The organism is Clostridioides sp. ZZV14-6153 (genome assembly GCF_020657855.1).
GTDB lineage: Bacteria > Bacillota > Clostridia > Peptostreptococcales > Peptostreptococcaceae > Clostridioides.
The window spans coordinates 115,343-173,013 of the sequence record NZ_JAGWCZ010000001.1 but is presented as its reverse complement, the minus strand read 5'-3'; the positions used below and the strand labels follow the sequence as shown (position 1 = coordinate 173,013).

Sequence of the window (57,671 nt, the reverse complement as noted above, 5' to 3'; positions counted from 1 at the left end):
GTTACCAACAGCAAATCCTAAAGGTTCATCCATATCTGTCACAATTCCTATGGTATCTTTATTCATACCAACACCTATATCAACCATAGCCTTTGCCAATTCAAAAGACTCCTCTAAAGTCTTCATGAATGCTCCACTTCCAGTTTTCACATCTAATACGATTGCATCAGCTCCTGAAGCTAGCTTTTTAGACATTACACTAGATGCTATCAATGATATATTATCTACAGTTGCTGTAACATCCCTAAGAGCATATATTTTTTTATCTGCAATTGCTACCTTTGCACTTTGACCACAAACTGCTATTTTATGCTTATTTACAGAATCGATAAATTTGTTTATATCCATTTCTGTAGAAAAACCTGATATAGCTTCCAATTTATCAATAGTTCCTCCAGTATGTCCAAGACCTCTGCCAGACATTTTTGCAACAGGTGCTCCACATGAAGCAACTAAAGGTATAAGAGCTATTGTAGTCTTATCTCCGACACCACCCGTACTGTGTTTATCTACTTTTATACCCTCGATATCTGATAGCTCTATCATATCACCAGAGTGCATCATTGCTTCTGTAAGATATACAGTCTCTTGTTTATTCATCTTATTTAAATAAACAGACATTAATAGTGCAGAAGCCTGATAGTCAGGTATATCTCCTTTAGAATAGTTTTCTATAAAGTAATTTATCTCTTCTTTACTAAGTTCTAAATTATCTCTCTTTTTTTTTATAATATCATACATTCTCATACTTGAAATCTCCATTCTAATCTGTAATAATGTAAATAGATTTTTAAATTTATAAATATATTTATATATTATAATATTATAAAAAACTGTCTCTTATTAGAAATACTTTTCTATATCAAGACAGCTCATTATTAATTATTTTCAAATTGTACATTGTCTATTTTATAATAAATTTACTTAAATCCTCTATAAATTCTTAACTGTGCTCTTAACTAAGTTCAAAAATTCTGATTTAACTTTTTGAGTAGTTTGTATAACTTCTTCATGACTTAATGGTTGATTTAAAATACCAGCAGCCATATTAGTTATACAAGATATACCAATAACATCAATATTAGAATGTGCTGCTACTATAACTTCTGGAACTGTTGACATTCCAACTGCATCAGCCCCCAATATTTGAGCCATTCTTACTTCTGCTGGTGTTTCATAATTAGGTCCACTAAAGAACATATATACACCTTCTTTTACATCTATATTGTATTCTTTAGCACACTCTTTAACTATATCTACATATTTACATGAATAGGCATCTGACATATCTGGAAATCTATCTCCAAGTCTATCATCATTTTTTCCTACTAATGGATTACTCCCACTAAAATTTATATGGTCTCTTATAATCATCAAATCCCCTGGTTTAAATTGTTTATTTACGCCACCAGCAGCATTAGTTACTACAAGAATTTCGACTCCAAGAGCTTTCATAACTCTAACTGGAAAAGTAGCTTCTTTTTGAGAATAACCTTCATAATAATGAAATCTTCCCTGCATAGCAATTACTTCTTTTCCTGCAAGCTTTCCAATAACAAGTTGCCCAGCATGTCCTTCTACTGTTGAAACAGGGAAATTTGGAATTTCGCTATATTTAATTATGACAGAATCTTCTATATCATTTGCTAAATCACCAAGTCCAGAACCTAATATCAGACCAATCTTAGGTTTTATATTAATTTTAGAATTTATAAATTTACTACTTTGTTCTATCTTTTCAAACATTCCAATCCCTCCATTCATTCTATTAAGCTAATTTTTATTACTTTAATATAGTTATTTTCTATTTAATATTTAAAATAAATCTGTTTTAAAACTCACTCCATGTTTAGGCAATTTTACATCCAGTATATCTGCAACAGTTGCTCCAATATCAGCAAAAGTATCTTTTATTCCTAAATTAAATCCTTTTTTAACCTTACTACCATAAATCATTACTGGAATATATTCTCTTGTATGGTCTGTACCTTTATATGTCGGGTCATTTCCATGGTCTGCATTAATTATAAGAATATCGTCTTCTCTCATACTGCTCATTATCTCAGGAAGTCTATTATCAAACTCTTCAAGTGCTTTCTTATATCCTTCTGGGTCTCTTCTATGACCGTATTTTGAATCAAAATCAACAAGGTTTGAATATATCAAGCCTTTATTGTCTTGTTTCATATATTTTAAAGTTTCATCTACTCCATCCATATTACTTTTAGTATGAATAGCTTCTGTAATTCCTTTACCATTAAAAATATCTTCTATTTTTCCAACAGCTAAAACTTCAAGACCTGATTCTTTTATATTATCAAGTACAGTTGGTTCAAATGGGTCTAGTGAATAATCTCTTCTATTTGAAGTTCTAACAAATTCACCTGTTTTTTTACCTATAAATGGTCTAGCAATTACTCTAGCAACTGCATTATCACCCATCATTATTTCTCTAGCTATTTTACACATACTGTACAACTCTTCTAATGGAATCACTTCTTCATTAGCTGCTATTTGAAATACACTATCAGCTGAAGTATATACTATTACATCTCCAGTTTTTATTTGATGTTCTCCATATTCATCAATTATCACAGTACCTGAAGCTGGCTTATTTCCTACTACTTTTCTTCCAGTTTTTTTCTCAAACTCTTCTATAATTTCTTTTGAAAATCCATGCTCAAATGTTTTAAAGGGTTTATCAACTATTATCCCAGTCATTTCCCAGTGACCAGTAGTAGTATCTTTTCCTTGAGACATTTCCTTACATTTTCCAAAACATCCTATTGGCTCTTTTTCATCTTCAAAAAAATCTACACCATCTATATTTCCTATACCTAATTTTATCATATTAGGAATTTGTATATCTGGATATTCTTTAAATATATTTCCAAGAGTACTTACATCCTTACTGTCTCCAAAATTTTCAGCGTCAGGTAATGCTCCTATTCCAACACTATCAATTACAATCCAAATTACTCTGCTCATATAAATATGCTCCTTTTAAATTATAAAATTTGCTATACAGTCTATTTAGCTTCTACTTTTTGTAACTCTATATCAATATCATTTCTAGGATGTTTTTCTTTTATTTCTCTTCTCACGTTTTTATCTATGTGGTTTAAATATACTTGTAAACTAGACAAGTTAACATTTCCTAAGATTTTACTTACAACAGCAATGTTAGCACCTTCATTCAAAAGGTGAATCGCAAATGAATGTCTAAGCATTGTAGGATTTATGTTTTTATCTATATTAGCTAAATTAGAATATTTTTTTATAACTTTCCAAAGACCTTGTCGTGTAAACCTTTGTCCTAATGAACTTACAAATAATGACTTTTCACCTTCTACAGCTATTTTAGGTCTTGCTTCTTTTAAATATTTCTCTAAATAAAGTTTTGTAATATCACAGAGTGGTATAACTCTTTGACTTTTACAACATGAACTACAATATATATAGTCAATATCCAAGTCAACATCGTCTACATTCATATCTACTAGTTCTGATACTTTTATACCTGTACCATATAATACTTCAAAAATAGCCTTGTCCCTAATTAATTTAGGTGTTGTTAACTTAGGAAAATTTAATAATCTTTCAATTTCTTCTTCTGTAAGTATATTTATATTTTCTTTTTTTACCTTAGGTTTTTTTATATCCTTTGCAGGATTATTTGTACATACATGATTTAAAAATAAATAATCATGAAAAGATTTTATAGATGATATCATCCTTGCTATTGTAGCTATTGATACATTATCTTTTTCCAACTTTATTAAATAACTTATAATATCATTTTCTACTATATCTACTAGTTTAATGCTTTTTTGATTTATATATTCCATATATTTTTTTATATCCATAAAGTATGATGCCACTGTGTTTTCTGATAATTTTTTTTTATCTTTTATGTAATCTATATATTCCTCTATAATATCCATTATAAACTCCTTTATTTAACTAGGAACTTAATAATACCAATACTTACAGTATTTAATATTAATTGCAACCCCAATGATAGTGCTATTATAATTATAATATTTAGTATGTACCTCTTAATTAAAAACTGCATATTTCTTCTATTTTTCTTTTTAAATTCATAAACCATCTCTTTAAAATAGCTTAAACTAATTAATGTTAATATGATTGCACATGGAATAATAACCAAATTTTTAAATAATATTATTAAAATCATTTTTGCACTCTTAAGTTTTAATGCCAATATAAAACTATTTATTGTATATCCAATTGACATTCCCTTTAACACAAAAATTACTAATACTGCTGGAATTGTTACTACAAATAGGCTTAATAGAGCTATCGAGCCCATAAATATTGTATCTGACTTTAAATTTTGTAGAACTGTATCTTTTACATTTATATTCAGATTATAATACTCTACAGCAGGATTTATATTGTTTAAAATATTATCACTAGAACCTGGTAATATTTTATTTATATAGGACCCAATAACAATAGACATCATAAACAACAATCCTATAATAATTATTTGTCTATTTAATTCTCTAAAATCATTTTTTCTATATGTTTTTCTCAATTTTATTCCCCCTTGTCCTTTATAAAATAATATGCTGTAGGACAAGGGGTTATTCATTTTTATAAATATTAATTTTTAAACATATCTTTTACTAATAATAATCCAATAGAAGTTTTTGCATCCTCAACGTCATTTTTTAATACCATATTATAGGCTTCTTCAAGCTCAACTTCGTAAACATCTAAAAATTCATCTGCATCTAGATTATTTTCTCCTGGAGTAAGACCTGTTGCCAAATATACAAACATTATCTCATTAGAAAAACCTGCTGAAGTGAAAAATTTATGTATTAGTTTAATATTTTTTGCACTATATCCAGTTTCTTCTTTTAACTCCCTCTCAGCACATTCTTTGGGACTTTCATTTTTTTCTAACTTACCAGCTGGAATTTCAAAAATTGGTTTTTCTATAGGTTTTCTAAATTGCTTCACTAATACAACTTTATTATCATCTGTAATTGCAACTATTCCTACTGCACCACCAACTTCTACTAATTCCCTTTTTTGATATCCTTGTCCTGGAATTTCAACAGTATCGACCTTTAAAGTAATTACCTTACCTGTATAAACTCTATCACTACTAATAGTTTTTTCTTCTAATACCATCTTAAACCTCCATTAAGTAATATGCTGCTGTACTTGCAGCTTTGAAAAATGCCTCATCTTGCTCATAGTTTCTTCCCATACTTTTTACTTTTAGATTAAAATAGTCTAAATCCTCTTTCGTTTTATTATTATCTATATAAATTATATTATGCTTTTTATCCAAACCACTAGATTTAACTTGTTCTTTTATAAATTTTAATTTTTCATCATCATATATAGTTATTGGTATATCTATATTTACATTTACAATTTCTTCAAATACAGTCATACTATGATGTGAAATACCTTGATGTCTTTCTCGTTTGTCAGCAAAACTAATTCTTGGAATTGCTATTGCTCTTCCTCCAAGCTTTATTACAGCATCAAGAATTGGACCTTGTTCAATTCCTGTAAATCCATATTTAGTACCTGTACCAGCTATTCCTGGCCCCATACTTACAAATACTACATCGGCTTTTAATATTTCTTTTGCTGTAATCAATGCAGTGTATATATTTATACACTCATAGTCTCCCCCAAATGCATTTCCTATAGTTATTGTACTATCTATTAATTTTTTTCCTTTTAAAGTGTCTACATTTTTACTTAAATAAATTGGAAGAGATGCCCCGTCAGTCATTATATATACTAATTTCTTATTAGGGTTATTTCTTTTAAATGAAGCTGCAAATGGAGTTAACATGCTATGAAGAGTCCCTACTACTACAGGAAGGTCTTCTAACTCTGTAAAATCACCAAATTTATCATGATAAATGCTTTCTTGTTCCTCAACAGAATCTACCTTTATTTGAAGTGGTGTATATCTAAGTTTCATTATATGACCACCTTCAATTAAACTAGATTCTAAATTGTTTAAATTAGTTATTACAAAATGGTATCCACCAGTTCCTAGACTTAGCTCTACTGCTGTTGTATTTAAAACTACTTCGTCTCCTATATATACTACCCCAGATAGTTTTGGATAATTATATGCTCTTTGTATTTCTCCATTTATATTTACTCTTATATCATCCAGCGTTTCAGTTTGACTTACAATTGATTCAACAATCCCCACTCTTTTGCTTATCATAATGCTACCTTCCCAACTTATCTATAAAATTTAATAATTTATTTTTTTCTATTATTTTAGTCAATGAGTATTTTTCAGTAAATATATGCATAATAACTACAAATATTAACCATCCCAGTCTGATATTAAATGGATATCCAAAAGAAATTAAAATTCCAATAGACATTCCAAGAACATTTGAACCAGTATCTCCCATCATTGCTCTTGCCTTTAAATCATAATTAAAGTATGCAAGCACATTTGGAACTATAAGTAGTGGAAGAACTTGAATAAATCCTGTCAATGTTAAAAATACAATCACCATTATAAATAAATATGCTTTTATTGCTCTTCCTGGTCTTAAATCTAAAAGATTCATTAAATTAGTTGATAGAGCTATTATTAATGTATTTACTATTATATCTATTATGTCTTTTGATATAGACACAGAAACTATAAGTCCTACAAATCCACCAAACAACGCCTTAAAGCCTCCAGTTGTAAGACTTCCCTTGAATAAACTTTTAAAGTGACCTTTTAGACCACTTACATCTCTATTTCCAATAACATCATCTAGTATTCCTGCAAAAAACATGGATATCATGCCAAACATAAACATAAATATATATGCTAAATCTATATATTCTGTAGTAAAAAATGCAAGTATTATTCCATTAATCACAAGCATAGGTAAAAATACAATTCCCATACTTACTGGTATCATATCTTTATTGTAGTTTGGTCTAAGTATATTTCCATTTATCAATAAATTTTTAAATAGTGGTATTGCAGCATAGGTTCCAAATAATCCTGTTAATAATAAAATGGTATAAAGTATATAATCTTTCACTAAGATATTACCTCCATTCTTTCTTTTTTTGTCCTAAAACCTTTTTTATATGATAATACTGCTTACCTCTATGAACAAATCCTTTTAAATTTCTGCCAGTTTCATTATGAGTCATGTTTACTAATACTTCTTTAATTTTAAAACCATACTTTAGTATATCAATCGTCATTCCAACTTCAACACCATATCCAAAAGGTATTTCATCAAATTTTTCTAAAACTTCTCTTTTAAATATTCTTTGACCTGACAGAGTTGCATCTAGCTCAACTCCTGTCATCTCAAAAACAGAATTTTTAGCTAAACCTTTTACAAATCCCAGACCTCCTTTTTTCTTTGCAGGAGGAAACTTTGCTATAGTAACATCAGCTTCACCATTTAATATTGGTACAATTAACTTTTCAATTTCTTTAGCAGAACTGCCTAAATCTCCATCCAAAAATCCTATAATATTTGCACTTTTCATTGATACTTTAAGCCCATAGTTTAAAGCATATCCTTTACCTCTGTTTTTATCTAACTTAAAAAATTTAATCTTTTCATTCTTTAATTCAGATACAACCTTAGCAGTATTATCTGTTGAACCATCATCTACAACTACTATTTCATTTATTTCTTTAATTCCAACTATACTTTCTAATGTATAGTTTATTCTACTTTCTTCATTATAAGCTGGTATTATTATACTTATATAAGAATCCATTTTTTCTCTCCTTAAAATTATTTCTATTTAATAGATGGCAACAATGAAGTTGCAGTATCTAATCTACCAAAATTACCAACTATATTACCTTGTTGTAAAAGCATAGCTAGAGATACACTTCCTACACCTTCATCTATATTATCTATAGTTGCAACTTTATTTTTAGAATATAATTCTACATAAGAAGTTTTAACTCCTGTATTTTGAACTTCTACTAAATATTTATTTTCTGATTTTATTTTTGAAACTAAAAATTTTTCTATTTTGTCAAATTGTTTTGTCTTATCTTTTGCATCATTTCCACCAGCGATTACAACAGATTCATATTTTAGATATGTGTCACCAATAGAGTTAAATTTTATTACATCTAGTTCTTGAAGATATGTTAAAATGTCACTTGCATCTTCCTTTTTCAAAGTATCAATTATATAATTAACTGCATCATTTGTATTTTTAATTTCTGCACCTAATTTACTTGAGATTTCTTTTAATTTTTCTGGATTTGTTATATTTTCTTTTAACACTATGTTAAATGCAACACTACCATTAGACTTGTTTATTATATCTTCTATATTTTTTGTATAATCATCATTTTCATTAGCTGATATTATTCCTATACTTTTTCCACTTAATGAACCAATTAAAACCTTGTCCACATTTTTATTTATAAAATTAATTGCTTCTTCATAATCTTTATTTACCTTTGCTAAATCTACATCAAGTTTATCATTTTTTTCTTTTAAAATATTAAATTTATCATCCAAGTCATTTATTATATTTGCTTGTTGCTCACTTAATTGTTGATTATTATTTAAATTAAATCCTACTAACATGCCTATACCCAAAGCTATAAATATAGCACCAATAGTGACTATATAATATTTCATATTAATATGCATATTTATCCTCCTAAAATTTACATCTGTAATAATACTTTAAATTTCAATTGCATTAACTGTATAAATTGTTGAACTCCTGGTGACAATGATGCAACTACCAACACAGGAAATAAGGCTGTTGCTATTAATGCCCATATGTACTTTATCTTTAGCTTACTTCTATATAACAAGTTAACTCCTTTAGCATCTATAAGCTTAGAACCTATCTTTAGTCTAACTAAAAAAGTACTTGCCATTCCCTTTCTTCCTTTTTCAAGGAAATCAATCATATTTGAATGTGTACCCACTGCTACTATTAACTCTGCTTTATACTCATATGCAATAAGCATAGCTATATCTTCACTAGTTCCTGGTGCAGGAAATACAACTGCATCTAAACCTAGTTCTTGAACTCTCTTAAGGCCTGGCGCTCTACCATCTGTATAAGCATGTACTACTATTTCACTAGCTTTTTTTAAAGCTTCATCGCTTACACTATCCATGTCTCCTACAATTACATCTGGAGTATATCCAAACTCAATTAAAGCATCTGCGCCTCCATCAACACCAACTAGAACAGGTTTTACCTCTTCTATGTATGAAAGCATTGTACTTAAATCTTCTTTATAGTCCTGACCTCTTACAACTATTAATACATGCTTATTTGCATAATTAGTTTGTACTTTTGGAATTTCTACTTCACCAAGTATAAATCCTTTTTCTTTTTTAGCATAATCTATAGTATTGTCTATAAATCTATCTAATTCTACGGCTAAGTTTTCATAAGCAGCCTTTATTTGATACGAAACTTCATACTTATCTAAAACTTCACCTGCACCTAAAAATTGTCCTTCTCTATATATCTTTCCATCTATAACTTCTATAGTCTGTCCTTCTTTTAATTCTTCAAATAATTCTTCTCCAATATTATCAATTATTAAGATATTATTCTCAGTTAATATTCCTGGACCTTTATTAGGATATCTACCACTTATAGAAGGCGCCGCATTTATGACAAGTTTTATTTTGGCTTCTACCAAAGAGTTTGCAGCAACTTCATCTATGTCTATATGATTTATAACTGCTATTTCCCCACTTTCAACTCTTTTAGCAAGCTTTTTAGTTTTTCGATCTACTTTTATAGGGGCCTCGACTCTCATTTTTAAACCTCCACTATCATTATTAAAATCACATTATATTATAGCATTACTTAACAATAAAATAAATGTTTTAAGTTTGTCCTACATCTTTAATCCTTATAACACTATATTTTATGATTTTTTTATTTAACATTTTTTACAATATACTTTAAAAATTAATGTTTCAACTTGTTAAGGTATGTTTTTATATTAAAAAACAAGTCAGTATTAATCTACAATTGACAAAGGTACATACTATGGCCATAGTATAATAAAATTATATTAAACAAATAATAAAGAAAAAATAAAGTTTTTATTATATATTAAAACAGCAAAACGGTATAACCCTATTGGTTATACCGTTTTGCTGTTTGTAATGCATATTTATTGCCAATACCTTTATTAAAAGGTCTTACTTTTTCTGTCTATTTATTTAACCATACTATGTTCTAATCTTAATTTATCAGCAATCATTGCTATAAATTCTGAATTAGTTGGTTTTCCTTTAGTATTGTGTACCGTATATCCAAATAGTTGATTTATTGTGTCAACTTTTCCTCTACTCCATGCAACTTCTATAGCATGTCTTATTGCTCTCTCAACTCTACTTGGTGTTGTATTGAATTTTTTAGCTATACTTGGATATAACTCTTTTGTTACTGCACCTAAAAGTTCAACATTCTCAATGACCATTTTTATAGCTTCTCTTAGATATAAATATCCTTTTATATGAGCTGGTACTCCTATTTCATGTATTATATTCGTGATTTCTGTTTCTATGTTACCTACATTTTTAACAAAATCACTTCTTGTCATTTGAGTTTCTTGAACTGGTCTAGGCTTTGGCTCTACTTGAGTAACTCTATTAGAAACTAGTTCTCTAATTCTGTTTATAAACACAACAAAATCAAACGGCTTTACTATGTAGTAATCTGCTCCTAGATTTATTGCGCTTTGAGTTATCTTATCTTGACCTACTGCTGATAGTACTATTATTTTTGGCATTTTAGGTATATCCATAGTATTTAATTTTTCAATTACACCTAATCCATCCAGATGCGGCATTATTACGTCTAATATTAATAAATCTGGTTGTGTCTTTTTTACTAAATCTAATGCTTCAATCCCATCTTTAGCTATGCCTAATATTTCGATATCATCCTCATTAGACAAATACTCTTTTAATACCTGACAAAAATCCTTATTGTCGTCTGCTAAAACTATTTTGATTTTTTCCACTAAAAATCCCCCCATTAAAAAACATCTTCTTATTACAGAAAACTAAACTTTTTACACAAATTGCTTCCTAATTATCTACTCTAAAGCATATTCGACACTTCAAAATTATATTCCTCCTAGATAAGTGATAAAATAATAAAATTTTTTAATGCCTCACCTACAATTTTATCATTTCATCTATAAAAATACCATATCCTTTTTTCGGATTATCTCTAAAAACATGAGTTATTGCACCAATAATTTTATTATTTTGTATTATTGGAGCCCCACTCATCCCTTGTACAATCCCCCCTGTGTATTCCAATAACTTATTATCTACAACTTTTATTACCATATCTCTATAATTTCCTTTATCATATACTATACTTTCTATTTTTATATCATAGCTTGTTATATTTTTGTTTTTGTCTTCAAAAAGAATTATTGCATCCCCTATTTTTACATCTTGAGGTCTTCCAACCTCAATTAATTGTAATTCTTTATTTGCTAAATTAAATTCTTTATTTTGTTTTTCTGTAATATTACCACTTATACCTAATTCTGAGTTATTCGAAAAATTTCCCATCAGATTACCATCATTAAAATCCCCTTTTATTCTACCTACTTTTTCATTACTGGCTTTTACTATTTTTAGTTTTTCTGGTTTATATATATAGCCTTGCTTAATCTTTAATAGTTCATTAGTGTCCGAATCTTTTATAGCATGACCAATTGCTTTAAATTTTTCCATATTAGGGTCATAAAAAGTCATAGTTCCAATTCCAGATATCTTATCTCTTACCCATAATCCAAGTTTATAATTACCATTTTCTTTTTTAGTTTCTATTGTCTCTGTTTTATATTTATTTTTTCTTTCAAAAGTCACTTCTATTTTACTTTTTTTAGCTTCATTTAAAATCTTTGATACATCCTGACTATCTTTTATTTTTTTATTATCTATTTTTACTATATTGTCGCCAATCTGTATGCCTCCAATATAATCTACATCCTCTTCCTCGTATCCTAAAACCAATACACCATCTGTATTTGCTTTCACTCCAATTATATTTCCAAGTGGATATACATATTTTTTATCATGATTCTTAATTGTAAAAGTTTCTATTGGGGTCTCATTATTCGTATTACAATTTTTATTTTGAAAAATTATAACCATCATAAAAATCGATACAGCTCCTAATATTATCCAAATATTTTTGAAATTCTTATTTATTTTGTTCATATATTCATCTACTCCTATGCTGTATTATTATGTATTTATAATTCCTTTTTCGTAAAAATTTATTCATTTAAAAACCTCGTTGTATATCTTACTAAGTGCTTTTTAGCCTATAATATGGTAGTATTATATTGTAGTAAAAAGTTTGAAGGGCGGTAATATTTTGAAATTAAATGTAAGAATTGCAGACATAAATAATTGGCATTATTTAGTCAATTTGTCTGTAGATAAAAATCAATTAGATTATATAGAAAGCAATGCACTTTCTATTGCTGAGTCTAAGTTTATAACAGCTTGGATACCTGTTGGAATATATGATGACAATATACTGATAGGATTTGCTATGTACGGTCGCCTAGAAGATGACAGAGTTTGGCTTGATAGATTCATGATTGACTCAAAGTATCAAGGCAAAGGGTATGGAAAAGCATCCTTAAATTTCCTTATAAATCATCTTAAAAATGAATATAATTGTAATGAGTTATACCTTAGTATATTCGATAACAACAAAATGGCTATTGGACTTTACAAAAGCTTTGGATTTGAGTTTAATGGAGAACTTGACTATGGTGGAGAAAAGGTAATGGTATTAAAATTTAATTGATATTAACAAAAATATATACCTATCAAGGAGGTGAAGTCATTATATAAATATATTTATATAATGATAAACAAAATGACTCAAAATGTAATTTTAAAATTTGTCGAAGCAAATGATTTAGAAAATCTTGAAAATGTAAAGATTTTATTTACTGAATATTCAAATTCATTGAATATAGATTTGTGTTTCCAAGACTTTAATAATGAATTAAAAACACTTCCAGGAAAATATGAAAAACCTTCAGGTTCATTAATACTAGCATTTGTTGATGAAAATTTAGCAGGTTGTGTTGCATTAAAAAAACTTGAAGATAAAGTATGTGAATTAAAAAGGTTATATGTAAGAGATAAATTTAGAGGACTTAAAATAGGAAAAATATTATTAGAAGAAATCGTAGAAGAAGCTAAAAAGATTGGATATACATATATGAGACTAGATACTCTTCCAAGCATGAAAAGTGCTCAAGGTTTATACGAAAAAATTGGTTTTTATGATATAGACCCTTACACTTATAATCCAATTGAAGGGGCTAGATACATGGAGTTAAAATTATAAATAAAAAAATAGAGTATAAATAAAATTATATATATTTTATTTATACTCTATTTTACTGATTAAATTATTTTGAATATATTTATTTCTCTAAGTCTTCCAAACCAATACTTATATCTTCAGTTATATCTTTTATATATTCTACGCCATTATTGTATGTAAGCTTTGCTTTAATATAAATTATATCATCAATATCCTTCTTAGGAAAAGTAGCCTCATAATTTACTTGCTTTCTATCTATATTATCATCTTCACTATCATTTGATACTTTATCAGACTTCGCTTTATATACAGTATCTCCTTTACCTTCATTTACAATAATATCTACATTTTTTAACTTGATATTATTATAAACTTTATTTTTTGATTTTTCACTTTCATGATTAAGTAGATTGCTGTTTTCCAATATTTCAATAAAGTATTCCTTGTTGTCCCTTATTCCATAATTAAATACAGGTGGTTCAGGCATATAATCAGACTTAGTCAATTTTTGAACATCTGAGCTTTCAGATATTGTACCACTTGTAACTACTTTATAATCATATTCACTACCTGTAGTTATTTTTATTTCACAAATATATGATAATTCTCCATGCTTTGTCATCTCAATCTCATTCCATTTATCACTATCTGCTTTATACATAAAGAAAACTTTTCCATCCTTACCAAGTTTACTCAATTGTGTATCCACATCAATTACACATTCGTCTTTTTCTAATTTTTTAACTTTTAAATCAATGCTTTTTGTTATATAGCTTTTGGACATTTCCTCATTAATTGTATTGCTAATGTCTGACTTAGTATTCATAATTTCTCGTGATAAATAATCTAATTTATCATTAGAAGTGTTAAGATTATTTTTGATACTATTAATAGCTAATAAAATATACCCTAATACTATAATAACTATGATTATAAAAATTAAGTACATAGTATTTTTTTTATTCATTTAATATCCCCCCACTACTACCTTAATACATAATATTATACTTAAAAACTTAAAAATTTTACAGTTACAAGTTTATACAAGATTTATTTAAATTATAATTTTTATTTATTTTTGATATCCAGATTAAATATTTTAAAATACTTTCATCATAAAAAATAGATGTAAAGTATTCAGATAAAATATTCTCTACATCTATTTAAAATAAACTTTTTCACTAACATTTTTTGGCCATTTCAATAATTTCGCTTGCATGTTCTATAGTTTTTTCTGTTATATTATTACCTGCTATAAGTCTTGCAATTTCATTTTTTCTTTGAGATTGATTTAATTTCTTGACATTTGTAAATGTTCTATTATTTGAAGTATCTTTTTCTATACAATAATGAGTATCTGCATTTGCAGCAATTTGAGGTAAATGAGTTATACATATTATTTGTTTTTTCTTTGCTATATCACTCAATTTCTCACCAACAATTTGTGCAGCTATACCACTTATCCCTGTATCTATTTCATCAAACACTAAAGTATCTATATCATCTATATCAGCCAATATAGTCTTAAATGCCAACATAAATCTAGACATTTCACCACCTGATGCAACTTTATATATAGGTTTGATATCTTCCCCTAAATTGAAAGATATCATAAACTCAATATCATCTATTCCATTTAGGGTAAATGAACTTTCTTCAAAATTAACTTTGAACATTACATTTTTCATATTTAAACTTTTTAATTCATCAAGAAGTATTTCCTCTAATTGAATTGCCACTTTATTTCTTGCTTTAGTCAATTTGATGGCTTTTATTTTTAGCTCTTCTTCTATTTTTATTAATTGATTTTTTAGTTGTTCAACTCTTTCATCTCTATTTAATATCTCATCCAATCTATCTTTTGTCTTTTCATAATATTCAAATATAGCTTCTATACTATCTCCATATTTTCTTCTTAAGTTATTAATCTCATCAATTCTAAGTTCAATCTGTTCCAATTCATAAGGCTCAAAATCTATATTATCTTTGTAATTTCTTATATCACTAGATATATCTTGTAGTTCATACATTATTCTTTCTATAGTTTCACTGTATTCACTTAAAACACTGTCATATTTAGATATATCATTAAGCTCTTTAGATGCAATACCTATCAAGTCAATGACATTATACTCACCATTATGTAATTTACTATAACTTAAGTTTAAATTATTATATATCTTTTCACTATTTCTATACACATCTCTTTGCTTTAATAAATCTTCATATTCATTTTTATTTAAATTTGCAGCCTCAATTTCATTTATTTGAAATCTTAATAAATCTATTTCTCGTTGAATCTGCATATCATCCTTATTTTCTGTTAAAGAATTCAAAGCTCTTTTTACTTCACTATATTTGTAATACACTTTTCTATAATCAGCTTTAAACTTATCTAGTTCATTTTCTCCAAATAAGTCTAGAAATTTTAAGTGTGTATCCTTATTGAATAAAGCTTGATTTTGATGTTGACCATGTATATCTATAAGTGTAGATGCAATTTCCTTTAGAAAAGATACTTTAACAGTCCTTCCATTTACTCTAGCAGTACTTTTCCCATCTGAATATATCAATCTAGTTATAACCAATAAATTATCATCTTCTATACTTATATCATTTTCATCTAATACTTTTTTTAGATATACGTTATCTGAGAAAAATATAGCTTCAACAAGTCCCTTATCTGTACCTTTTCTTAGAAAAGACCTATCATATTTCTCACCTAGACAAAGCCCAAGTGCATCTATTATTATAGATTTTCCTGAACCAGTTTCACCTGTAAGTATATTTAAGTTTTTATCAATACCCAGCCTTAGTTCTTCAACTAAGGCACAATTTTTCATATATAATTCGAGGATCAAGTCTAAGCCCCCTTTTATTCTATTTCTCTAAATTATGAGAAGCCTCAACAACTTCTACTATTTTTTTGTCATACATATCACTATCAAATTCATATCCTTCATTTCCATTTTTTAAATGAATTAAATATTCTATATTTCCTTCTGGACCCTTAATTGGAGAAAAATCCAACCCTAAAATTTCAAATCCATTTTGTACTGAAAAATCAGAAATCATTTTTATAACTTCTATATGTGTAGATTTTTCTCTAACTACACCTTTCTTGCCTACCTTTTCTCTTCCTGCTTCAAATTGAGGTTTTATCAAGGCTACAATTTCTCCATTATGAATAACTAATTCTTTTGCTTTTGGAAGTACTAGTTTCAATGATATAAAAGATACATCAATTGATGCAAAATCTGCAAATTGTTTTGTATTTTCTATTGTTACATTCCTTATGTTTGTTCTTTCCATACAAACAACTCTATCATCTTGTCTCAATTTCCACGCAAGCTGACCATAACCAACATCAATGGAAAATACTTTTATAGCTCCATTTTTTAGCATACAGTCTGTAAAACCACCTGTAGATGCTCCTATATCCATACACACTTTTCCATCAATAGTTAAGTCGAAGTTTTTCATTGCTTTTTCAAGCTTTAGCCCACCCCTACTAACATATGGTATTGGATTTCCTTTTACTTCTATAGCACACTCCTCTTTTACTTCTGTACCTGCCTTATCACATCTTTGATTATCAACAAAAACTAGCCCAGCCATTATTGCTTTTTTAGCTCTTTCTCTACTCTCAAAATGTCCTTGCTCTACTAACAATAAATCTATTCTTTTCTTCATAAAATTACCTTTCTGTTAAAAGCTACTTTAATATTGACTAAAGTAGCTTAAAGTAACACACTCGATATTTATTCTAAGTGACAAATTTTAAATTTTATATTAAATTGAATCAATATTATTTATACTAACTTTCTTATTTTATCAGCAATGCACTTTGGCGATAATCCTACAAAATTATATAGTTCATCTGCATTGCCATGTTTTATAAACTCTTCTGGTATTGCTATATTAAGTATATTTACTTTATATCCATTATCTATAATAAATCTACTTATTCTACTTCCAAACCCACCAGTAATAACATTATCTTCTACTGTAACTACATTTTTATGATTCTTAAATAAAGCATGCAACAGCTCTTCATCCATTGGCTTTAAAAATCTAGCATTAACTATTGTTGGATTTATACCTTCTTCTAATAATATTTCTTTAGCTTCTAGAGCATGTTTCACCATATTTCCAATAGAAAGTATGACTGTATCTTGTCCATCATCTAATATCTCATATTTACCTAACTTAATTTCTTTGTATTCTCCTTTATTTAGATAGTAACTATTTCCTCTTGGATATCTAATTGCCAATGGAGAATCCAATTTTAATGATAAATCCATCATAAGTTCCATTTCTCTTGTATCTTTTGGAGCCATTACTACAATATTTGGAATAGAATTTAAGTAACTTAAATCAAACATACCATGATGAGTTTCACCATCATTTCCAACTAGGCCAGCTCTATCTATAAGAAAAGTAACTGGTTTTTTTGTTATACATACATCATGAATAACTTGGTCATATGCTCTTTGCAAAAATGACGAATATACAGCAAAATAAGGCTTCATACCATTTTTTGCAAGACCTGCCGCAAACCCTGTTGCATGTTGTTCAGCTATACCAACATCATAATATCTTTTCGGGTAAGCACTTTCAAATAAGTTTAATCCTGTCCCAGATGGCATTGCAGCTGTTATTGCTACTATTTCTTTGTTTTTGCTAGCCATCTCAACTAATTTTTCACCAACACTGGTTGACATAGACTTAACTTTAGAAGATGTTACGCCTGTCTTTATATCAAACTTTGATACTCCATGATATTTATCAGGTTGTTCCTCTGCAAATTTATATCCTTTTCCTTTTTTTGTAATAACATGTAAAAGTACAGGTCCTTTTTTATGTTTAGCTTTTCTAAGTGTTTCTATTAATTCTTTAGTATTATGACCATCTATAGGACCATAATATTTTATACCTAATGAATCAAAAAATGAACAATCTTGAGGAGAAAAACTATATATTAATTTATCCTTAAATCTATGTGCAGTCTTAGATAAAATTTCACCTGTCGATGTAACATTTAAAATTTTATCAACTTCATCTGTCATTTTAACAACTGTTGAATTTCTTATAATACTTGATAGATATTTAGACATTCCACCAACATTTTTATCTATGGACATCTCATTATCATTAAGAATTACTATCATATTAGTATTTATATATCCCAATTGATTTAAAGCTTCAAGCGCCATACCTCCAGTTATAGAACCATCTCCAATTACAGATATAACACTATAGTTTTCTTTTTTTATATCTCTAGCACAGGCAATACCTGTTGCCACAGAAATAGATGTACTGCTATGTCCTGTGTCGAAAATATCATGAGGACTTTCACTCTCCTTTGGAAAACCACTTAGTCCATTGAATTGTCTTAAGGATACAAAACAATCTTTTCTTCCAGTAACCATTTTGTGAACATAAGACTGATGTCCTACATCCCATACGATTTTATCTTTAGGGCTGTCAAACACTTTATGAAGTGCTAATGTTAACTCAACTACACCTAAGTTAGAAGCTAAGTGTCCTCCTGTCTTGGAAACAGATTTTACTAAAAATTTTCTTATATCCTTTGCAAGTAAATCCATTTCTTCTATGCTCATATTTTTTATATCTTTTGGAGAATCTACTTTATCTAAATATTTATACATATTATCCTCACCTTTTATTTTGTAAATTTTAAATTTACATCAATATTAAAGCTGTTACTATACCAAGTAAAGCTCCAAACCAAACCTCTAGTGGTGTGTGACCTATTAATTCTTTTAATTTCTTCTGTTCTATATGCTTTCCATGTTGAAGGTCTGCTACCATCTGATTCAATATAGTAGCTTGTTTACCAACAGCACGTCTAACACCTGCTGCATCATACATTATAATCAGTGCAAGCACAGTAATTATAGCAAAATCAGTAGAATTAAACCCTTTTTCAATACCTACCACTGTAGCTAAACTTGTAACAAAAGAACTATGAGAACTAGGCATACCTCCTGAAATGAGTATTCTTGAAAACTCAATTTTCTTTCCCTTCCCAGTAAATATCTTTATGAATTGTGCTAAGAAACAAGCAATAAGACTTATTCCCAAAGCCCCATTGTTAAAAATCTCCGAAAAAAAGTCCATTTTTCCCTCCTCGATTTTAGCTGTATATTTTAATATTCTCTATCTACTATATATTCAGCCAATCCCTTTAAAAAATCTACATTGTCAGATAATTTTTCTATACTCTTCTTTGCCTCATCTATTAAATTATGTGCAATTTCTTTAGATTTATCTAATCCTAAAAGAGATGGGTATGTTGATTTATGATTCTCTATATCACTTCCAACTTTTTTCCCTAATTTTGCTTCATCTCCTACTATATCTAGTATATCATCTACTATCTGGAATGATAATCCGATATTTTTTGCATATTTAGTTATTTCTTCCATTTGTTCTGAATTTGCTCCACCTATAGTTGCTCCTGCTCTCATACATCCAACCATCATTGCCGCAGTTTTATTCATATGTATATAATCTAATTTTTCTTTTTCAATTTGTTTATTTTCACTTTCTACATCTACTACTTGCCCGCCTATCATTCCATATATTCCAGCACCTTTAGCAATTTCATTTATAGCTTTTAGATATTTTTCTGGATTTTCTTTATTTATTGAACCTGCAAGCATAACTTCAAAAGCATAGTTCAGTAAAGCATCTCCTGCTAAAATTCCCATTGCTTCTCCATATACCTTATGATTTGTTGGTCTTCCTCTTCTTAAATCATCATTGTCAAGAGCTGGTAAGTCGTCATGTATAAGTGAGTATGTATGTATCATTTCAATTGCAATAGCAAAAGGTATAGCTTCTTCTTCATTTCCTCCAACTACCTTACAGGCTTCTAATGTAAGTATTGGTCTTAATCTCTTACCTCCAGCGCTCAAGCTGTAGTTCATAGCCTCAATAACAGTTTTTTGATAACCTTCTTCTTTTGGCATATATTCTTTAAGTACATCTTCTATAAAACTTGCTTTTTCTTTTAAATGTTGTTTAAATTCCACTTTTATTCCTCCTCTATTCTAAAATCCTCTTCTATTCCTAATTGATTAAATTTACTTATTTTTAATTTGGCATCATCCAAAAGCTTATTACAATGTTTATAAAGACTAATTCCTTCTTCATATAAGCTTAAAGATTCATCTAAGCTAGCATTTTTAGATTCTAGCTCATTTAAAATGCTCTCCAATCTTTTGTAAGCTTCTTCATAGGTTAAGTTCATATTATACCTCTTTATTTTCAATTTTATCTATTATACATTCTAAAGTTCCATCTTTTAATACTATATCTATGTTATCTTCAGTTTTCAATCTTTTTATACTATTTATTACTTTTCCGTTTTTTTGAACTATACTATAACCTCTGTCCATAGTAGCTAATGGACTTAGGTTATGAAGTAATGCTCCAACCTTTATTAATTTTTCATCTTCTAATTTTAAACTATTTTCTATTCCAAAAATTATTTTATCATATATTTTATCTAATTGTATAACTTTATCTTTTATTGTGTAAGAATCTAAATAGTTATTTATTTTATTAAACACTGATTCTAACTTGTATTGGTCTAATTCAACTTGGTTTATAAGAGACTTGTTCAGTCTGCTTTTTATATTCCCAAGTTTATATTTTATATCCTCTAATGATGGAGTTGCAATCTCAGCCGCTGCTGATGGTGTTGGAGCTCTCATGTCAGATACAAAATCACAAATAGTAAAATCAGTTTCATGCCCAACTGCTGATATTACTGGAATTTGAGAGTTAAAAACTTCTCTTGCTACCATTTCATCATTAAAAGACCAAAGTTCTTCTATTGAACCCCCGCCTCTACCAACTATAACTGTATCCACATTCTTCATATGATTAAAAAATCTAATTGCTTCACATATTTCTTCTGCTGACTTATCTCCTTGAACAGTTACTGGATAAAGCTTTATATTGACTTTTGGATATCTTCTTTTTATTACATTTATTATATCTCTTATAACAGCTCCTGTTGGAGATGTTATAACTCCAATTGAATTCGGCATTCTAGGTATAGGTATTTTGTATTTAGAATCAAACAAACCTTCCTTATTAAGTTTTTCTTTTAATTTGTTAAATTCTATGTGTAAATTCCCAATTCCCTCTATTTCAATTTCGTTAATATATAATTGATATGCACCATCTCTTTCATAGACTGATATATATCCACTAGCTACAACCTTTACTCCATTGTCTAATTTTAGATTACGATTAAAATTACTTTTAAAAATTACACAGTTTAGCTTTGAAGTTTCATCCTTTAATGATAAATAAACATTTCCACTACTATGTATTTTAAAATTAGAAATTTCTCCCTTGACTTTAAGATTAGAAAGTATTGGGTCATTTATTAAAATTCTTTTAATATATGAATTTGCTTCGCTTATATCTAAAGCTCTTAGTTTCATATTTTTTCTCCTAAAAAGTTATTCAATCCTATTATAGCACACCCAACAGCATTATCAGTTGAATATTGTGGCTCTGTAAAATGAGCTTTTATACAATTTCCCCTTAGTTTTAAACTTAATTCTTTAAGGATATACTTACTTGCAGAAACTCCACCTGCAAAAACTACTTCTTCTACATTGTAAGCTTCACACAAATATATTAAAGATTTAAACATGTTTCTAACTATTGAATCCATCACTAATTTAGATATATATTCTTTTTTATCTTTATTAATATCATCTCTATTGTCATCTATAATTTTATTCACCTGATTTTCTAATCCAGATAAATTCATATATCCATCTCTTACAGAAGTTTTTAGACCACTTTCTATTTTTAGATTACAATTTAAAGCATTTTCATCTAGATATTTTCCTGAAGGGAATTTATATCCTAACTTGACACCTATTCTGTCTATAAGTTGTCCAAAGCTAATATCTTTACTTCCTCCAATTATATTTATATTATATCCAAAATTATTGTATAACTTACTTTTACCATCTTTTTTAGTATTTATTTTAGCTATTGCATCTAAATTTATTTTATTACTTATTTTAGTTATTACATCTAAATCTTTGTCATTTGTATCATAATTATTATCATGCTTAGTTATCAAAAGTATCTCTGTTGTACCACCTGACATATGAACAGAAATAAATTTGTTATTATTTTTCAATTTACTATTTAATAAACTAGCCTCAATATGATTTTCCTGATGAGTAGTTTCATAAAATTTACATCCATGTATACTTGACAGTAACTTTCCAAAATTGTACCCAACATTAAATACAGGCATGTATGAACTTTCAACTGGTCTAGGCTTAATAGATGAACAAACTCCTTCTATGACAAATTTATCCCCAAATGATTTTATCCTATCACTAAGTAATCCTAAATTATTTACGTGTTGAAACACAGCTTCACTCTGCCTCAATCCTTTTGAATTTGCCTTTACTTCTAGCATTATTTTTTCATTAAAAATAACTTTCTTCTCTAAAGAGATAGCTGCTATAGAAGTAGTATAGCAGCTAGTATCAATTCCAATTATTATATTATTGTCCAATTTCATCAACAACACTTCCTAATATTCCATTTATAAATTTAGGTGATTTATCATCACAATATATCTTTGCAAGTTCCACAGCTTCATTTATTGATACTTTATTAGGAGTGTCTAAATAAACTATTTCACACACTGATAATCTAAGTATAGACACATCTACCTTTGGCATTCTATCTACTGTCCAATTTTTAGCATGCTTATTTATTAATTCATCTATCTTATCATGATTCTCTCTTAGTGCTTTACATACTGTATTTATATATTCTCTATCTATTATATCTTCAAGTTTAGTATCTTCTAATTTTAATTTTGCATTATTTGAGTACTTAAGTGTAAGTTCTTCATATCTATTTATAATATGTTCTGAATTATCTTTTAAGAAAGAATCTACTTTATCGTCTAAACCTTCAAATTCCTCTTTATTAATATTTATTTGGTATATAAGTTTCATTATATATTCCCTTGTTGTACTTTTTTGTGCCCTATCTTTTTTCATCAATTAAAATTCTCCTTTAAGTTTAATTATCTATATAAAATCAAATGCCAACAAAAAACCCTCTGACTTTTCAGAGGGCTAATATTAATTTTTCTTAGTTGCTTTTACTTCTTCTTTATCAACTTTATCTTTCTTAAAGCTGATTCCTTGAATGTGTATATTTACTTGAGAAACCTTCAGTCCTGTCATTGTCTCAACAGTATTTTTTACATTTTCTTGAACTTTAAAAGCTGTATCTGGTATTGACATGCCATATTTTATCATAACCATTACGTCTAAATTAACATCCTCTTCCTCTATTTGTATTTTTACTCCATTATTTTTTAACAACTTATCTGTTAATGTTGCTGTAGTTTCTATGCCCTCAACTTCTAATGCTGCTAAACCAGCTATTGTAGCTATTACATCATTAGATATTTTTACTTGTCCAAATTTATTATCTTCCATATTAAAACTTACCTCCTGATTTTAAGGAACTATTTTTATAAGTATAATAATACCAAATACAACTCTACTTTGCAAGAAAATAACCTCAGTTAATTCTGAGGTTTATAATTTACTTAGTATTATTATTTGTAAGTTTAATATTTTCATACTTTACATTAGCTTGTTCTGCAACCAAATCAAATATTTTTGCTGCATCTTTCTTATCTAACTTAGCTTCATTTACAACAACATTGACTTTGCTATCACTTATATAAACTAATGCTTCTTCATATCCTTTTGTACTCAAAAGATTTTCTATTTGAAGTTCCTTTTCTTGAGTTTTAACTATATTTAATTTCATATTAGAAGCTTCTTTTCTAGATTCCTCTGTTGTAGATGGATTATTTATCATTTCATTTAAATCCTGAACTAATTCATTTCTTTGTTTTTCTCTATTCATTTTCATATCTAAAATATAAGATGCTTTTTTCATATTCTTTTCAGATGATAATTGAGCTTTTATTTCCTTACTTGTTTCAGTTACTTTTTCCTTCACCTTACTAGCCTTACTATCAACTATATCAATGTCAGCACTCTCTTTGCTATCTTGTTTATTTGTTGCATCTGAATCTTCTTTGTTGCTACTATCACTATCATCAGTAGTATTTTTCTGTAATTGAGCTTCTTCGTATGCTTTAAATTCTTTTGATGTTTCTAGTAAAGATTTCTTGCTAAGTTGATAATTTACTGTTCCTACTATTACTAACATTGCAGTTAAAGTTATTATTACAAATCCTCTTCCCTTATAATTAAACTTCATTCATTTATCCCCCCGGTTATATGTATTTATTTAGAATATATTTCTACTTGATGACCTGCTACTTGTAATGATGTTTGAACTGCACTATAAAGTGTTTCTTTGACATTTGGATTACTAGCTCCACTTGCTACTACTATCACTCCTTTTATCTTTGGCTCTGTAGTTTTTATAACTACAGGGTCACTTGAATTTGAAGTTATCATTGTTTTATTTTCACTTGAAGTTGTAACTGTTCTTTCTCCACCTTGTGCATCTTTCTCTTCTGTTGTTTCTGTTGTTTGATTTGAATTAAAAGCAGGTTGTATTTCTTCACTTGACTCAAATGTAATCATTACATCAACATCTCCTGCTCCATCAATTTTAGATAGTATTGTTGTTAATTTTGATTCTAAATCGTCTTTTTCATGTTCCTTAGCAACTTGTTTTTCAGTCTTTTTGTCAGCATCTGTTTTTCCAACTTTTTTATCAGTTTTGCTACTTGGAAAACAAGATAATAGTACTAATGACACTACACATATTCCAGCTATAGTTATTAGTGAATATACCTTTCTCTTATCTTTGTCGTTTAAGTTTTTAAACATTCTTCCAACTCCTATTTATCAATTTGTATAGTTTCTATAGAAACATCAAGCACTTTTATTAGGTCATTTTTTAGTTTGTCTTCATTTAGATTCAGTCCATACTCTGTACCTTTTTTAAAAACTTGTTTAGAATTTTCTTTGTCATTAGAGTTTATGCTATCTTCATCTCCTTTAGTACTATTATTTTTATTTTCTTCATCACTATTGCTATTTGACATATCATTTTTTTCTTTTATTTTTATATTATTTATATTTGCACCATTAAGCTCTATATCTTCTAAATCATAACCATATTCATCAAGCTTTAGCTTAAGCACTTCTTTTAAACCATCTTCATACCCCTTAGACAAGCCAGTATTCCCAGTCTCTTCTGCTAAAGCATTTGTACTATCTACATATTCCTTATTGTAATTTCCCATAGATTTTAAAACTCTATCTTCTAAGCTCATATCTTTTGAAAAAAATCCTACCACTGGAGTTATTACAATAAATACAAATATAAAATTTAACACCAAGTTCACATATGGCTTTATCTTGGAACTAGGTAAAATCATATCAACTATATTTACTATAAATGCTCCTATTAAAATACTAACTATCCATGCCTTTATGCCCTCTAACATAGCATCCTCCTCTCTAAAACATTTAGATTAAAAGTAATTACTATTTATTAATCTATACATTATCCTTGACTTACTACACTTATCGAGGTCAAAATAGCTACAGTCACAAAGAACATTATTGTTATAGCAATTACTGATGCTAACATTATTATCATTAGATTTGCGACTTCATTTAAAAAATTTGATATTCCATCTTCTCCAACAGGCTCTACAATTATTGCTGCCAATTTATATACCACTATTACGGATAAAATTTTTATCACTGGAAGTAAACAAATCCCAATGAGTAAGATAAGTCCTATTCCACCAAATATATTTTTTATAAGTTGAGATGAAGATAGTAAAATATCCACAGAATCTGATACAAATCCACCCACAACTGGTATAAAGTTACCTATAGCAAACTTCGCAGTTTTTACACTGAATTTATCAAAACTAGTTACATATAACCCTTGTATAGATACAAGTCCTAAATATACGGTAAACATAGCCCCAATAGAAACATAATTTATTTGTTTGACAAAAGAAAAAAATCTTTTCAGCCTTATGTTTTTTGATAAATTATTTATTATTAGAATTCCAAATGCAACAGTTACTGATACAAATAAAAATTTCTTGAAAAACACATTTATAAATGTCACTCCCCCTATAAAAATAGGATTTAAAGTGGTAGATGTTATTGGAAATCCAATTAAAAGTAAAAATGTTATTAGTATTGGCATTATGACTTGCATAAGACCTACAGTATGGTCTATTGCATCATAGCAAATTTGTAGTACATCTTTAAATCCAATTAAAGTGAGCGATACCATTGTGATAAATATTATATACGTTGCTATTTGACTAACTGCACCTGATGAAAAAGAATTCTCTAAACTTTTTAAAATAGAAGACAATAAAGCTAATACTAAAATTACTGCCACTACCTTTAAACTTGCTTTAAACTCATCAAACATCAATATCTTCAGTCCATCTTTATTAAATAAATCTAAAATATTTTTTTCTCCACTAATTAAGTCTTTTACAAACGATTTTAAATTAACATCATTAATAACTATTTCTTTATTTATATAATCTTGAATTTCATTTATATCTAGCTTGTCTAACTGACCATCAATATATTTATCTATGCTACTCTTAGCTTCACCATATTCTTTATCTTCGCTACTTGGAACCTCATTAGCAAATATTATAATGGCAAAGATATTTACAAAAAAGAAAGTCAATACAAATCCCATAATCATTGGTAAAAATCTTTTTTTCATAAGCAACCATGCCTCTCTTCACTCTATAAACCTCAATACAACAAAATATCCTTTAAATAACAACTAATATATCTATAGCTATCTACTTCAACATAAATAACTATGGAATTATATTCACCACCATTTCTACAATGGATAAAAGTATAGGGAAAGACATTGACATAACTATTATTTTTCCTCCAAACTCTAGTTTTGAAGCAATGTTTCCTTCCCCACAATCTTTACAAAGTTGTATTGCAAATTCCATTAAATATGCTATTCCAATTAATTTTATTATTAAAGATATATACATAGTTGGAATATTAGCTTTATTAGCTAAATCTTGTATGCTATCTATTATAAAATTTAGCTTAAACATAACTGATAATAATATTGTTACTCCAGTTATTATTGCTATGAAATTTGCTATCTCTGGTCTATCTTTTTTTATTACTAAACAGAGTGTAGTTGAAATGATTGCAATTCCTATTAATTGCATTATTTCCAAATTACTCCCTCCTCTTTAGTAAAGTTGAAACATTGTTCTTACAGTATTAAATAAATCACTTATTTCTGTTATTACCATTCCCAACACGATTATTACACCCGCCAAAGTAGTAAGTCCTGCCCAATCTTTTCTGTCTGTTTTTTCCAATATCATATTCAATACTGATATTAGAATACCTACACCTGCAACCTTTAATATCAATGATATCTCCATAATAAACCTCCCCATATTAGATCAATATAATACATATACCTATGCCTATAAATGTTACTAATTTTTTATATAGTAACCCTTTTTTACTTATGTCTTCTTTTGTTTCATAGGTTTGTTTTTTCAGATTTTCTATAGATAAATCTATCATTCTTTGTTGGGACTCTATATCACTTTTTCCCAAGGTAAGAATTAGATTTTTTAATTCCTCAATTTCTTTACTTCCAAGATAAGTTTCTTTAACTAAAATTTCAGTATTCTCTGATATTATCTCTTCTAAAGTTTTGCTTTGTTCATTGTGAAGTTCTTCTGAGATTTGATAGAAAAAACCCCAAAAACAAAAGTCTTTATTGCATCCTATCCTTCTAAAAATTTCTTCTAATGTATAAAGCCCAAAAGATAAATCCATCCTTAATATTTCTAAAACTCTTATTAAATCATTTAGCTGTTTGTGTCTTCGTGTATAGGTTTTGTATATATGCTCACCTATCAAATAACTACTTCCTATTAAGAGTGCTATAATAATTATCTTAATTTGCAAAGTACCATCTCTTTTCTTCTAAATCATAAATTTTTTCAATTGTTCCTGCACCTTTCTTAGCAGAAAGAATTATAACTTTTTTAAACAATTCTTTGTCTAAGAGTCTGTTTAGCTCTTTTCTATTTTGTATATCGTCCATTGAATCTCCATGTACAGTAGTTATTAATCCAATACCTCCATTTAATGCTGTATATAATGCCTTTATTTCTTTCTCACTTCCAATTTCATCTGTCACGATAACATTTGGCGACATGGACCTTAAAAGCATTGTAATACCCAAATCTTTTGGGCAAGTCTCTATTATGTCAGTCCTTATTCCAACATCCATCTGTGGAATCCCTAAGTAAGCCCCTGCTATCTCGTTACGTTCATCTACTAGTGCTACCTTCAATCCTTTAAATCCATATTCCTCATTACCATTACTTAAATTTCTTACTATATCTCTAATTAAAGTTGTCTTTCCACATTGAGGTGGTGATATTATCAAAGTATTATTAATTTGATTTTTACCTTTTATGATATGACTTAAAATCTTATTTGAGCATCCTATGACTTCTCTTGATACTCTTATATTTAAAGATGATATGTGTTTTATATTTTTGACTTGTCCATCTTCTACTATTACTTTTCCAACTAACCCTACTCTATGGCCTCCTCTCAAAGTTATAAATCCTTTTTTTATATCATCCATAAATGAATGTATTGAGTATTTACATATTATTTGAAAAGTTTGCTCTATATCTTCCCTTGTCACTATATATGAATCGTGCTGATTTAAATCAAGTACCATAGTTTTTTGATTATAAAAATAATCTTTAGAGTTTGCATTTAGTATCAATGGTTTTTGTGAACGTAATCTAATTTCTTCTATGTTTAGATTATTGTTTGAGATTTTTTCTACCTTCTCTCTTATGTTTGTAGAAAGAGAGTTTATTATTTCATCTGAAAGTTTATTCATTTCTTGTCCTCCTCCTTTGTTTATATAATTCTATTTATAAAGGACAAGGAATATTACCAAAACATATATAATTTTTTTAATAATATTTATCTATAAAAAAATGAACCCTATTGTTTAGGATTCACTTAATAAGTAAATTATTATAAAAATAAAAACTAAGACCACTCTCAAGTATAGAGTCATCTTAGTTTTTTATTGTTTACATTTCTTTTATTAGCCCTTTTTTATAGGCCATTAAAAGTAATTTTAAGTCTTCTATTTCTTCTTGTATTTTTAGACCCTCATCAGTATCTCTCACCATTTTTCTCTTTGCCTTATGCTCTACTACAACAGTTGTCGATAAGATATCGCTTTCATTTGCAATAGCCTCCTCAGCAGAATTAAATGGTTCATGTGATACTAGTTGTAAAGTTCTAGAATTATATATCAAAGTGTATCCAGCTATACCAGTAGTTTTTTGATATGCTCTAGAAAAACCACCATCTATAACAAGAATTTTTCCATTAGCTTTTATTGGGCTCTCTCCATTTTTACTTTCTACAGGAACATGCCCATTTATTATATGTGATTCATCAAGTTCTAAATCAAATTCTTCAAATATTCTTTCACAAGCAACATCACTTTCTCTAAGCTTAAAATATGGATTCTTATTTTCTTTATGAGTTTCTTTTTCTGCTATAAAATATCTCTCAAATGTAGTCATATCGTCTTTTCCAAATAATGATGAACATTTTCCAGTCCACAAATACCACATAATATCCATACCATATAATTTTTCTTCTGCTTTATCCTTAAAGAAAAAACCTTCTCTTGCTAGAGATTCCATCTTATCCATAAGGATTTTACCTTTATACTCTTTTCCCATTATATTCATAGACATAAAACTTCCATCTTCATTCAATGGGACACATCCATGAATTAATAAATTTGAGTTTGCCTTTAAATATATGCTTCCTTTAGAAAATAAAAATGAAACATGCTTTTGTAATTTTTCGCTACCTCTAAATGAAGACACTAATTTTTCAATAACATTTTTTTCTTCAATACTCAATTTATATGGGTCTTTTTTATCTATTGTAGGCAAATAAGTATCTTTTAGTTTATATGTCTTTCCTTTTAAGGTAATTGTTCCCTCTTCATAATTTATCATGTTAAGCAAAAGCCTATGCTCCATTTCAAACTCAGGTCTTCTTTTTATCACTTCACCTTCAAGTTTAAATTGAATTATACTTATTGCCTTGTGCATTTTTGCCATTAAAGACTTTTCTGTTGTTGTAACACTTTGGTCATTAATCTTAGGAATAAATTCTTTACATGGGTCATCTTTATACATTTCTATTGCAAAAGTAGCTAAAGGTAATAAATTTATCCCATATATATCTTCTACAATATCTAGGTTTGCATATCTAGCTGAAATTCTAAGTGCATTTGCTATACAAGTTTTTTCACCTGATGCTGCGCCCATCCATAGTATGTCATGATTTCCCCACTGAATATCTACACAATGATGTTCAATAAGCTTATCTACAATTATATCTGGTCTTGGACCTCTATCATAAATATCACCTATAACATGTAGTCTGTCAACAACTAACTTTTGTATAACTGTGGAAATTGCAATTATAAACTCTTTAGCTATCCCTATATCAACTATTGTCTCAACTATACTTTTATAGTATTCTTCTTTATGTTCACTTTTAATGTGTTCATGTAAAAGTTCTTCTATTATGTATTTAAAATTTTCTGGTAAAAGTTTTCTAACTTTTGACCTAGTGTATTTGCTAGAAGCGTACTTACAAAGCTCTATAAGTCTATAGATATTTATCCTATAAAAATCATCTATATTTTCCTCTTGTTTAATTATTAAGTCTAGTTTTTGCTCAGGATAGTATACAAGCGTTGCTAGCATCTTTTTTTCACTATCTCTTATTGTATTTGAAAATAATTCTTCTATTTTTCTCTTTATTACACCAGAACCATTTTTTAAAACATGTACAAATGGCTCATATTCACCATGTACATCTGTTATAAAATGTTCTGTTCCCTTTGGAAGATTTAATATAGCCTCTAAATTTATTATTTCAGTACTTGCTTTCGATATGCTCGGATATTGTTTTGATAATAACTTTAAATATTTAAGTTTACTATTTAAATATTCATCTGATATTTTACACAGATTTTTCATAATTCGTCCTCCAAAATTATATTAAGTTATATTCTTTCTTTAATTATACCATACTTAATATGATTTTTTCGAGATAAAATGTACACTAATTATATTCCTAATAAAAGTGACATACCTATTAAATCAGTATAAACACCATTATAATAACACTCTTTCTTTAATATACTTTCTACTTCAAATCCAACTCTTTTGTATAATTCTATAGCATTATGATTTTCTTCATTAGTAACAAGAGTTATTTTCTTAGTTATTCCATTTGATTTACACCATTCTATAAGGTCTAACATAAGTCTTTTACCTAATCCAGCTCCCCAGTATTTTTCTTTAACAACAATTCCTAAAACTCCAACATGCTTTCCTTTTGCTTTTTGGTTGGAATCAATTGTAGCAATACCAGCTATCTCTCCATCTATAAATGCGATTAATTTTATTGAGTTATCAGACGCTTTTGCTGATTCTATAGAATTTTCTTGGTCTTCTAAAGATATTTTATATTCATCTTTCCCAAATGAAAGAAAATGAGTTTCCCCGCCTACTTCATTATAAAAATCTATAATAGCTTGGGCATCTTCTTTTACACCTTCTCTAATAGATACTTCTATACCATTCTTTAAAGTTATTGCTGACATAAATTTACCTCCTAACAAGTTTTTTATCTAATAAACATAATACTATTATTTTACCTCTATTACAATATTTTTCATGTATTAATAACAATATAAGGTTATACTAAAATAAAAATTTAATAATATTTTAATATAACCTTATATATATTTGTTTATATTTAATTTTTTGATAATATTACTCTGTTAGTCAAATAATATTTACAATATAATTTAAATAACTTTCTTTAAATCTTCTCCATAAACCTTTCTATTATAAGACTTCATTATAAAGTATAGTGGTACTCCAACTGCTAATGCTCCTAATCCCATAACTAATTGGTGCATAGACGCTTGGAATAGTAACCATGTACCAACACACACTGCAATTAAAGGAATTACTGCTCCAAATGGAGTTTTAAAAGTTCCTACTAATTCTGGTCTTTTCTTTCTAAATACTAATACTGATAAAGAAGTAGGTATATATTGTATAAATCTGGCAACTGCGCTTATTGCTGCTAATTCAGCAAAACTTCCAGACAAAGCTATTGGTATAGTAATTATCATAGTTGCTATTATCGCTACATATGGTGTACCATTTTTATCTTTTCTTGCAAACATTCTTGGTAACATCTTGTCATCAGCTAAGGCTACACAGCTTCTTGGATTTACAAAAGCACCACACATACAAATTCCACCAACAGAAACTAATGTACCAAAAGTAACTAATCCTGCTCCCATATTTCCAAAACATATTCTCGCCGCATCTGCAACAGGGGTAGCTGTACTAGATAATTTATCTCCTAATATACCAACACACACAACTTGATTTAATATATATATTATTGATGCAATTACTATTACACTTATAATTGCTATAGGTATATTTTTTTGAGGATTCTCCATATCTTCTGCTGCCACTGCTATAGATTCAAACCCTGTAAATGAATAAAACATTAAAAGTGCTGCTGCTCCAAATTCTGTAACTCCTGCTCCTGGTGGTACCATTGTTGAATTAGTAAAATTAGCTCCTTTTATAAAAAATACACCTATCACTATAAATAATACCAATGGAATTAGTTTACCTACTGTTATAACATTTTGTACAATTTTTGATAAAGATACACCTAATAAATTTATAATTGTAAGCCCAACTATCATAGCTACTATTATAATTTTTTGTATATGTGGGTCACCTGCAGGAGCCCATACTGCTGATAAAGATGTAGGAAAACCTACTATTAATGCTCCCCAAGAAATACATCCTATTACCCATTTCATAAGACCTACTTCAAATCCAAAAAAATCTCCAAACGCTTCTTTGGTATACACATATGCAGCACCATTTTTATTAAATTTACCTGCCACTTCAGCAAAACAAAACGCCATAGATAAAACCAATAACATATCAAACATATATACAAATATACTTGCAACACCAAATGCTTTCATTGCGTTTCCTGGTAATAGGAAAACTCCCGCTCCTACAACTGCATTAATACCTAAAAGTATAATACTTATTAATCCCATTTTATTTTTTTCGTTCATGTTTAATCCCTCCAAGGTATATTATAAAGTTGAACAAATATTTACAAAATATTTAAACAAATTTTCCATTTTATTACAATAATCTACCATCATTTCTGGATGCCACTGTATTCCTACTACAAAATTTTCATCCTCTTTTTCAATAGCTTCTATTATACCATCTTTTGAGTATGCTATGGCTTTTAATCCTTTACCAAGTTGTTTAATACTTTGATGATGATAACTATTAGTAAGTAATTGTTTTCCTAAAATACCTTCTAAAATACTTCCTTCTTGAACATCTACCTTATGAGTAGCTACATGTCTTTTAGAAGATTGTGTATGTTTTATGTAACTTCCTTCAACAAGATTATTATCTTGATATAAAGTTCCACCTAGACTTACATTTAATATTTGTAGCCCTCTACATATACCTAGTATTGGCTTTTTAAGTTCTAAAGCTATACTTATAGCAATTAAATCAAATTCATCTACTTCAGGATATATAAATGTTGTTTCTTCTCTTGTTTCTTCACCATATAATTGAGGATTAACATCCCATCCTCCAGATATTAAAACTCCATCAACCATCTCAATCTGTCTCTTTATAACTTTTCTATCTGTATTTACTGGAATAATAACTGGGCTACCTCCTCCCTTTAATACTGCATTTATATAATCATTATTTACATAGGATCTTTCAAGCCCAGGAAACATTCCATTTTCCATTATTATCAGATTTCCTAAAATACCTATTATTGGTTTCATAATTAAACTCCTAACTAGTTGATTGTTTTATGTACTTATTTTTTATTTATATAACTCTCTAGTGCTAGAGAAAGTTGGTCTGGACAAGATGTTGGTTTTGTTTTGCACTCTATTCCTTTTAGTTTTTGAATTACATTTTCTATATTCATACCTTCAACTAATACTTTTAATCCTTTTAAATTTCCATCACATCCACCAACAAAATTTACATTTGTAACTTTGTCATCTTTTACCTCAAATTCAATTTCTGTAGCACAAGTCCCTGTTGTTTTGTATTTCATAATTAAACCTCCCAATTATTTTGTTGTCTTATCTCTATAATTAGCAATATATATGCCAAAATTTATACTTTACGTTTATTTATTATTTATCAAGTATTCACAATGGTTCCATCAAATATTTTTTTATTTCTAGCTATAAATACAAATTTTTTTGCAAATAAAAATAGGTAATGGGTTATTTACTTATAACCTATTACCTATCTAAACCTATTGTCTAAACCTATTTATATTTAATTTATATTGTTGTAAAACTTTATACCTTCTTGTGTTATTTGACTTCCACATCTTCCAGATTTAGATGATATGTATCCACACTCACTCAAATAAGACAATACTTTTCTTACTTTACTTTCAGATATTTCAATACCTTCCTCTGTAAGTTTTTCTATTATAAAACCTCTTCCAACTCCAGAAGTTAAATCTTTTCTTTCATATAGTATTCTAAGTATATATTCAAATTCTTTTTTTGTATAACTAACCCCGTCATCAAAACTACTAATATATTCGGTCTTTATATAGGGTGGAAGGTCATCTTTAAAAACCATACTCTCACACATTAAACTTACATAAGAAGCAACATTTTGTAACTCTCTTATATTTCCTGGCCAATTGTATTTTTCTAGAATAACCTCAACTTCAGGAGAAATTTTTATGTTCTTTTCCAAAAAGAAGTTCATAAGAGTTATTATATCTTCTTTTCTATACCTTAATGATGGTATATCTATTGGTAGTACATTCAGCCTATAATACAAATCTTCTCTAAATTTACCTTCTCTAATCATTTTAGGTAAATTTTTATTTGTTGCAGCTATAATTCTAACATCTATATTTATAACATTATGAGAACCTATAGGCATAACTTGTTTTTCTTGAAGTACTCTAAGTAACTTTGTCTGCAATAATGGAGGCATATCTCCAATCTCATCTAAAAATATAGTTCCATTATTTGCAAGTTCAAATAAACCCTTTTTCCCTTCTCTTAATGCTCCTGTAAAAGAACCTTTTTCATAGCCGAATAACTGGCTTTCTAATAAGCTATCTGGAACTGCAGCACAATTAACTGCTATAAAGGGCTGATTACTTCTATTAGAATTATTATGAATTGATTGGGATAATAATTCTTTACCAGTTCCACTTTCTCCTATTATTAAAACAGAGAGATCTGATTTAGATATTTTTTTAGCTAACTCTATACACTTTGTCATCTTTTTATTCTTAGTTTTTATATCTTTAAATGTGTACTTTGCTATTTGCCCTTGCTCTCTTAATTTATTAGTAAGATTTTGTTCTAATTTTTTTATATATGTTATCTCTTGTAAATTGTAGTATATACCAGCTTTATTACCCATAGAAAATATATTTTTTTTATTTACATTTATATATTTCTTATTTGTAAATACAACTTCATCGATAATCTCTTTATCTTCAAGTAGAATCTGCAAATCTTTAGAGATAATATCTCTTATGTTTTTTCCTCGTATATTTCTGTCTATACCTAAAATTTTTAACACTTCTTTATTAAATGTATTTACAACACCATCTATTGAAGTAAATATTATTCCATCCTTTGACAAATTCAATATAACATCTTGTTCTTCTATTTTTAGAAATAATTGTCTATAATTGTCTTTGACACCATTATCTAAACTTATTAGACGTTCAGAATATGCCATCAGATTTTTCCTTATTTCCTTGACATCAATTTTAAGACCATTTATTATTTCTATAAAAGTAGATATATCAATGCACCTATTTCCTAAATCAATTACCTTATTTATATAATTTGGTACTTTTTGGGTTACTCCAGGCGTTATGGCTATATCTATATTTTCATAAGTTTGGCCTTCAATATATGGAGTAAGCTTTAAATTTTTTACTCCTATCTTATAAAATAGACTTATTGTCTCTAGTGTAGTTTCTTTTGTATCATTTACAACTAACACTTCTGTTCCATATGGTATTGAAAACAATCCATATATTTCTTTTTCTTTAAAGGTTCTTCTCACAACTATAATTTTACTATCTTGTACTAAATGCTTTCTCATGCTATTTAATCTATCATCATTCATTACTAAAACAAAATCGCCTTGTATTTTATCATCATCTTTCAAATTTTCTAAATAATAGTGATTTATATCAAGATAGTTTCCTAAAACCAATCGTATATTTTCTTCCAAGAAAGATGATAATTTAGTTATCTTATCAGTTACTATAGCTATTGATTGTTTCATATTTATACCTCATATCTATATAATATACAATTATTTGTACACTACTTTATTTCTTCCAAGCTGTTTTGCTTTATATAGATTTTTATCTGCTTCTTCTAATATATTTTTGCTGTCAGAGATATGGGATATACCTGCACTTATAGTTACAGTTACCTCTTCACTCCATTTTTTATTTGCAATTGCATTTCTTATATTGTCAATTATATCAAACACTTCTTCTCCAGACTTATCTCTTATTAATACAGAAAACTCTTCTCCACCATATCTAAATACTTTATCTTCTTGCTCGAGCATAACACAAATAGTATTTACTATACCCTTTATGACAACATCTCCAAATTTATGTCCATAATTATCATTTATAAGTTTAAAATTATCTATATCTATCATTACAAGTGCAAAGTTATCATCTTTTTCTTTGTATTTATTATACATAATATCAAAACTTTTCCTATTATAAACATTTGTAAGTCCATCATGTAAATTTTGTGCTTTAAAGTATTTCAGTCTAGTATATAAAAAAGTAGAACCCAATGTAATAATTAAAATTACACTAAATAATATTTTATAAGATTTAATTTCTTTTTTATTTTTTTCAAAAAACTCACTTTCACGTGATACCTTGTCAATTATATAAAAGCTAATTTCTGAATCTCTTATACTTTTGTTCTCCTTATACTCATTTATTAATATCTTCTGATACTTATTTACAGAGTTTACATTCCCTTGTTTCTCATATATATTTAATATTTCATTTAAAGTTTTTATTTTCTCTTGAGTTAACTTTCTTTTAGTAGATATCTCTAGACTTTTTTTATAATTATCTATTGCAGAATCATAATTTTTACTTTTATATTCCAAATTTCCCATTGCCATATAATAATACATATCTTTATCTAATATGTGAACTGATTTATCATATTTTATAAGATAATTAGCTCTTTCTAAAAGAGTCTTTGCCTTTGATATATCATTTTTTCCTACATATGCATTTGCCTGCATTATAGAAGCCATTATTTCAAAATCATTGTAATCATCTATGTTTACAAACTTCTTATAGTCTTTTACATTGCTACATGTCTCAATAGCTTTATCATATTCTCCCAACTCTACATATATTTCTGCTAAATTTATAAGAGCATATAATCTAACCATTCCATTTTTTTCATCTTCATCAACATCTATCTTAAAAGAATCCTTTATTAATTTTTCTGCTGTTTCATATCCACCTACCTTTAAAAGTATGCTCGCCAAATCAACATCTAGTCTTGCTTTTTCATAATTATCCCCTAATTTCTCAGCCAATTTTATAGACTTTACAGTTAAGTCTACTGCTCTAGAATAATTATTATCCATTATGTACACTGATGCTAGTCTTTTTTCTATACTAAATCTACATTCATCGGATAACTTTACATCTGATGTTCTCATCTTTTCTAACGAATCAATAACTATCTTCGTTCCATCTGGCACATATGAAATAGTCTTTAACATATCCCACACTTCATTATATACTTTATTGTATTTTTTTTCTGGGATAGATTCAAAAGAAGTTTTGACCACTTTCTTTGCTTCATCATACTTCTTATCCGACACAAGACTTTCAGACATATATTTTCCCTTATTTATAATTTCTCTTTCTTTAAGTCCATTTTGGTCATATCCTATAAACAAAATAATACTAATAAGTATTATAGCTATAAAAATTATCTTTTTGGGTAACCTTTTTTTTGGTAGTCTAAAATTCAAAATTTTAGCCCTCCTTCTGTGTATTGTAGAATAAAAACTTGCATGTATATAACCTCTCAATAATTTATGATACAATATATCAAAATGATTTACAACATGTGCTAGAATTAAATTTTAATAAAAAAGTTCCCTAAATTAGAATAAATGTCTAATTTAGGGAACTTTTAATTTAGTTAATATAAACTTATAAAGTTAAAAACAAGTGCTTGTTTTTTAATTCTATTTTCAATATTTGTGATTTATTTATACATATTTTTTTAGTACAATTGTAGCATTATGTCCACCAAAACCTAAAGAATTTGATAGTGCATATCTAATATCTTTTTCTTTACCTTTATTTGGAACATAATCTAAATCTAAATCTTCGCCAACTTCTTGTATATTTATAGTTGGAGGTACAAAATTATCTTCTATACTCATTGCACAAACAACTGCTTCTATTGCACCTGATGCTCCTAATAAATGACCAGTCATAGATTTTGTTGATGATACACATAAATTATATGCATTTTCTCCAAATACAGTTTTTATAGCCATAGTTTCATATAGGTCATTATAATAAGTTGAAGTTCCATGAGCATTTATATAATCGACTTCTTCTAGTGGAACATTTCCATCTTTTAAAGCCCTATTCATGGACCTAGCTGCTCCTTCTCCATTTTCAGCTGGAGTTGTCATATGATATGCATCAGCAGTTAAACCATATCCTACTACTTCTGCATATATTTTTGCACCCCTTGCTAAAGCATGTTCTAAGTCCTCTAATATAACAATACCTGCTCCTTCTCCCATTACAAATCCATCTCTGTCCTTATCAAATGGGCGTGATGCAGTTTTAGGGTCATCATTTCTAGTTGACATAGCCTTCATATTACAGAATCCAGCAAATGCAAGCCCTGTTACAGCAGCTTCAGAGCCTCCTGCTACCATAATATCTGCATCTCCTCTTTGTATAACCTTAAAGGCATCACCTATTGAATGAGTTCCTGATGCACAAGCTGTACATACATTAGTATTAGGTCCTTTTGCTCCTAAAAATATTGAAACTTGACCAGCTGCCATGTTTCCTATCATCATAGGTACAAATAGTGAACTTACCCTTTTATTTCCTTTTTCCAAAAGAATTTTATGCTGAGTTTCTATTGCTTCAACTCCACCTATACCAGAACCTATTATAACTCCTACACGTTCTCTATCAACTTTATCTAAATCAAGATTTGCATCTTCAACTGCTAATTTTGCAGAAACTATTGCAAATTGAGCAAATTTATCTAATCTCTTTAATTCTTTTTTGCTTATATATTCCTCTGGATGAAAATTTTTAACTTCTCCTGCTATTTGAGTTTGATATGTGCTAGCATCAAAATTAGTTATTTTATCTATACCAGATACTCCAGATTTTATATTGTTCCAGAACTCTTCTTTTCCTGTTCCCAATGGTGTAACACATCCAAGTCCCGTTATTACTACTCTTTTATTCATCTGATACCTCCACTTTTTTAAAGCTCGACTATTTATTAGCTTCTATATAGTTAACTATGTCCCCTATAGATTTGAAGTTTTCTGCTTCTGTATCTGGTATTTCTATACCAAATTCATCTTCAAGTGCCATTATTATTTCTACTGCATCTAATGAATCTGCTTCTAAATCTTTCATTAATGATGTTTCCATAGTTATTTCTTTATCCTCTACTCCTAATTGTTCTATTATTATTGCTACAACTTTATTAAACATTGTGTTCCTCCTAAGATTTTTTATTTTAATTTTTATTTTAAATAGATTTCTCTACTTTTTAAAGTATTATTTTTTATTATTGCATTACCATTCCGCCATCTACATTTAACACTTGTCCTGTTATATAACTTGACATATCACTAACTAAAAATGCTACAGCATTGGCTACATCTTCTGGTTTACCATAAGATTTTTTTGGTATATTTAATAGTGTTGATTCTTTTACATCATCACTTAGTACTTTAGTCATATCTGTTTCTATGAATCCTGGTGCTACTGCATTTATATTTATATTTCTTGATGCTACTTCTCTTGCAGAAGATTTTGTAAATCCTATAACACCAGCTTTTGATGCACAGTAATTAGTTTGACCTGCATTTCCCATGATTCCAACTACTGAAGTCATATTTATTATTCTACCATATTTCTTTTTCATCATAGGTTTAATAACTGCTTTTGTACAATTAAATACACCTTTTAAATTTATATCTATGACTCTATCAAAATCTTCTTCTTTCATTCTCATAAGTAATGCATCTTTAGTTATACCTGCATTATTAACCAATATATCAATTTTTCCAAACTCTTTTATGACAGAGTCCATCATTTGATTTACTTCATCAGATTTAGATACATCACATTTTATAGAAGTACATTTTACACCCATACCTTCTATTTCACTTTTAGTTTTTAGGGCTTCATCCTCTTTAGAAGTATAATTGATTACTAAATCAGCCCCAAGAGATGCTAGTTTCTTTGCTATCTCTTTCCCTATACCTCTAGAGCCACCAGTAACAATTGCTACTTGTCCTGTAAGATTTATCATTATATCTCTCCATTTCCATAATCTTGTACAAATTCATTTAAAGAATCTATACCATCTATATTGTAAATATTCACACTTGCTTTTTTATTAGATGCTATCTTTTTAATAAATGCTTTTAAAGTTTTTCCTGGTCCCATTTCTATAAAAGTATCATAACCATCATTTAATAATCTTTCTATAGAATCTTCCCAAAGTACAGAAGAGCTTACTTGTTTTATAAGCAAGTCTTTACCTTCATTTTCATAGTAATCTGCATTTACATTTGCTACTACATCAACTTTAGGCTTAGTTATATTAACTTTGTCTAATTCACTAGCTAGTTTTAATCCAGCTTCTCTTAGCATTGATGAGTGGAAAGGTCCACTTACATTTAATTTAACAGCTCTTTTTGCTCCTGCTTCTTTACATTTTACCATTGCTTCTTCTATCTTTTCATTTTCACCAGATATAACTATCTGACCAGGAGAATTGTAATTTGCTACTTCTACAATCCCTCCTTGTATATCTTTTACAACATTGCCTAATATTTCTCTATCTAAACCTAAAATAGCTGCCATAGCTCCAACCCCTGTTGGCACTGTTTCCTGCATAAATTTACCTCTTTTTTTAACTAGGCATACAGCATCTTTAAAATCAATTGCATCTGCTGCAACTAGTGCGCTATATTCTCCTAAAGATAAACCTAAACATGCATCATACTTTAAATCTATTTTTGATTGTATTGCTTTTAGTACAGCTACACTATGTGTAACCATAGCTGGTTGAGTATTTTCAGTTTTAGAAAGTTCTTCTTCACTACCCTCAAACATAAGTTTTTTTAAATCTATATTTAAGGCACTACAAGCCTCATCTATTACATTTTTAGCAACCTCGTTATTTTCATATAAATCCTTAGCCATCCCTACATATTGGGCTCCTTGACCAGGAAATACTAGTGCAACTTTTCCCATCATGCTCCTCCTGATTTACAGTTCTATGCCTGGCATAATCTCTTTTGCTTGATTTACCATAGTTTCTATAATTTCTTTACAAGGTGTTATTTTTTTTACCATAGCAGCACTTTGACCTGCCATAAATGAACCTTTTTCTATATCTCCATCTACTGTTGCAAACCTTAAAGCACCTGTACCTTTTTTGTCTAATTCTTCAGGAGTAGCTCCATTTTGTTCCATCTTTAAGAATTCTTTCGATAATTTATTTTTTAATGTTCTTACTGGATGACCTGTACTTCTTCCTGTAACAATTGCATCTCTATCTTTTGCTTTTAATACTAATTCTTTATAGTTTAAATGTACAGCACACTCTTCACTACAAATAAATCTAGTTCCTACTTGAACTGCATTAGCACCTAGTGCAAATGAAGCAACAATACCTCTACCATCTACAATACCACCTGCTGCTATTACAGGTATATTAACAGCATCAGCAACTTGTGGAACTAAAACCATAGTAGTAAGTTCTCCTATGTGTCCTCCACCTTCTGTACCTTCAGCTATTACTGCTGTAGCTCCTAACTTTTCCATTCTCTGTGCTAAAGCTATTGTTGGTACTACAGGTATAACTTTTGTTCCAGCTTCTTTTAATCTGTCCATATACTTTGCAGGATTTCCAGCACCAGTAGTAATAACTTGAACCTTTTCTTCTATAATTAAATCTATTATATCATCTACAAATGGTGACATAAGCATTACATTTACACCAAAAGGTTTATCTGTTAATTCTTTACATTTAACAATCTCTTCCTTTATAGCTTCTTTTGGTGCATTTCCTGCTGCTATTATTCCAAGTCCACCTGCATTAGATACAGCACTTGCTAATGATGCAGTAGCTACCCATGCCATTCCCCCTTGGATAACTGGGTATTTTATATTTAACAGTTTGCAAATTTTATTCATATCATTCTCCTTCACTTAAAATCATAAAAGTAAACTTTTTATTGTAAATTAACTTTAATTTTTAGATAAAGCTAATTTTGTTAATTAAAGAATTTCAGATGTTTTATACTATAAAGTCCACTTAACGACTGAAGCTCCCCAAGTTAGACCTCCACCAAAGCCAACTAAAACTACATTATCGCCTTTTTTGATTTTTCCTTCTTTATATGCTTCATCTAACGCAACAGGTATAGATGCAGCAGACATATTTCCATACTTATTTATATTTACATAAACCTTATTCATATCAATCCCTAATCTCTTAGAAGAGGCTTGTATTATTCTTATATTAGCTTGATGTGGTATTAGATAGTCTATATCAGTTGTATTTAAATTTGCTTTTTCAAGAGCTGTTAAAGATGTTTCTGCCATCTTTCTAACTGCAAACTTAAATACATCGCTACCTGCCATCTCTATTGTATGTAGATTAGATTCTACAGTATCTTTACTTGCTCTAAGTCTTGAACCTCCAGCAGGTATCTTTAAACAGTCTTTTCCCCTACCATCAGAACCCATATGTGTAGATAGGATTCCACCTTCACTTACAGGCCCAATAACAGCTGCTCCAGCACCATCTCCAAATAGTACTGCTGTTGACCTATCATTGTAGTTTAGAAACTTCGAGCAAGTTTCTGCTCCTATTACAAGTACATTTTTATAACAACCAGTTTCCACAAATTGCTTTGCAATAGTTACTCCATATACAAATCCAGAACAAGCTGCTGATATATCAAATGCAGTAGCATTCACTGCTCCTATTGCTTCTTGTACTATACATGCAGTTGAAGGCAAAGACATATCAGGAGTAATTGTTGCCAAAATAATCAACTCTATGTCCTCTACATTTAACTTTGCACACTCTATAGCTTTTAAAGCAGCCTTAGATGCTAAGTCAGAAGTTGCCTCATTATCTTCTACAAACCTTCTTTCCTTAATACCAGTTCTAGTGCTTATCCACTCATCTGATGTATCCATTATTTTTTCGAAGTGAAAATTATCATATGATTTCTCAGGTAGATAACTTCCCACACCTAATATTCCAGCCTTTGTATTCATTATATATTAAACCTCCAAAACGAGTTTATTCATTTTCGTTATTTTTATTTTCTTCATTATATTTACTTATAAATTGATTGATATCCTCAACAACTTTTCCTTTTGTAAATTTTATCCCTTGATTTATAGCATTTTTTATAGCTTTAGCATCAGAGCTACCATGAGCCTTTATAACTCCTCCATTTAATCCTAAAAGTGGAGCTCCACCATACTCAGAATAATCTATAAAACTCTTTAATTTCTTTAAATCATCTTTTATAAGTAATGCTCCTATTTTGCTTTTTGTACTAGCCATAAAAGTTTCCTTTATAAGACTCATAACTGAAAGAGCTACCCCTTCAGCAGATTTAAGTAATATATTACCCGTAAATCCATCACAAATAATTATATCTGTATATGCATTTATAACCTCTCTAGCTTCTACATTTCCTATAAAATTTAAATCTAATTTTTTAATTTCTTCATATGATTTTTTAACTAAATCATTGCCTTTACCTTCTTCTAGTCCAACATTTGCTAGTGCCACTTTAGGATTTTCAAGTCCCAACACTTTTCTTGAGTAAATATTACTCATAGCTGCAAATTCAACTAGATTCTTAGATTTACAATCTGCATTCGCACCGCAGTCTGCTATAAGTGTCATTCCTCGCTTTACATTTGGTATTGCTGAGCATAAGCAAGGTCTATCAATTCCTTTTATTCTACCGACTACAAATAATCCACCAGCAAGTAAAGCTCCTGTGTTTCCAGCTGATATTATAGCATCTGCCTTACCTTCTTTTACGAGGTTTAATGCTACTACCATAGATGAATCTTTTTTGCTTCTTATGGCCTTAACTGGTTTATCTTCATTTTCTATAATCTCAGTAGTATGAACTATTTCTAGTTTATTTCTATCAAATTCATAATTTGAAAATTCCTTTTCTAATAAATCTTTATATCCTGTGATTATTAAATCTACTTGATATTCTTTTATAGCATTTACTGCGCCTTCTACATTAGATTTTGGTGCATTATCTCCACCCATTCCATCTATTACTATTTTCATGATTTTCCTCCTAATCTAACTCTTCAAAGATAAACTTCCCTCTAAATATTTGCTCTTGGGCTTTATTATTGATAACAACTTTTACATAATGCTTTTTGTCTATATTTCTATACACTTCTGCTTTTGCTATAAGTCTGTCTTGTTGTTCTATCAACTTAAAACATTTTACATTTGCAACTCTCATAATAACTTTAGGTGCATCTATTATAGCCATTGCTAATGAATCTGCTAGAGAAAATATATACGTATCTTTCAAAGTATTAGTTTTAGAGTAAATCATGTCCTCTGTAACTTCTAACATAGATATACCTAATTGCCCTACAGATAAATCAATGATTTCGCCTGTAATTTCCTTTACTCCTAAAGTCTTTACTTTTGAACTCTGAGTTTCTGCTATTGATTTGACTCTTTCTCTTAGCTCTGGTATGTTTAGACTCATTCTATCTAATCTTATTGTCTGTATACTCACATTAAACAAACTTGATAATTCTTCATCAGTATAAAAAGGATCAGTCTTTAGCATATCTATAAGCTCTTGTTGTCTTTGGGCTTTACTCTTCTTTTTCATGTTCCCTCCAAATTTTATAGCTGTAATTAGTACCAGCTACTAATAGTAGTATATAGTAACACACAAAAATTTTCAATACTTATATTATTATTTTTCTAATTTTTAATATGCATAAAATCCATTTATTTCTCTAGTAAATCATCTTTTTTTATATGTACAAAAAAAACATGTAGAGTATACTCTACATGTTCTTTAGAAGCTATTACTTAGATACAACTTCTTTACCTTTATAATATCCACAGTCTGGACACACTCTATGTGGTAATTTTGGCTCATGACATTGTGGGCAACTTACAAATCCTGTTGCTTCCATCTTTGAGTTAGCTGCTCTTCTCATTTTTGTGTTTGATTTAGACGTTTTACGCTTTGGTACTGCCATTTACGCCACCTCCTTAGTCAAAATTTAATTAAATAAATCTTTTAATTTAGCAAAACGAGGATCTATGTATTCCTCATCGTTTGTAATTTCACTGCAAGAACATTCTCCTTCATTTAAGTTTGCTCCGCATCCTTGACAAAGACCTTTACAGTTTTCACTACAAAGAACTTTATGAGGCACATTAAAATCTAATGTCTGTTCTATTATATCAATAAGGTCGATTTCTTCACCATCGAATATAAAAGGATCAAATTCCTCAAATTCATCTTCATCATAATCTTCTTCTTTTACTAAAAAACCTTGTATAGAATACTCTAATGGTATTTCTACTTCTTTAAGACATCTTGAACAATTGTCAACAATTGTAAAATTGACATCTATATCTAGATATAAACCTTTATTAGTCTTTGATACTTTACCTTTTAAATTTACAGGTGATACTAATTTGTAAATCTCATCACAATAACTAATAGTATCAATTTTTTCACAAAAATTCAAGTCTATTTTGTCAGTTTCTTTTCTATTTATTTTTTCTATGCTAACTTTCATTAAGTTCACCTCAACATATCACCAAATTTATTATACAAATCTAGCATTTGTTTGTCAAGTATTTTTACTTGATAGGCATAAGTTTAATTAAATTATTTTACTAATCTTAATGTATCTCTAGCTATCATTAATTCTTCGTTAGTTGGTATTAAAAGCATTTTTACTTTAGAGTCATCAGTAGATATTACTGTTTCTTTTCCTCTAACATCATTAGCTTCCTTATCTAATTTCATTCCTAAGAATTCCATATTAGAAGCTATCTCTGCTCTTATAGCTTTTCCATTTTCACCTACACCAGCAGTAAATACTACAACATCTAATCCATTCATTTCAGCAGCATAAGCACCTATATACTTTTGTACTTTTTTAACATAAGCTTCTAATGTTGCTTGAGCTCTTTCATCTCCATTTTTAGCTGCATCTTCTATATCTCTGAAATCACTAGAAATTCCAGTCATTCCATATACTCCAGATTCTTTGTTCATTAATTTATCTAATCCATCAGCATCTAAACCTTCTTTTCTCATTAAGAAAGGTAATATAGCAGGGTCTATATCTCCACATCTAGTTCCCATTATTAATCCTTCTAATGGAGTGAATCCCATAGATGTATCTATACATCTTCCACCATCAACAGCAGCTATAGAAGCACCATTTCCTAAGTGACAAGTTACTATTTTTAAGTCTTTTATATCTTTTCCTAATATCTCTGCTGCTTTTTGAGATACATAGTTATGAGAAGTTCCATGGAATCCATATCTTCTTACTCCATATTTAGTATATAATTCATGAGGTAAACCATATAAGTATGAAGATTTAGGCATTGTTTGATGGAAAGCAGTATCAAATACTCCTACCATTGGTACATCTGGAAGTATAGCTTTACAAGCATCAATTCCCATTATGTTTGCTGGATTATGAAGTGGAGCTAAATCTATACATTCTTTTAAAGCTTCTTCTACTTCTGGAGTTATTACTACTGAAGTTGCAAATTTTTCTCCAGCATGAACAACTCTATGCCCTACTGCATCTATTTCTTTCATTTCTTTAACTGCACCAAATTCTGGATGAGCAACAGCTTCTAACACTAATGCTATTGCATCTTTATGGTCTTTCATTGGTTGTTCAACAATGTATTTATCATCTTTTCCTGCTTTTTCATGTTTAAGTATAGAACCTTCTATTCCTATTCTTTCAACTAATCCTATACATAAAACTTCTTCATTACTCATATCTATTAATTGATATTTTAATGAAGAACTCCCACAGTTTAATACTAATATTTTCATTATTATTTCCTCCTTAGATTTTTATAAATAATATGTAATCAGTTTTGATTCATAATAAGTGTCTAAAACCCTATATTTTGTTATTTTGTCATAGATATATTATTGTATACATTAAACGATTTTCATAAATAATATATCACCTTTTAATATAAAAGTATATACTTTTTTTTATATTATATCATATTTCTATTGTGGTAAATTGTATGTTCTAATAACAATTTATTAACAAATTAACTTAATGTAGATTATTCTTTCCCATTTGCTATAATAATATAATATAAAGGCTTAATAAAGTTATTTTAATAACACTTAACTGATTTCTTGTTATGTAGTATTTCTACATTTTAACAAATTTTTTTATGTTTTTTAGCTAGATAATTAAAAATTTAAATTTTATATATATTATAATAAATTACAATGTATATAAAATAAACAAAGATAAAAGGAGCATTTTATGAATATACTTGGATTAATAGTTGAATATAACCCATTTCATAATGGACATATCTATCATTTATCTAAATCTATAGAAAAAACAAATGCAACACATACAGTGGCAATCATGAGTGGAAACTTTCTTCAAAGAGGTGAACCAGCTTTATTTGATAAATATACTAGAGCAAAAATTGCTGTCGAAAATGGTGTAGACTTAGTTATAGAATTACCAACTATGTTTGCTTGCCAAAGTGCTGAAATTTTTTCTCATGGTGCCATAACAATTTTAAATTCTCTAAATTGTATAAGTTCTGTATGTTTTGGTAGTGAAGAGGGAAACACAGATATTCTTTACAGTATTGCAGAGATTTTAGCAAATGAGCCAAAGGAATTTAAATTGCTTTTAAAAAAATATTTAGATGATGGTATGTTATTTCCAGCGGCTAGAGCTAATTCACTTTTTGATTATATACACCAATATGAAAACAACAACTTAGCTCAAAAAACTACAAAAGAACAATTATTAAAAATATTAAATTCATCAAATAATATACTTGGTATAGAATATATAAAAAATCTTATCAATTTAAACAGTAATATAAAGCCAGTTACTATTTCCAGAGTTCAGTCAGAATACAACTCTAAAGAAATTGATAATAGTATTTGCTCTGCTACTGCTATAAGAACTTCACTTAAAGAAAATTGCAATATATCTCAATTAAAAAGAGTTATTCCAGAAAAAACTTATAATATATTAAATGAAAAAATAGATAGTAAATTTTTTCCTATGTTTGATGAATTATTTTTTGATACTTTAAAAACAATAGTACTTAGAGACATATCCAATTTAAAGGATTATTTTGAAGTAAATGAAGGTATAGAAAATAAAATTTACAAAGACATTTTTACATCTAACTCTTTATACGAATTACAATTATCAATTAAATCTAAGAGATATACTTTAACTAAAATCAAGAGAACTTTAAATAATATATTGTTAGGCATAAGAAAAAGCGATATTCACCTTATAAAAGATATAGACACTGTTCCTTATATAAGAATACTTGCTTTCAATGACAAAGGTAGAGAAATTCTAAAAGAGATAAAAAATAAATCTAACATAGAAATAATAAATAAATTTTCAAATATATCATTTTCATTAGATGATGCGATTTTTAAAACACTTATAAGTTATGACATAAAATCTACAAATATATACAACTCAGTATATTACAGAAATAATAAAGATTTAATAAAAGGTCCTATGGACTTTTACACTCATCCAATCTATGTAAAGTAAGTTTTTTAAATAGCTTTATCAATTTTAAATAACCTCATCAAATTAATAAGATGTATTTCTAATTAAAAATATTTTTTATGGATAAAATATGCTTCACATGTGCATTCATATTTTTAGGATGGTAACATCAACTTAACTTAAATAACATTTCATATTTTTAAAGTTAAGTAAACATTGCCATCCTAAAATCTTTATAAATAATATTAATATTTACAAGTAATATTAACATTAAAAAGTAAATTTAAGTTATTAAATTTAAATCTGTTTTTTATAACTTTTATATTAAAAAATAACATTTATATATTTAATATATCTTTCCTGGATTTAAAATATTTTTAGGGTCAAAAGCTACTTTTATATTTTTAATTAACATCATATAGGCATCTGAGTTTGATTCATGTAAATACTCTTTTTTTGCATATCCTATACCATGTTCACCTGAGACTTGACCATTAAGTTCTCTAGATTTTTTATACATACAGTCAAAAGTTTCTTTTAATCTTGATTTCCAAGTATGTTCATCCATACCATCTTTTAATATATATATGTGTAGATTTCCATCACCTGCATGACCAAAACTTTTTATTCTTATTTTTAACTCATCTTGAAGCTCATGAGTATATCTTATAAACTCTGCTACCCTGTCTCTTGGTACAACGACATCGCATTCATCCATTTCTGTTGTAGATGCCTTTATAGCTTCTAAGAAAGCCCCTCTGGCTGACCAGATGGAATCATTTCTTTCTTGTGTATCTGATATAAATACATCTAATGCTCCATTTTCTAAACACAGATTAGCGACTTTTTCATATTCTTTTTCTATATCTTCAATACTATTTCCATCAAACGTAAGTAAAAGATAAGCATCTGATGTATTATCTGGAAACTTTTTACCTAAAAATTCTTCCGCAGCCAATATTACGTCTCTTTCCATAAATTCTATGGCTGTTGGTATTGATTTTGATTTTATTATTTTAGGAACAGTCTCTATTGCCATTGATAAATTTGGAAAAGGTATAAGTAAACTTACACTTTTCTTTGGTAAAGGAAGTAATTTTAATATCGCCTTTGTAACTATTCCTAGAGTTCCTTCTGAACCTATTAATAAATCTTTTATGCTATATCCAGAACTATTTTTAACTACTTTTCCCCCTATATTTATAACTTCTCCATTTGGTAATACTACTTCAAGACCTCTAACATAATCTCTTGTAACACCATATTTTACTGCTCTCATTCCACCTGCATTAGTATTTATATTACCTGCTATTGTAGCACTCTTCTCACCTGGGTCAGGTGGATAAAATAAATCTCTCTCTTGAACATATTGACCTATTGTCATAAGCAAAACTCCTGGTTCTACTGTCAATGTTAGATTTTCATAATCAACCTCAAGTATTTTATTCATTTTACATAGATTAATCATTATTCCACCATTTATGGCAACAGCAGCTCCTACAAGACCAGTTCCTTGTCCTCTTGGCGTAACTGGTATATTGTTTTCATATGCATATTTCATTATTTTAGATACTTGCTCAGTTTCAAGCACATTTACTAAAACTTCAGGGTATTTTTCTATTCCTCCAAGTTCATCATGTGAAAAATCTTCATTTATATCACTTCCAACTACTACATTTTCATCTCCACAAATATCTATTAAAAAATTTATATCTTTTTTATCAATTGATTTATACATTTCTATCCCCCTATTCAGCTGCTGATGCCACATATATTTGCTTATCATCTTTTTTATTTTCTATTTTTTTAATCAATTTAGGAATAATATCATAAATATCTCCTATTAAAGCTAAGTGTGCTACATCAAGTATAGGTGCCTTATCATCTTTATTTATAGCTACTATATAATCAGCTCCTTGCATTCCTGCAACAAATTGAACAGCTCCAGATACACCACAAGTTATTATTAATTTAGGCTTGACAGTTCTACCACTAAGACCTATTTGTTTTTTAGCATCTATCCAACCTGCTTCTATAATCGGTCTTGTTCCTGCTACTTGAGCATTTAACTTGTCAGCTAATTTATATATCATATCCATATCTTCCTGTTTCTTTATTGCTCTACTTGCAACTACTATTACTTCTGCTTCTTCAAGACCAACTTCTTTATTTTTTTCCTTTACACTCAGTACTTTAATCTTAGATTTTAGCTCTTTTTTTTCTATTTCACATAAAGTCATTTTTCCTGTTGCATTTTCTACCTTTTCTGGAGCTGAAAATATTTTATATCTTACAGTGGCAAATTGAGGTCTATTATTAGGTGTATTTATGTGAGCCATTATATTTCCACCAAATGCTGGTCTTATTTGGTCTAAATCAGTGTTTGATTGCACATCAAGTATTGTACAATCTGCTGTAAGCCCTGTTTTAAATCTAGCAGCAAGCCTTGGAGCTAATGACCTACCTAATGTAGTTCCACCAACCAACATTATTGTTGGTTTTATTTTATTTATAAAATTTTCTATTGCTTTTGCATATGGTTCTATCCTAAACTCTTTAAATTCATCTTCATCATATACAAATACTTCATCAATACCATAAGAGATAAGATTCTTACATTTATCTTTTATACCTTTTCCTACAAATACACAATATACAGGTTGCTTTATTTTTGATGCCATTTCACGAGCTTTCCCTATAAGTTCATATGTTACAGGATGTATATTCCCATTATGATGTTCTACATATACTGCCACTCCTTTCCATTCATCCTTATTTATTTTTGCTTTATCACTCTCTATAAATTCAAATGCACCTTTGGGTCCACTTTTGACACACAATTTGCACATCTTACAGCCAGCACTTATTTCTACCTTACCTGATTTTTCTTCTATAGCACCAAAAGGACAAATTTCTAGTACTCTTTTCAAATCAGTTATTTTATCTTGATTTACAACTATTTTTGACATTTCTTCTTCCCCCTTAGACTAATTTTAATTCCTCTAATTTATTTATAAGTGCAGTACTTAACTCTTCTGCATTTCCCCTCATAATATTTTTATCTGTATTTGGCTTAGGAGGAAATATTCTTACAACTTGAGTAGGAGAACCATTTAATCCATAATTATTTTCGTCCTTGTCTTCAAAATCTTCTAGACTGTACACAGGTATTTTTCTTTCTCTAGTCTCTAGCTTTAACTTAAATGAAGGCAATCTTGGTTGAAAAATATCTTTTTCTACTGTTATCAAACATGGATACTCAATTTCACATACTTGTAAATCATTTGGCATATCTATTTCAACAACTATGCTTTTCTCTTTGATTTCAATCAATTTTGTAACATTAGTTACATGAGGTATATCTAAAAACTCAGCTACTTCAGGTCCAACCTGTGCTGTATCACCATCAGTAGTTTGTTTTCCACAAATTATTAAGTCTACTCTACCCATTTTTCTAATGCCTTGCGATATAGTGTAAGAAGTTGCCAATACATCTGCTCCTCCAAATCTTCTATCGCTTATTAAAGCTCCTTCATCTGCCCCCATCATAAAACTCTCTTCTATTACCTTCTTTGCTTGTGGAGGACCCATAGTAAGTACTTTTAGATTCGCTTTTGTGTCTTTTTTTATTCTAAGTGCTGTTTCTAAAGCATATAAATCATAAGGATTCATTTTTGAATCTACTCCATCTCTCTTTAGTACACCTGTGGATTCATCAACCTCTACTGCGGTTGTTCCAGGTACTTGTTTAATACATGTCAAAATTTCCATAAACTACACCCCTTTTTTATTTAACTATCACTGATACTCCATCAGGTATAACTGTAACTTTACTATCTTCACCGACTATATTAGTAGCCATATCTAAAGCATCCTTAAAATTAAATGCATGTTTCATATGCATTTTCTTTATCATTTCAGGACTACACTTATCTGTTACCATTATTACAGTATACTTAGATAGTATTCTTGCTAATATCTGAAATTCCCATTGGTCTGGAATTGTATCACATCTGCCAACACTCCTAATTTTTTCTAAAAGTTGTTTTGGAGAATCTGCGTTTGCTACATTTTCATAAAAGGATTGACCTCCATGACCATCATTACATGCTGCAATCATTATTATTACTCCACCTTCTTTACATGTAGCCTCTGCTGCTGTCATACCTTTAACTGCTTGATAAATATTTTGGTCTAATGGGTATCCACCATTTGTACTCACTACAATATCTGACTTTATGGAATTTACTTTTGAAAGCTCTGTTACAAATTCACAACCTTTGGTATGTGCTTTTTCGACATCACCAGCAAATGATGCTATTACTTTTTTCTCTTTATCTATTACAACATTCAATATAAATGCTAGTTTAGCAACCTTAGCTGCATATACCATATCTTCATGAATAGGATTATTTTTTAATTTTCCAGTTCTCGAATTGTCACTATCTATAAAATCACTACAATGGTTATACATTATAGTTTTTGCAGAGGCTATTCCTGGGAGTACACTTTTTCTTCCTCCTGAGAAACCTGCAAAAAAATGCGGTTCTATAAAACCTTCCGCGATTAAAAGTTCTGCCTCATATGCAAGTTTATTTATATATAAATCCCCACCTGAAGGTAATACACCCACCTTGCACATAGCTTCATCATCAGTAGATATATGCATGATTATTTCTTCATTATCTACAATTTCTTCTCCCATCTTATAAACTAATTCTTCTCTTGTACTTGGCCTATGAAAACCAGTTGCTACTATAATCTTCACATCAATTTTAGGATTAGCTTTCCTGATTCTTCTTAAAAGAATTGGCATAGTTACTTTACTTGGAACAGGTCTCGTATGGTCACTCGTAATTATAACTACATTCTTTTTTCCTTTAACTAACTCTTCCAATAATAAAGAGCCTATTGGATTATTCATGGATTCTTCAACTATTTCTTCTTGCGCCTTATGTTTTACATAATTATCCAACTTTGATTCCAAGACACCAAGAAAACGTTTGTTAGGTATTTCTAAAATCATTCCTTGCTTTGAATAAGGTACTTTTAACTTTACCATTTTTAATCTCCCATTATAATAAACTATAAAATTGGTATGTGGTCATACCAGTTTTATAGTTATATAATAGTACCATTATCTTCTATTTACAAGAATAATTTATTTTATAACAAACTTTTAATTTTCATTTTTTCTATAGTTTTTGCTTATAAATCTCATATGCTCTTTCGCTTTTTCATGTGCAAGTTCCATATTATTTTCTATAACTGCATTATATATAGCTTCATGTTGCTTAAGTAAGATAGTTTCATTTAAAGGTTCTGCAATTATCTTCTCTCTTGCATCTTCTATAAATCCATCAAACAATTTTGATGCTGTTATAAAAAGACTTTGAATTAAATAATTTTTACTTATTGTAGCCAATTTGCTGTGAAATTTTTGATCTAATAAAACCAAAATTTGATTATTATCTTTTTTCTTGGTTTCTATTCTCATTTCATCTATTATACTTTTTAATTCTATAGATTCAGAAGAAGTTATTCTCTTTGAAGCAAGTTTTGCAATCTCAATTTCTAAAATTATTCTAAGCTCTAGTATGTCTTCAAGTGTACCATTATTCAGTTTAAAAATCATAGATAGAGGCTCTATTAAAGTTTTGTCTATATTTGTGCATATAAAATTACCCTCACCTTGTCTGCTTTCTATCACACCCATAGTTTCTAAAACTCTGATAGCTTCTCTAATGGAGGTTCTACTTACATTCATTTGTTCAGACAATTCTCTTTCAGACAGTAGTTTATCACCCTTTTTTAACTCTCCATTTAATATCTTATGTTGAATTTGCTCAATTACTTGTTCATAAACTTTTTTACTAGCTATACTATTAAACATTTTTTCCTCCCATGTAGTAGTCGTTGTTATATATATCTATTATATATCTTAAGCCATTACATTCATATATTTTTGTTACTTTTAATATAATATCTTATAACTCAAATTTACAGGTGATATTATGAAAAAAAATAAAATTATTGGTTTTTTCGCTCCTGCTATCATAGTTGGAGTTCTAGTTTTAGGCATTATCTTATACCCAAATGAAGCTATAAAATCTGCAAGAGAGGGTTTTTCCATATGGTCTAATGTTCTAGTCCCATCACTACTCCCTTTTATAATTGGTGCAAACCTAATTGTCGATTTAAAAATAGTAGATATTATAGGGTTTATTATTAATCCCATAACTAGACTTGTGTTTAATGTATCAGGAAAAAGTGCTTTAGCTTTTGCAATATCAGCAGTATCTGGTTATCCAGTGGGAGCAAGTCTAGCTTCTGAATTTAGAAGCAATAAACAGATTTCTAAGTATGAAGCCCAAAGACTTGTATCTTTTTGTTCTACATCAGGACCTTTATTTATAATAGGCTCAGTTGGTACAGGTATGTTTCAAAATTCAAATTTAGGTTACTTGATGATTTTATGTCATTACTTGGGAACTATATTGGTTGGTCTTTTTTTTAGAAATTATGGAAATGAAAATCTTCCAAAGACAAAATTAGATTTAAAAACAAACATAAAAAACACAATTAATATTAGAAGTTCTAGTGGTAATGGGTTTTTTGTTCTATTTGGAAATGCTGTCTTTAATGGAGTAAATACATTACTTACAGTTGGTGGATTTGTAATTGTTTTTTCGGTAGTATTTAAAATACTATCACTATTTAATGTAATCTCATTAATAGCATCAGTTATATATTTACCTCTTTCACTTTTAGGTGTCAACAAGGAACTCTGTCAAGCATTTGTAAGTGGCCTATTTGAAATCACAATTGGTTGTAATAAGGTATCTAGTATAACAAGTGCCCCAGAAATCCTCAGAGCATCTTTAGCTAGTTTTCTGATAGGATTTAGTGGATTATCTATACTAGCTCAATGTTGTACATTTTTATCAAAAACAGATATAGACTTAAAATTATACATACTAAGTAAGTTTGCACATGGACTTTTAGCAGGTTTATTTATTTTTATACTTTATCCTATTGCAAACTCTACTGTATTAGTTTCTAGCTTTGCTGATACATATAATATCATATATAATAATCTAATTTGGTTCTATTATATTAGCTATTATGACACGATTCTTCAAATTATAATAATAATTTACTTAATTTCAGCTTTATTTGTTGCTAAAAAACACATGAGAAATTTATCTACAAGCGGAAAATTGATTAGATATAAAAATACTTTTTTTATAAAAAACTTATTTCGAAAAAAATAAAATGTATAAAAATTAACTAAACGCTTCCATTTTCTAATTATATTTGTCATAATCTTAATAACCTTTTTAATTACTTTATCATCATAGTTACTTCATCACAATTTTGATAATTTTTTATAACAATATTTTTCAAAAATTCTCCTTAATCACATATAGCACACTTATATAAACTAATTGGTATATTTTTCCAATATATAATATTTCATTTATATTATATAATAAATACCGACCTAAACTTATCAAATCAAACTAAGAGGAGTGGTTGAAAATGGCAACAAGACCTATAGAAATAGACGAATATAAAAAGATAATGGAACTACTACATACGGGCTTTATTTATAGTGAAAATGGCGTTGAAAAAAGATTTAGAAAGAATCCTAAGGTTGCATTAGCACTAATGTTAGAAGCTAATTTAGGTCTAAGAATATCAGATATTTTAAGATTAAAAATAGGTAATTTTAAAGGTAATATGTTGGAAATAAACGAAAAAAAAACGGGTAAACTACAGTATAGACCTGTTAACAAAAATATAATTGAATCTATAAATGAACATGCAAGAAAGTATAATCTTAAATCAGATGACTACTTAGTAAATATAAAGACAAAAGCT

General features: G+C 28.5%; 60 protein-coding genes (2 of these 60 running past the window's edge). 5 read left to right on the top strand and 55 right to left on the bottom strand.

The window, feature by feature from the left end:
• The 13 genes from KGF46_RS00830 to KGF46_RS00770 all read right to left on the bottom strand — a co-directional run.
• Positions 1-747: the 5' portion of a pyrimidine-nucleoside phosphorylase gene (locus KGF46_RS00830; RefSeq protein WP_227856620.1), read on the bottom strand. Its footprint begins 579 nt before the window's first position; the window shows 747 of its 1,326 coding nt (coding positions 1-747); its start codon is at positions 745-747; its stop codon lies beyond the left edge, outside the window.
• A gap of 186 nt (positions 748-933) precedes the next feature.
• Entirely contained in the window at positions 934-1,746 is an 813-nt protein-coding gene (locus KGF46_RS00825; RefSeq protein WP_227827132.1) for a purine-nucleoside phosphorylase, read from the bottom strand.
• 69 nt (positions 1,747-1,815) lie between these two features.
• Positions 1,816-2,988: a phosphopentomutase gene (locus tag KGF46_RS00820; RefSeq protein ID WP_227827131.1), complete on the bottom strand. Its 1,173-nt coding sequence runs from the start codon at positions 2,986-2,988 to the stop codon at positions 1,816-1,818.
• A gap of 41 nt (positions 2,989-3,029) precedes the next feature.
• On the bottom strand, positions 3,030-3,944 hold the full coding sequence (locus tag KGF46_RS00815) for a tyrosine-type recombinase/integrase (RefSeq protein WP_227827130.1): 915 nt from the start codon (positions 3,942-3,944) through the stop codon (positions 3,030-3,032).
• A gap of 11 nt (positions 3,945-3,955) precedes the next feature.
• Positions 3,956-4,561, bottom strand: a complete 606-nt coding sequence (locus tag KGF46_RS00810; RefSeq protein ID WP_227827129.1) for a stage II sporulation protein M — start codon at positions 4,559-4,561, stop codon at positions 3,956-3,958.
• A 68-nt stretch (positions 4,562-4,629) separates the two neighbouring features.
• A complete protein-coding gene (locus KGF46_RS00805) occupies positions 4,630-5,166 on the bottom strand; it encodes an NUDIX hydrolase (RefSeq protein WP_227434140.1) in 537 nt (178 codons plus the stop codon).
• A gap of 1 nt (position 5,167) precedes the next feature.
• Entirely contained in the window at positions 5,168-6,235 is a 1,068-nt protein-coding gene (locus KGF46_RS00800) for a DUF3866 family protein (RefSeq protein WP_227827128.1), read from the bottom strand.
• A gap of 4 nt (positions 6,236-6,239) precedes the next feature.
• Positions 6,240-7,064: a glycosyl transferase gene (locus KGF46_RS00795; RefSeq protein ID WP_227827127.1), complete on the bottom strand. Its 825-nt coding sequence runs from the start codon at positions 7,062-7,064 to the stop codon at positions 6,240-6,242.
• A 7-nt stretch (positions 7,065-7,071) separates the two neighbouring features.
• Positions 7,072-7,764, bottom strand: coding sequence for a glycosyltransferase family 2 protein (locus KGF46_RS00790; RefSeq protein ID WP_227827126.1), 693 nt, complete (start codon positions 7,762-7,764; stop codon positions 7,072-7,074).
• A 23-nt stretch (positions 7,765-7,787) separates the two neighbouring features.
• Positions 7,788-8,663 carry a copper transporter gene (locus tag KGF46_RS00785; RefSeq protein ID WP_227827125.1) on the bottom strand — a complete coding sequence of 292 codons (876 nt, stop codon included), beginning with the start codon at positions 8,661-8,663 and terminating at the stop codon, positions 7,788-7,790.
• Between the two features lie 17 nt (positions 8,664-8,680).
• Positions 8,681-9,802 carry a putative cytokinetic ring protein SteA gene (gene steA, locus KGF46_RS00780; RefSeq protein WP_227827124.1) on the bottom strand — a complete coding sequence of 374 codons (1,122 nt, stop codon included), beginning with the start codon at positions 9,800-9,802 and terminating at the stop codon, positions 8,681-8,683.
• A 408-nt stretch (positions 9,803-10,210) separates the two neighbouring features.
• Positions 10,211-11,035, bottom strand: a complete 825-nt coding sequence (gene spo0A / locus KGF46_RS00775) for a sporulation transcription factor Spo0A (protein WP_227827123.1) — start codon at positions 11,033-11,035, stop codon at positions 10,211-10,213.
• Between the two features lie 142 nt (positions 11,036-11,177).
• Positions 11,178-12,239, bottom strand: coding sequence for a SpoIVB peptidase S55 domain-containing protein (locus tag KGF46_RS00770; protein ID WP_227827122.1), 1,062 nt, complete (start codon positions 12,237-12,239; stop codon positions 11,178-11,180).
• A gap of 160 nt (positions 12,240-12,399) precedes the next feature.
• On the opposite strand from KGF46_RS00770, the gene KGF46_RS00765 reads away from it, so the two are divergent.
• Positions 12,400-12,840 (top strand): GNAT family N-acetyltransferase, encoded by a 441-nt coding sequence (locus KGF46_RS00765; protein WP_227827121.1) that lies wholly within the window; start codon positions 12,400-12,402, stop codon positions 12,838-12,840.
• Between the two features lie 72 nt (positions 12,841-12,912).
• Complete coding sequence (locus KGF46_RS00760; RefSeq protein WP_227854590.1) at positions 12,913-13,392, top strand: GNAT family N-acetyltransferase; 480 nt, start codon at positions 12,913-12,915, stop codon at positions 13,390-13,392.
• A gap of 79 nt (positions 13,393-13,471) precedes the next feature.
• Here KGF46_RS00760 and KGF46_RS00755 read toward each other — a convergent pair whose 3' ends face one another.
• From KGF46_RS00755 to KGF46_RS00575, 37 genes are all read right to left on the bottom strand, one after another.
• Positions 13,472-14,338: a hypothetical protein gene (locus tag KGF46_RS00755; protein ID WP_227861103.1), complete on the bottom strand. Its 867-nt coding sequence runs from the start codon at positions 14,336-14,338 to the stop codon at positions 13,472-13,474.
• Positions 14,339-14,552: 214 nt separating this feature from the next.
• On the bottom strand, positions 14,553-16,232 hold the full coding sequence (recN, locus tag KGF46_RS00750; protein WP_227850148.1) for a DNA repair protein RecN: 1,680 nt from the start codon (positions 16,230-16,232) through the stop codon (positions 14,553-14,555).
• A 19-nt stretch (positions 16,233-16,251) separates the two neighbouring features.
• Positions 16,252-17,064, bottom strand: coding sequence for a TlyA family RNA methyltransferase (locus KGF46_RS00745; protein ID WP_227827117.1), 813 nt, complete (start codon positions 17,062-17,064; stop codon positions 16,252-16,254).
• 119 nt (positions 17,065-17,183) lie between these two features.
• Entirely contained in the window at positions 17,184-19,043 is a 1,860-nt protein-coding gene (gene dxs, locus KGF46_RS00740; RefSeq protein ID WP_227841979.1) for a 1-deoxy-D-xylulose-5-phosphate synthase, read from the bottom strand.
• Between the two features lie 34 nt (positions 19,044-19,077).
• Positions 19,078-19,515 (bottom strand): divergent PAP2 family protein, encoded by a 438-nt coding sequence (locus tag KGF46_RS00735; RefSeq protein WP_227827115.1) that lies wholly within the window; start codon positions 19,513-19,515, stop codon positions 19,078-19,080.
• 29 nt (positions 19,516-19,544) lie between these two features.
• On the bottom strand, positions 19,545-20,432 hold the full coding sequence (locus KGF46_RS00730; protein ID WP_227827114.1) for a polyprenyl synthetase family protein: 888 nt from the start codon (positions 20,430-20,432) through the stop codon (positions 19,545-19,547).
• A 2-nt stretch (positions 20,433-20,434) separates the two neighbouring features.
• Positions 20,435-20,650, bottom strand: coding sequence for an exodeoxyribonuclease VII small subunit (gene xseB, locus KGF46_RS00725; protein WP_227434125.1), 216 nt, complete (start codon positions 20,648-20,650; stop codon positions 20,435-20,437).
• A gap of 1 nt (position 20,651) precedes the next feature.
• On the bottom strand, positions 20,652-21,857 hold the full coding sequence (xseA, locus tag KGF46_RS00720) for an exodeoxyribonuclease VII large subunit (RefSeq protein ID WP_227841980.1): 1,206 nt from the start codon (positions 21,855-21,857) through the stop codon (positions 20,652-20,654).
• On the bottom strand, positions 21,854-22,966 hold the full coding sequence (locus tag KGF46_RS00715; protein WP_227861749.1) for an O-sialoglycoprotein endopeptidase: 1,113 nt from the start codon (positions 22,964-22,966) through the stop codon (positions 21,854-21,856). Before KGF46_RS00715 ends, xseA begins: the two co-directional genes overlap by 4 nt.
• Positions 22,950-23,456: a transcription antitermination factor NusB gene (gene nusB / locus KGF46_RS00710; RefSeq protein ID WP_227827111.1), complete on the bottom strand. Its 507-nt coding sequence runs from the start codon at positions 23,454-23,456 to the stop codon at positions 22,950-22,952. The genes KGF46_RS00715 and nusB overlap by 17 nt, the downstream gene beginning before the upstream one ends.
• An 84-nt stretch (positions 23,457-23,540) precedes the next feature.
• Positions 23,541-23,903, bottom strand: a complete 363-nt coding sequence (locus KGF46_RS00705; protein ID WP_227434121.1) for an Asp23/Gls24 family envelope stress response protein — start codon at positions 23,901-23,903, stop codon at positions 23,541-23,543.
• 109 nt (positions 23,904-24,012) lie between these two features.
• Positions 24,013-24,702, bottom strand: a complete 690-nt coding sequence (locus tag KGF46_RS00700) for a SpoIIIAH-like family protein (RefSeq protein WP_227827110.1) — start codon at positions 24,700-24,702, stop codon at positions 24,013-24,015.
• 26 nt (positions 24,703-24,728) lie between these two features.
• Entirely contained in the window at positions 24,729-25,283 is a 555-nt protein-coding gene (locus KGF46_RS00695) for a stage III sporulation protein AG (protein ID WP_227827109.1), read from the bottom strand.
• A gap of 11 nt (positions 25,284-25,294) precedes the next feature.
• Positions 25,295-25,906 carry a stage III sporulation protein AF gene (locus KGF46_RS00690; RefSeq protein ID WP_227827108.1) on the bottom strand — a complete coding sequence of 204 codons (612 nt, stop codon included), beginning with the start codon at positions 25,904-25,906 and terminating at the stop codon, positions 25,295-25,297.
• Between the two features lie 59 nt (positions 25,907-25,965).
• The gene (spoIIIAE, locus tag KGF46_RS00685) at positions 25,966-27,171 is read right to left on the bottom strand and encodes a stage III sporulation protein AE (RefSeq protein WP_227434117.1); all 1,206 of its coding nucleotides are present in this window, start codon (positions 27,169-27,171) and stop codon (positions 25,966-25,968) included.
• A gap of 100 nt (positions 27,172-27,271) precedes the next feature.
• Entirely contained in the window at positions 27,272-27,649 is a 378-nt protein-coding gene (spoIIIAD, locus tag KGF46_RS00680) for a stage III sporulation protein AD (protein ID WP_227434329.1), read from the bottom strand.
• Positions 27,650-27,673: 24 nt separating this feature from the next.
• Complete coding sequence (gene spoIIIAC / locus KGF46_RS00675) at positions 27,674-27,871, bottom strand: stage III sporulation protein AC (RefSeq protein WP_009888937.1); 198 nt, start codon at positions 27,869-27,871, stop codon at positions 27,674-27,676.
• Between the two features lie 16 nt (positions 27,872-27,887).
• The gene (locus KGF46_RS00670; protein ID WP_227827106.1) at positions 27,888-28,409 is read right to left on the bottom strand and encodes a stage III sporulation protein AB; all 522 of its coding nucleotides are present in this window, start codon (positions 28,407-28,409) and stop codon (positions 27,888-27,890) included.
• Positions 28,399-29,367: a stage III sporulation protein AA gene (spoIIIAA, locus tag KGF46_RS00665; protein WP_227827105.1), complete on the bottom strand. Its 969-nt coding sequence runs from the start codon at positions 29,365-29,367 to the stop codon at positions 28,399-28,401. Before spoIIIAA ends, KGF46_RS00670 begins: the two co-directional genes overlap by 11 nt.
• A gap of 199 nt (positions 29,368-29,566) precedes the next feature.
• Positions 29,567-31,552: a fructose-1,6-bisphosphatase gene (locus tag KGF46_RS00660; protein WP_227827104.1), complete on the bottom strand. Its 1,986-nt coding sequence runs from the start codon at positions 31,550-31,552 to the stop codon at positions 29,567-29,569.
• Positions 31,553-31,641: 89 nt separating this feature from the next.
• A complete protein-coding gene (locus tag KGF46_RS00655; protein WP_227827103.1) occupies positions 31,642-32,181 on the bottom strand; it encodes a GNAT family N-acetyltransferase in 540 nt (179 codons plus the stop codon).
• 207 nt (positions 32,182-32,388) lie between these two features.
• On the bottom strand, positions 32,389-33,702 hold the full coding sequence (locus KGF46_RS00650) for an APC family permease (RefSeq protein WP_227827102.1): 1,314 nt from the start codon (positions 33,700-33,702) through the stop codon (positions 32,389-32,391).
• A 21-nt stretch (positions 33,703-33,723) separates the two neighbouring features.
• Positions 33,724-34,449, bottom strand: coding sequence for a gamma-glutamyl-gamma-aminobutyrate hydrolase family protein (locus tag KGF46_RS00645; protein WP_227827101.1), 726 nt, complete (start codon positions 34,447-34,449; stop codon positions 33,724-33,726).
• Positions 34,450-34,484: 35 nt separating this feature from the next.
• Positions 34,485-34,730, bottom strand: coding sequence for a TIGR03905 family TSCPD domain-containing protein (locus KGF46_RS00640; protein WP_227827100.1), 246 nt, complete (start codon positions 34,728-34,730; stop codon positions 34,485-34,487).
• 230 nt (positions 34,731-34,960) lie between these two features.
• Positions 34,961-36,961: a sigma 54-interacting transcriptional regulator gene (locus KGF46_RS00635; RefSeq protein WP_227841983.1), complete on the bottom strand. Its 2,001-nt coding sequence runs from the start codon at positions 36,959-36,961 to the stop codon at positions 34,961-34,963.
• Positions 36,962-36,991: 30 nt separating this feature from the next.
• Positions 36,992-38,710 carry a diguanylate cyclase gene (locus KGF46_RS00630; protein WP_227827098.1) on the bottom strand — a complete coding sequence of 573 codons (1,719 nt, stop codon included), beginning with the start codon at positions 38,708-38,710 and terminating at the stop codon, positions 36,992-36,994.
• Between the two features lie 243 nt (positions 38,711-38,953).
• Positions 38,954-40,192: a beta-ketoacyl-ACP synthase II gene (gene fabF, locus KGF46_RS00625; protein WP_227827097.1), complete on the bottom strand. Its 1,239-nt coding sequence runs from the start codon at positions 40,190-40,192 to the stop codon at positions 38,954-38,956.
• Between the two features lie 28 nt (positions 40,193-40,220).
• Positions 40,221-40,445 (bottom strand): acyl carrier protein, encoded by a 225-nt coding sequence (acpP, locus tag KGF46_RS00620; RefSeq protein WP_227827096.1) that lies wholly within the window; start codon positions 40,443-40,445, stop codon positions 40,221-40,223.
• A gap of 76 nt (positions 40,446-40,521) precedes the next feature.
• A complete protein-coding gene (gene fabG, locus KGF46_RS00615) occupies positions 40,522-41,271 on the bottom strand; it encodes a 3-oxoacyl-[acyl-carrier-protein] reductase (RefSeq protein ID WP_227827095.1) in 750 nt (249 codons plus the stop codon).
• Positions 41,271-42,221 carry an ACP S-malonyltransferase gene (fabD, locus tag KGF46_RS00610; RefSeq protein ID WP_227827094.1) on the bottom strand — a complete coding sequence of 317 codons (951 nt, stop codon included), beginning with the start codon at positions 42,219-42,221 and terminating at the stop codon, positions 41,271-41,273. The genes fabG and fabD overlap by 1 nt, the downstream gene beginning before the upstream one ends.
• A gap of 15 nt (positions 42,222-42,236) precedes the next feature.
• Entirely contained in the window at positions 42,237-43,166 is a 930-nt protein-coding gene (fabK, locus tag KGF46_RS00605) for an enoyl-[acyl-carrier-protein] reductase FabK (RefSeq protein ID WP_227827093.1), read from the bottom strand.
• A gap of 108 nt (positions 43,167-43,274) precedes the next feature.
• Positions 43,275-44,261 carry a beta-ketoacyl-ACP synthase III gene (locus KGF46_RS00600; protein ID WP_227827092.1) on the bottom strand — a complete coding sequence of 329 codons (987 nt, stop codon included), beginning with the start codon at positions 44,259-44,261 and terminating at the stop codon, positions 43,275-43,277.
• Positions 44,262-44,286: 25 nt separating this feature from the next.
• Positions 44,287-45,309 (bottom strand): phosphate acyltransferase PlsX, encoded by a 1,023-nt coding sequence (gene plsX, locus KGF46_RS00595; protein WP_227850143.1) that lies wholly within the window; start codon positions 45,307-45,309, stop codon positions 44,287-44,289.
• A 10-nt stretch (positions 45,310-45,319) separates the two neighbouring features.
• The gene (gene fapR, locus KGF46_RS00590) at positions 45,320-45,877 is read right to left on the bottom strand and encodes a transcription factor FapR (protein ID WP_227434100.1); all 558 of its coding nucleotides are present in this window, start codon (positions 45,875-45,877) and stop codon (positions 45,320-45,322) included.
• Between the two features lie 202 nt (positions 45,878-46,079).
• Entirely contained in the window at positions 46,080-46,256 is a 177-nt protein-coding gene (rpmF, locus tag KGF46_RS00585; protein WP_003419113.1) for a 50S ribosomal protein L32, read from the bottom strand.
• Between the two features lie 24 nt (positions 46,257-46,280).
• Positions 46,281-46,805: a YceD family protein gene (locus KGF46_RS00580; protein WP_227482193.1), complete on the bottom strand. Its 525-nt coding sequence runs from the start codon at positions 46,803-46,805 to the stop codon at positions 46,281-46,283.
• Between the two features lie 92 nt (positions 46,806-46,897).
• On the bottom strand, positions 46,898-48,094 hold the full coding sequence (locus KGF46_RS00575; protein WP_227827090.1) for an acetate/propionate family kinase: 1,197 nt from the start codon (positions 48,092-48,094) through the stop codon (positions 46,898-46,900).
• Positions 48,095-48,548: 454 nt separating this feature from the next.
• On the opposite strand from KGF46_RS00575, the gene KGF46_RS00570 reads away from it, so the two are divergent.
• Complete coding sequence (locus tag KGF46_RS00570) at positions 48,549-49,829, top strand: nucleotidyltransferase (protein ID WP_227827089.1); 1,281 nt, start codon at positions 48,549-48,551, stop codon at positions 49,827-49,829.
• Positions 49,830-50,133: 304 nt separating this feature from the next.
• Here the strand turns inward: KGF46_RS00570 and KGF46_RS00565 are convergent, their stop codons facing one another.
• The 5 genes from KGF46_RS00565 to KGF46_RS00545 form a co-directional block, all read right to left on the bottom strand.
• Positions 50,134-51,525 (bottom strand): FAD-binding oxidoreductase, encoded by a 1,392-nt coding sequence (locus tag KGF46_RS00565; protein ID WP_227841984.1) that lies wholly within the window; start codon positions 51,523-51,525, stop codon positions 50,134-50,136.
• A gap of 10 nt (positions 51,526-51,535) precedes the next feature.
• Positions 51,536-52,756: an FAD-binding protein gene (locus KGF46_RS00560; RefSeq protein ID WP_227827087.1), complete on the bottom strand. Its 1,221-nt coding sequence runs from the start codon at positions 52,754-52,756 to the stop codon at positions 51,536-51,538.
• Between the two features lie 13 nt (positions 52,757-52,769).
• On the bottom strand, positions 52,770-53,558 hold the full coding sequence (locus KGF46_RS00555) for an electron transfer flavoprotein subunit beta/FixA family protein (RefSeq protein WP_227827086.1): 789 nt from the start codon (positions 53,556-53,558) through the stop codon (positions 52,770-52,772).
• Positions 53,559-53,574: 16 nt separating this feature from the next.
• Positions 53,575-54,849 (bottom strand): nickel-dependent lactate racemase, encoded by a 1,275-nt coding sequence (gene larA, locus KGF46_RS00550; RefSeq protein ID WP_227827085.1) that lies wholly within the window; start codon positions 54,847-54,849, stop codon positions 53,575-53,577.
• 117 nt (positions 54,850-54,966) lie between these two features.
• The gene (locus KGF46_RS00545) at positions 54,967-55,680 is read right to left on the bottom strand and encodes a FadR/GntR family transcriptional regulator (protein ID WP_227841985.1); all 714 of its coding nucleotides are present in this window, start codon (positions 55,678-55,680) and stop codon (positions 54,967-54,969) included.
• A 121-nt stretch (positions 55,681-55,801) separates the two neighbouring features.
• Here KGF46_RS00545 and KGF46_RS00540 point away from each other — a divergent pair, with 121 nt between their 5' ends.
• Both KGF46_RS00540 and KGF46_RS00535 read left to right on the top strand, forming a co-directional pair.
• Positions 55,802-57,061, top strand: a complete 1,260-nt coding sequence (locus KGF46_RS00540; RefSeq protein WP_227839900.1) for a nucleoside recognition domain-containing protein — start codon at positions 55,802-55,804, stop codon at positions 57,059-57,061.
• A gap of 268 nt (positions 57,062-57,329) precedes the next feature.
• A protein-coding gene (locus KGF46_RS00535; protein WP_227434090.1) for a tyrosine-type recombinase/integrase crosses the window boundary here: on the top strand, positions 57,330-57,671 show its 5' portion. The gene runs 225 nt beyond the window's last position; only the first 342 of its 567 coding nucleotides appear in the window; it begins with the start codon at positions 57,330-57,332; its stop codon lies off the right edge, out of view.

What these genes read in the sequence shown, in the direction of transcription:
- spoIIIAE (WP_227434117.1), bottom strand. Translation starts at nt 27,171, where the DNA reads ATGAAAAAAAGATTTTTACCAATGATTATGGGATTTGTATTGACTTTC.
- KGF46_RS00690 (WP_227827108.1), bottom strand. Translation starts at nt 25,906, where the DNA reads ATGTTAGAGGGCATAAAGGCATGGATAGTTAGTATTTTAATAGGAGCA.
- KGF46_RS00825 (WP_227827132.1), bottom strand. Translation starts at nt 1,746, where the DNA reads ATGTTTGAAAAGATAGAACAAAGTAGTAAATTTATAAATTCTAAAATT.
- KGF46_RS00555 (WP_227827086.1), bottom strand. Translation starts at nt 53,558, where the DNA reads ATGGAAATTTTGACATGTATTAAACAAGTACCTGGAACAACCGCAGTA.
- KGF46_RS00760 (WP_227854590.1), top strand. Translation starts at nt 12,913, where the DNA reads ATGACTCAAAATGTAATTTTAAAATTTGTCGAAGCAAATGATTTAGAA.
- KGF46_RS00565 (WP_227841984.1), bottom strand. Translation starts at nt 51,525, where the DNA reads ATGTATAAATCAATTGATAAAAAAGATATAAATTTTTTAATAGATATT.
- spoIIIAD (WP_227434329.1), bottom strand. Translation starts at nt 27,649, where the DNA reads ATGCAATTAATAGGAATTGCAATCATTTCAACTACACTCTGTTTAGTA.
- larA (WP_227827085.1), bottom strand. Translation starts at nt 54,849, where the DNA reads ATGGTAAAGTTAAAAGTACCTTATTCAAAGCAAGGAATGATTTTAGAA.
- acpP (WP_227827096.1), bottom strand. Translation starts at nt 40,445, where the DNA reads ATGTTTAATAAAGTTGTAGCAATAATAATAGAACAATTAGGAGTAGAG.
- KGF46_RS00560 (WP_227827087.1), bottom strand. Translation starts at nt 52,756, where the DNA reads ATGTCAAAAATAGTTGTAAATCAAGATAAAATAACTGATTTGAAAAGA.
- KGF46_RS00820 (WP_227827131.1), bottom strand. Translation starts at nt 2,988, where the DNA reads ATGAGCAGAGTAATTTGGATTGTAATTGATAGTGTTGGAATAGGAGCA.
- KGF46_RS00640 (WP_227827100.1), bottom strand. Translation starts at nt 34,730, where the DNA reads ATGAAATACAAAACAACAGGGACTTGTGCTACAGAAATTGAATTTGAG.
- spoIIIAA (WP_227827105.1), bottom strand. Translation starts at nt 29,367, where the DNA reads ATGAATAAACTTTCAGATGAAATAATAAACTCTCTTTCTACAAACATA.
- KGF46_RS00800 (WP_227827128.1), bottom strand. Translation starts at nt 6,235, where the DNA reads ATGATAAGCAAAAGAGTGGGGATTGTTGAATCAATTGTAAGTCAAACT.
- KGF46_RS00715 (WP_227861749.1), bottom strand. Translation starts at nt 22,966, where the DNA reads ATGAAATTGGACAATAATATAATAATTGGAATTGATACTAGCTGCTAT.
- KGF46_RS00805 (WP_227434140.1), bottom strand. Translation starts at nt 5,166, where the DNA reads ATGGTATTAGAAGAAAAAACTATTAGTAGTGATAGAGTTTATACAGGT.
- KGF46_RS00540 (WP_227839900.1), top strand. Translation starts at nt 55,802, where the DNA reads ATGAAAAAAAATAAAATTATTGGTTTTTTCGCTCCTGCTATCATAGTT.
- KGF46_RS00745 (WP_227827117.1), bottom strand. Translation starts at nt 17,064, where the DNA reads ATGAAGAAAAGAATAGATTTATTGTTAGTAGAGCAAGGACATTTTGAG.
- steA (WP_227827124.1), bottom strand. Translation starts at nt 9,802, where the DNA reads ATGAGAGTCGAGGCCCCTATAAAAGTAGATCGAAAAACTAAAAAGCTT.
- KGF46_RS00580 (WP_227482193.1), bottom strand. Translation starts at nt 46,805, where the DNA reads ATGAAAGTTAGCATAGAAAAAATAAATAGAAAAGAAACTGACAAAATA.
- KGF46_RS00815 (WP_227827130.1), bottom strand. Translation starts at nt 3,944, where the DNA reads ATGGATATTATAGAGGAATATATAGATTACATAAAAGATAAAAAAAAA.
- KGF46_RS00635 (WP_227841983.1), bottom strand. Translation starts at nt 36,961, where the DNA reads ATGAAACAATCAATAGCTATAGTAACTGATAAGATAACTAAATTATCA.
- fabG (WP_227827095.1), bottom strand. Translation starts at nt 41,271, where the DNA reads ATGATAAATCTTACAGGACAAGTAGCAATTGTTACTGGTGGCTCTAGA.
- fabD (WP_227827094.1), bottom strand. Translation starts at nt 42,221, where the DNA reads ATGGGAAAAGTTGCACTAGTATTTCCTGGTCAAGGAGCCCAATATGTA.
- KGF46_RS00770 (WP_227827122.1), bottom strand. Translation starts at nt 12,239, where the DNA reads ATGAACAAAATAAATAAGAATTTCAAAAATATTTGGATAATATTAGGA.
- KGF46_RS00700 (WP_227827110.1), bottom strand. Translation starts at nt 24,702, where the DNA reads ATGAAGTTTAATTATAAGGGAAGAGGATTTGTAATAATAACTTTAACT.
- KGF46_RS00735 (WP_227827115.1), bottom strand. Translation starts at nt 19,515, where the DNA reads ATGGACTTTTTTTCGGAGATTTTTAACAATGGGGCTTTGGGAATAAGT.
- KGF46_RS00650 (WP_227827102.1), bottom strand. Translation starts at nt 33,702, where the DNA reads ATGAACGAAAAAAATAAAATGGGATTAATAAGTATTATACTTTTAGGT.
- KGF46_RS00695 (WP_227827109.1), bottom strand. Translation starts at nt 25,283, where the DNA reads ATGTTTAAAAACTTAAACGACAAAGATAAGAGAAAGGTATATTCACTA.
- xseB (WP_227434125.1), bottom strand. Translation starts at nt 20,650, where the DNA reads ATGAACTTAACCTATGAAGAAGCTTACAAAAGATTGGAGAGCATTTTA.
- rpmF (WP_003419113.1), bottom strand. Translation starts at nt 46,256, where the DNA reads ATGGCAGTACCAAAGCGTAAAACGTCTAAATCAAACACAAAAATGAGA.
- KGF46_RS00600 (WP_227827092.1), bottom strand. Translation starts at nt 44,261, where the DNA reads ATGAATACAAAGGCTGGAATATTAGGTGTGGGAAGTTATCTACCTGAG.
- fabF (WP_227827097.1), bottom strand. Translation starts at nt 40,192, where the DNA reads ATGAATAAAAGAGTAGTAATAACGGGACTTGGATGTGTTACACCATTG.
- dxs (WP_227841979.1), bottom strand. Translation starts at nt 19,043, where the DNA reads ATGTATAAATATTTAGATAAAGTAGATTCTCCAAAAGATATAAAAAAT.
- KGF46_RS00785 (WP_227827125.1), bottom strand. Translation starts at nt 8,663, where the DNA reads ATGCATATTAATATGAAATATTATATAGTCACTATTGGTGCTATATTT.
- KGF46_RS00660 (WP_227827104.1), bottom strand. Translation starts at nt 31,552, where the DNA reads ATGAAAAATCTGTGTAAAATATCAGATGAATATTTAAATAGTAAACTT.
- KGF46_RS00705 (WP_227434121.1), bottom strand. Translation starts at nt 23,903, where the DNA reads ATGGAAGATAATAAATTTGGACAAGTAAAAATATCTAATGATGTAATA.
- plsX (WP_227850143.1), bottom strand. Translation starts at nt 45,309, where the DNA reads ATGAAAATAGTAATAGATGGAATGGGTGGAGATAATGCACCAAAATCT.
- KGF46_RS00575 (WP_227827090.1), bottom strand. Translation starts at nt 48,094, where the DNA reads ATGAAAATATTAGTATTAAACTGTGGGAGTTCTTCATTAAAATATCAA.
- fapR (WP_227434100.1), bottom strand. Translation starts at nt 45,877, where the DNA reads ATGAAAAAGAAGAGTAAAGCCCAAAGACAACAAGAGCTTATAGATATG.
- xseA (WP_227841980.1), bottom strand. Translation starts at nt 21,857, where the DNA reads ATGAAACTAAGAGCTTTAGATATAAGCGAAGCAAATTCATATATTAAA.
- spoIIIAC (WP_009888937.1), bottom strand. Translation starts at nt 27,871, where the DNA reads ATGGAGATATCATTGATATTAAAGGTTGCAGGTGTAGGTATTCTAATA.
- spo0A (WP_227827123.1), bottom strand. Translation starts at nt 11,035, where the DNA reads ATGGGGGGATTTTTAGTGGAAAAAATCAAAATAGTTTTAGCAGACGAC.
- KGF46_RS00755 (WP_227861103.1), bottom strand. Translation starts at nt 14,338, where the DNA reads ATGAATAAAAAAAATACTATGTACTTAATTTTTATAATCATAGTTATT.
- KGF46_RS00790 (WP_227827126.1), bottom strand. Translation starts at nt 7,764, where the DNA reads ATGGATTCTTATATAAGTATAATAATACCAGCTTATAATGAAGAAAGT.
- KGF46_RS00545 (WP_227841985.1), bottom strand. Translation starts at nt 55,680, where the DNA reads ATGTTTAATAGTATAGCTAGTAAAAAAGTTTATGAACAAGTAATTGAG.
- KGF46_RS00645 (WP_227827101.1), bottom strand. Translation starts at nt 34,449, where the DNA reads ATGAAACCAATAATAGGTATTTTAGGAAATCTGATAATAATGGAAAAT.
- nusB (WP_227827111.1), bottom strand. Translation starts at nt 23,456, where the DNA reads ATGAAAAAAGATAGGGCACAAAAAAGTACAACAAGGGAATATATAATG.
- KGF46_RS00655 (WP_227827103.1), bottom strand. Translation starts at nt 32,181, where the DNA reads ATGTCAGCAATAACTTTAAAGAATGGTATAGAAGTATCTATTAGAGAA.
- fabK (WP_227827093.1), bottom strand. Translation starts at nt 43,166, where the DNA reads ATGAATAAAATTTGCAAACTGTTAAATATAAAATACCCAGTTATCCAA.
- KGF46_RS00570 (WP_227827089.1), top strand. Translation starts at nt 48,549, where the DNA reads ATGAATATACTTGGATTAATAGTTGAATATAACCCATTTCATAATGGA.